Below are 47,967 nucleotides of genomic sequence, written 5' to 3'. Positions count from 1 at the left end.
AGGGAATGTCGTACAAATAACCAAGCAGTAGCATTTTAAAGAATACGATGGGATCTAGGGAGGGACGCCCATTGTTCTCACAGTAATAAGGTTTAACCAGATCAATAATGAAATTAAAATCGATATATTTGTCGATGTTGCGCAAAAGATGATCTTGAGGAACTAATTGCTCCAAGCAGACCAGTTCATACTCTAATTGAGGGTTTGTATCATTTGTAAACAACATAAAATCACCGCTCTCTGGCATATATTATATAGATATTATACCATATTAACGCGGTGATTTGGTGAAATAATGACTTTTTCAACAGTCTGACATTTGCAGTAATTTCGTGTATTTAGGGAAATCACATGATCAAAGCCTGCACTTTTACAGCAATTTCGGCATTCTGCTCTATAGCTCTATTGGAGTCTATTACATCTGAGTTAGGATCAAAAATCGGGCGGATTTCCCGGCGAGAATCTTTGAATTAAGTTAAAAGGATTATTATTTAGTTGAGTGTGTTAATTAGGAGGATTATTAGATTATGAATATTACGAAAATAGATGTAGACGGAGGAAATATTGCGGTAGTGAGCGGCAGCGGGGTTCTAGTTGAGGATATTCCGTCCGCACTCGATCTTATTGCAACTGTACAGTATGAAACGGGCTGCAATCGGATTGTAATCCATAAAGCGAGCCTAAGCGAAAGCTTTTTTGATTTGAAAACCCGGCTTGCAGGTGAGATTCTTCAGAAATTTATTAATTACAGTGTGAAGGCTGCTATCGTTGGCGACTTTTCAGTATATTCAAGTAAAAGCCTCAAGGATTTCATTTATGAATGCAACAACGGAAGGGATATTTTTTTCTTGCCTACGGAAGAGGAAGCGATTGAAAGATTAAGCAAGCTGCAATAATGTCTTTTGGAATGATGCGATTCTGTATTGCAATTTGCTCTCTCGGCAATCCGGTCTAACGGTATGTTATTCGATTAGTGGTGACGGCGAGAGTGTTGTATGGAACTGTGGAACGGATGGGTATCAGTACGGCAAGCTTGACGATATAGCCTGGTATCATGACAATTCTGAAGGCACTTTTTTTGTTTCTTCCTACCGTGTCCACATATGAGTGTTATATATTAGGAAAACCAACAAACTGTTGAATTGATGGGATGTTTCTTTATAGCATAGCTATACCCCCGCCGGACAACGGTTTTTTTCTTTTCCGCTTGCGCGGCGGGTAAGTCGCTCTATTTTTTTGTGAAGCCACTTCGGGCCAACTTGGCCCGAAGTCCTGATAAGGTAAATATAAAAAGCCGATAACTGTGAGCATGTTCACAAGTTATCGGCTCTGCGTCTTAGCGTCTGGCTCTGTGATTATTGAGATATTTAATTTTTTTGCATTGATTAGCGTTTCCTGTTTACACTTCGGACAAAACAACGGAAAGTTTTCAAGTATGGTATCATCGCGTACTTTTATCCGCGTCTTATTTTGGCATACAGGACATAATATCCACCTGTTTTCTTCCATATAGCGCCTCCATTATTAGCTCATACTAACAACTGAATTGATTATAATGCTTATTACCATATCCACTGAAACTGATGTTGTAGAAACTATCGGGGAATGCCGTAAATAGAGTATCGTTTGTTCAAACAACAGGACACCTGATAATTGTCCTCAATTTTTCAGGGGAAGTTTTTCTTTTATCCGATAAATAGATTTCGTTCCACAATCCATTCTCGGTAAGTCCGTGTTCCTTCATATAGTCCTCAATTTTTACATATGTGCTTTTGACGCTGTTAAACGGACCAATGTGCAAGCACTGGATACTCTTCCCTTCATGAAGCGTTGCAAGGTATAAGCTATGAAGGAGCGGCAAATGCTTCCCTTTCTTTTCCACAATGCTTATCGCTGTCCGGATTAAGCCCTCATCAACAAAGTCAGGCTGTAGGATAAACAGCTTCCATGCAAACTTTTTGGCAGTATCAGTAAGCCAGGACTGGCATTGAAGCGGAGGAACAACAAAGTCAAAATAACCTTCGGGGACGGGAGCATCTTTGATTTTCGGCATCATTTTGACTGTGTATGCTACATTGTATAGGGCTTCCACTGCATCCTTGAACATGGTGCCACTTGGATGTCCCTCGCCATTCACGACTAAATAACTGAATTTCGGAACATCAATGACAGAAACAACATTTTCTTTTGCAGAGAAAACGTCTTTGTATACCTTTTTTAGGTCTATTGCGTTCATACTCTAACTCTCCTTAACCCGATACCGCAAAATCGTTTGTCTCTTTTCGGGCGCAGTTTTCCGGGCATCGGTGAGATAAATTTCTCTGTGGTAATGATTGATACACTCCAATTGATTCTTCCTTGAAAATGCGTCCATTTTTGCAAAGGATTCCGGCTCATCATTGAATGCGCCGATATGCAGTATTTGAACGCATAGGAATCTTCCAGCATTTCAAAAGCTACTTCCTGCAATAGCGAATGCGGTTTTTTCCTGCCGACTGCTTCATAAGCCGCTACAAACATATCTTTTGTGATGAAATCGGGATGCTTGATCATGATCGTATAGATAAAGCTGTCTTTATCCAATGGGTTGATCGGATCGGAGGATGTCCATACCCCTTTAAGTGGAAAGACCATATAGTCGCTGTAATCAAATTGCTTGCGCTGTTCCAAATCAGTACAAAAAGCCTTGTGCCTGATTTTAATCGCATAAGCAATCGAATAAAGAACACTTGCTTTTTCGGAAAAATCAGCCTCATTTGGATTGCCTTTTCCGCTGATTATGATGTAGTTCTGGCGCGGGACTACAATGCTTGATGGTTTTTCCTTGGCGCTGTATAGCGCCTTTTCGTGTTTCTTCCATTCATATTTCATAAGAATGCTCCTTTCTTTTATAAAGATTGTAGCATCCATAACTTGCAACACGGTGTCAGGTTATATATTTGCTCTGCAAATTTTTTATTCTGTTCATGATTTCCTCTCGAATAGCCACCGGAGCTACGACGGTGGCCTTATCGCCGAAGGACAGCACAAAGCTATACAACCGCTCATTATGCGGTAATAACACGGTGGTCAATAATTTTCCATCTTCTTGCTCTGTGACTGAATCGAAATTGTCATATACCCTATAGGCCAGTTCCTTTTCTACCAATAAGGTCAAAGGGATGAATTCCTCATGGTATGATTCGGCTTCCGCAAAAATTCGTGGAGGTATTGGGCGGAAAAAGCTGTCGGAAGTGATAACCATATCCTTTATCCGTGTTAATTTGAATAGCCGATAATCTTCGCGCAGGCAGCAATACCCATATAAGAACCAGTCTTTGTTTTTGAAGGCAAGTTTTAGCGGCTCAACCAATCGGTTGATGGACTCGCTTTTGCCGCTGAAATAGTTGAAAGTAATGCGCTTACTTTGGAAGATAGCGGTTTTTAGTGTGTCGAATGTATTTTCGTGCTTTCCGTCTTTTATCCAGTCAGAGAAATCGACTTCAATCCAGTTCACGTTTTGTTTCTGAAAAACGCCGCTTAGTTTTGATAAAAGCACATCTGCGTTTTCAGCTTCAACAATATTGATACTTTGAAGCGCCATCAATATTTGTGTTTGTTCCTGTTCTGAAAGCATAGACCTATTAAGAATAAAGTTGTCTTGGATAGATATGCCACCGCCTTTTCCTTGGGTAGCATATACTGGAATACCCGCCGCACTCAGTATATCTATATCCCTATAAATAGTTCTTATAGACACTTCAAAATGCTCGGCTAATTCTGGGGCAGTCATTCTTCCCCGTTCTAACAATAAATAGACCATTTGAAAATATCTATTTTCAGCCACTTTAATCAGTCGAGTAGACAGTCCCGACACTCCTTCCAAGTTATTAAACGTGAAGGGATTGTCTACTACCCCTCACAGAACCGTGAGTTCGATTTTCCCGCATATGGCTCTTCAAACCAATATTGATTCCGAATTCCAGAGAACAGGATTTTCATCTGCCTATATTACACACCGAACTGGCGTGCCCTCTCTTCATATTACAACACAATAACTTGATATAAAGCGTCATGTTATTGCGCTTGTGGGGTGATATTGCGATAGCCATACACATTTCACACTCATTTTGAGCTTTCCGCTAAACGGCAAGCAGGGCAACTGTGGCCACAGTTGCATATTTTTTGTAGGATGAACCTACAAAATACTGCTTGTTTTTGGAGGGTTTCTTTTTCTCTGTGTCGCTTCGCTCTCATCGGCCAGTGTTGCCGCTTCCTCGGCGGTCATTTCCGGAGCAGGAGTGCCATCGGCAATCTCTGGCGGTGTGGCGGCAGGAGCGGTATGTTCTTCTGCTTGAGCTTCATTTACAGGCGTGGTTTTTACATCTTCCGGCCTGTTGGGGATATTGCAATCCCTCCTTTCCACTTCGGGACATATTGGCCCGAAGTGACCGCTACCATACAAAAATACCGCCCATAGTCTCACTAAGGCGGTGTCTTGTGTAATGTGATAGCTTCAAATTTTATTTTATTTTTGCCCTTATTCCGGGCTACTTTGCAGTTTTCCTAATACATTTGGCTCATAGAACCCTTTGCACCAGAATTTCCTATTCCCATACCGATATTTTAAGTTCGCGTGTCGATCGAATATCATAAAGCTACTTTTTCCTTTTAGATACCCTACAAATGCAGATACACTTATTTTCGACGGAATGATTACTAGCATGTGTATATGATCTTTACATGCCTCTGCCTCTATAATTTCTACACCTTTTCTTTCACATTTATCTTAACACTTTGGAGGATTTTTTTTATTCATCGCTTAAGCTCTCCGGAACCATACGCATAGCGTATGGTTTTCTTTTGACAATGAAGAAGCAGGGACCTATAAAGGCCTCCTGCTTTTTTGAATGTCTATACGTTGAGATTTCAATTTTCTCTGTTAACCATATAATCCAATAAATGCACCAGAAAACCGTTGCTTCGCGGCATTTCGTTCAATGCTTCCATCGCAAGACAATAGTGTCCCCACATCGCTCTTCTGGCGCCTTCGAGCCCAAGGATCGTCACAAAGGTTGAATTGTTGTTTTCAACATCCTTGCGAACGGGTTTTCCTAACAAGCCTGCTTCTCCTTCCCAATCGAGCACATCATCCTTAATCTGAAAAGCAATGCCAGCATGATAGGCATATTTCTTCAGAGACGCAATCTCCGACACCTTGACCTGCGCAAGAATGGCAGGCATCACGAGAGAAGCCTCAAATGCAATCCCAGTTTTGTAAAAGCATATTGTGTTCATTTGCTCCAATGTCAGTGCCTTGCCTCTCGATTGCAAATCCATCGACTGTCCGATGCACATTTCTCCTGCTTTTTGGGATGAATATTGAATCAGATCAAGCACAGCTGTGGGATCAAACCCTCTCAGGGACGATTGTTCTTCAATCGCCTTCTGAATCAGATACAGGCCGGTTAATTCCGCTGTGGCGCTATTATGAACTTGATGCAGGGTTGGACGTCCTCTCCGGGTAGGCGCGTTATCCTGTGATGGCAGATCATCGAAGATTAAGGATGCGGTATGCATATATTCCAGTGATCTCAGCAGCGGCATAATTGCAGAAGCATGAAGCTTATATTCGTTCACGCCCATGACCCAGGTTATTATAGGCCGTAGACGCTTGCCATCTCCTTCAAGACTGTAATTGGCGGCATCAATAAGTGACTCATTTATGGATGAAACCGAGTGATTTTTGGAGATCAGCAATTGTTGATTGATCTGCTGACGAATGTTTTTGACAGTATCCCAGAAATATTCCTTTTCTTCCCGGTTGTTTCTCAAGACAGTTACCATCTGGTCTCGAAGCAGCTTGTCAAAAAAATCCACATCATCCGCATAGCGAACCATACGTTGTATGAGTCGATTAAGTTCCGGATTTCCAGAGGCGAAGATGTCCATGATTTCATTGTACTTTTGTTTTCCCAGGCGCTTTTTACAACGTTTCAGTCCGTTAATGGCGCGATCCAGTATGACCTCACGGGCCTTGGCATCGGAATGGTAAACGTCATGGATCAAGTAGGAAATGACCGTCCAATACAATTCATAAGGGTTGATCAGATCTGAACGTTGGTCACGGTATTTTAAAAAGTAGGTATAGGGTGTTACTGCTCCGGCCTTCATATCGTCAAACATGTCCGCAAAATCATCAGCAAGCTGATTATAGATGCCATAAAAAAAGGTTCGGCGATCAAAGCCCTCATCCTCGGAAGCGCTTATGACGGAACGGACAATTAACCGGGAGGAGGACGATTTCAGGATGACAGGCAGGTATAGCTCTTCGTTGCTGTATTGTGGATTCGAAAGCTCCTTTACGCGGTCCATATCCTGCGCATGGAAAAACACATAGGACTGCTCAAAAAATGTATTTATAGCTTCAGGCTTCTGATAACTTTTAATATATTCAAAAGCTTCCCGTAGCTCTGCATGGACGTAACGGACGAACTCGAGGTTAACTACGTCCCACTCTCCTAAATCCGGAACAGATCCAGTCAGCAGTGCGTTTCGTATCATATCGGAATATTGTTCTTTTTCCTTAGCATTTAAGACCTCGGAATCGAGAAGATCATCAATAAAAGGATAGGTCAGACCATAAAAATACCCTAGTCTGATCCCTTCATCAAGCCGCTGCGAACGTTCTGCGGGCAATGCGGCATCGTCCATCTCTTCCATTACATGAAGAACAACCCCGATAATGATCTTGATCAATTTACGCTGGGCATGCTCGGCATTCATTTGCTGAGGAATATGGGCGGATACGTTTTTAAGCTTGTTGATCAGCCATATCACGGCATTTTCCACGCCTTCTTTCTGAGCCCACCGATACAATCCGGCTAAACTTATGAATTCAGGCTGTACACCCTCTTTAGATGTAGTTGGGCGCAGCAAGTGTTTTTTTATATCGGAAGCCAGATGTTGAACTCGGTTCTGTATTCCAGGCGAATTCAGGTCTTTACCCAGATCACGCATATACATATAGGAAACACTTCGATCCAGGTAATCGTCTAATTTACCAGTTTGATTTAACCATCCAATATATCTGTGATAATCCAGAGCATCGGCTTTTCTCTTCCCACTCGACAGAAAAGATAACAATGAGTCATAGTGGATATGCTTCTTTTTCCACAAATGAAAATCTTTTGTCAGGGTGGAGACATATCTATTTTCCATAAGCTGAACATGGAGTGATGCAAAATACTGAGCCGCCTTCTGCTCAGCTTGCTGATACCAGGCATTGGCATGAGCTGAAATTTTTTCATTCATAGGATGGATTACCTCAATTTCTATTGTTTATCCATAAGGGGGAGCAATTTTGTTAGATAATATTCAAATCTTTATACGTGAAATATTTCTATAGGTTACAAAATCGTGATGAGACATAACTAATTGCCAAATGGTTGCTTTTCCAATAGAATCCCTTTAAACGGGTTGTTTCAGAATTTGCGAGGTGTGAAATGAAAAACTTACCTAACGGAATATCGCTATTAAGAATTTTTTTATCTGTGTTACTGCTATTTGTAGAGCCGTTTAGTAACACTTTTTGGATAATATATTTCGTATGTGGATTTAGCGATATGATTGATGGGTATCTTGCAAGAAAGTACAACTTACAAAGCCAGCTCGGAGAAAAGCTTGATAGCATTGCAGATACGGCTTTAATCGTTGTTGTGGCGGTAGTTCTTGTTCCTGAATTATCAATTCCTATGGGAATTTGCATATGGATCGTTATGATTGCGATGATTCGAGTTGCGTCGTTATTGGTAGGATATTATAAATTTTATGAGTATGTCAGTCTCCATACATATGCAAATAAAGCAACAGGGCTTCTTTTGTTCGGAGCTCCTTTTTTTATCGATAAGACAAATATTTATTTATTGGGAGGGATCATCTGTACGATAGCAAGTCTTTCGGCTATTGAGGAGCTGGTTATACAGATTACATCTAAAGAGATGTCGAGAAACGTTAAAGGGATTATAGGACAGAAAAGAAATTGATATTATGACGCATAAAAAGAGGCAATACCCTATTTCGAGAAGACGGGGTATTGCCGTTTTTATTAAGCCTTAAGCTTCCATCTTTTGCGCTGTGTAGAGCCGATAATATAGGCCTCTGCGTGCGATGAGTTCATCGTGTGAGCCACTTTCTGCAATGCCTTTATCAGATACGTACATGATGCGGTCGCAGTTTTTTACGGTGGATAGCCGATGCGCAATAATGAACGAGGTTCGTCCCTTGAGCAGCTCATTCAAGCCCTGCTGGAGCAGACGCTCTGTTTTGGCGTCGATTGACGAGGTGGCTTCGTCTAGAATGAGTACGCGCGGGTCAGCAAGTAGCGTCCGTGCAAACGAGATGAGCTGCCGCTGCCCTTGAGACAGCTTGGAGCCTCGTTCGTTGACTTCGGTCAGATAGCCCTGCTCAAATTCACGGATGAATTCGTCAGCACATACTGTTTTTGCGGCGGCGATAACTTCTTCCTCGGTGGCATCAAGTCTGCCGTAACGGATATTGTCCAGGATGGTTCCTGAGAAAATAAAGCTGTCCTGCAGCATAATGCCCATTTGGCTGCGCAGGGAGTTGAGGGTCACTTGTGAGATATCGTGACCGTCAATAAGAATTCTGCCGCCAGTCAAATTGTAAAAGCGTGAAATCAGGTTGACGACCGTTGTTTTACCTGCACCTGTCGGGCCTACTAAAGCGATGCTTTCTCCAGCCTTAACCTCGAAGGAGAGGTTCTCCAAAATATTTATGCCCGGATCATATGCAAAGGTCACGTCGTCGAAGGCCACGTTTCCTTTAATCGAAGGCATTGGTTTTGCCTCTGGAGCATCGCTGACTGTAACTGGCTCATCCAGCGTTTCGAAGATTCGCTCAAGATAGGCGACCCCGTTGATAAAGCTATTGTACAGGTTCGAGAGGTTCAAGATCGGCTGCCAGAAAAGCCAGGCGTAGCTGCCCATTGCAAGTATGACACCAAAGGTTACGTCAGCCGGTTCCAGCGTGAGCAATCCTATTAGATAGATCATGGACAATACGATTGTAGCTAAGTTGTCGACAGTAAACGGGATCAGGGCATTATAGCGTAACGCCCGCATCCACTCCGTACGGAAATTGGTAGCCAACCGAGTGAAAATACCCTCATTACGCTGCTCACGAGAGAAGATTTGTGTCACTCCGATGCCGCTAATGCTCTCCTGCAAATAAGCGTTCAGATTGGAGCCTTTGTTCGAAACCGACTGCCATGCCCGCCGCTGCCGGTTCTTGATCAACAGCATGATGGCAAGAAATACGGGTAGTCCGGCAAGAGTGACAAACGAGAGTTTAACGTTGACTGCGAACATAAACGCAGCGATAAAGATGAGATTCACGATTTCCAGAATAAAATTGATAATACCGTTAGACAACACATCTGATACAGAGTTGACATAGTTTACGACCCGAATAAGAATTTTGCCCTGCGGACGGTCGTCATAATATTTGAACGGTAGTTCCTGTAAATGTTTGAACAAATCACTGCGTATGTCAAAGATAATGTCCTGCCCGACCCTCGTCATGATGCGGGAGCGGAAGGTCGCTAAAATGACGCTGACCACAATGGTAATCAACAGGAGTGCTGACCATCCGACAAGGGATAGGACATCCTTCTCTGGAATGGTGACGTCAATGACATGACGCATGATGAGCGGCGCAGTTAACCCAATGGCCGCGGAAAGCGCGCTGAGCAGAAACGCAACAATCATAGGCTTTTTTTGTCTCTTGATATACACAAGAGCCCGTCGGAAATGTCTAATATCGAAAGGGGACTCCAGATTTTCATCGATGTCGAATTTATTCCTTGCCATGAGTCGTCACCTTCCTTCCAATGCCCTCGTTCTGCAGCATAAATACATCGTAGTAATAGCCCCGTTTAGCCAGCAATTCGGCATGTGTGCCTTCCTCAATCAGACGGCCATTGTCCAGGATGAGTATGCGGTCAGCTTCGGCAGTAGTAGACACGCGCTGTGCGATGATAATCTTCGTACAGGGATAATCCAGCTCGCGAAGGCTTTTCTGAATATGCTCCTCGGTCTCAAGATCGACAGCAGAGGTCGTGTCATCCAGGATCAGGATCGGACGGTGGACCGCCAGAGCGCGAGCCAACGCGATACGCTGCTTCTGTCCACCGGATAGTCCGACGCCTCGTTCGCCGACAATGGTGTCATAACCTTCAGGCATTTTGATGATAAAATCGTGTGCAGCGGCAAGCCGTGCATATTCAATCGTATCCTCCTCAGGAAGATCAGGGTCGCCAAAGGCGATATTGCCATCGATCGTATCGGAGAACAACAGAACGTCCTGAGTCGCTATACCGATGTTTCCACGAAGCTCATCAAGCTCCAGCTTACGTACATCTATTCCATCCACCAGCACACGGCCCTCCGACACATCGTAGAAACGCGGAATCAGGTTGATGAGACTTGTTTTGCCTGAGCCCGTGGAGCCCATGATAGCGATGGTTTCACCAGATTCAATCTTAAAGCTGATATCGTCCAGTACCTTCCCGTTATCGTATTTGAAGCTGACATGATCAAATTCGATACGGCCTTCAAAGCGACGTTTCTCCACGGGATTGTGTTCGTTGACGATGTACGGTTTGGCATAATAGATATCAACGATTTTGCTTAAGCTGGCAAAAAAGCGTTGAATGTCGTTGATGATGATGCCGATGTTGCGCATCGGGTTGGAAACGGCCCAGATCAACGAAGAGAAGGCGGCGTATTCACCGAATGTAATTCGTCCATTCATGACAAACAATCCGCCTGCCAGCATCAGGATTACGTTAAAGCCTTGTGCAAAGCTTTCTAGAAACGGAAAGTAATCGAGCCATACGAGTGCTGCCTTTTTATTCGCCTTGGAATAGTTGATGTTCTTGTCTGCAAATTTTTCGATCTCGTATTCCTCACGAGCAAAAGCTTTGATTACCCGGTTGCCTGCGATATTTTCCTGCGTAGTTGTATTAAGCTGCGAGAGCCGTTCGCGCAGATCGATATACATCGGCCTCACACGCTTTGCAAATATGTAGGCAACGATAAAAATTGGAGGCGACAAGATGAGCAGCCACAACGTCAGTTCAGCATCAATAGTGAAAAAATAGATGACGGCAGCAATGAAGATCGTAAGCGATTCAATGATCATTTTAATAATCCATGCCATGGAGTGCCGTACCATGTCCAGATCGCCTGTCATCTTGGTCATGAGGTCGCCGGTACGGTTATGATCATAATACTGCATATCCTGTCCTTGAATCTTGTTGTACAGATAAATGCGGATGCGGTATAGCATATTTTGCGAGGATCGCTCATACTGCATCGTTGTTAAATAGGCAAGACCCGTACGCAGCAGGGAAAAGCCAATCATGCCCAGGCAGAGCATAATCAGCAGTCCACGCTCATCGGTTAAATTCTGCATGGCGTTGTCTCCAGCTATAAACGTGTCGACAATGCGCTGGCCGATGTACGGATTCACGATCGTGAGTGAAGAGCCCACGACGGAAAGGGATAACGCCAAAATATATCTTGCCCGGTCTCCCTTCAGGTTTTGCCACAGCCATTTCAGTTCGAACATTTTAATCACCTGTTTCTGTTTGTTCTTACACTCCTGTTGCAATAAATCTTGTTTCATATTATCAAATCAACGTGATTATACCACAATAATCTACCAGCATAAGCCAATGATTTTCTTCTTTTTTTAGAAGTTAGCGTCCTAAATCTCTCTCTCCAGCATACCCATGTTGATAAAAGGAGAGTGAACAATGTGGACAAGATTTAATTGGAAAATAACAATGTCCTGCGCTATATTTAGAATATCTTGATTATGAAAGGAGCGGTTGTATATGAATAACAACTATAATACAACTTCGATTGTAGCTTCGATTGTCGCAGATCGGGAGGGTTGTGCGAAATAACGAAAGCACTACACCTCCCAAAGATATATTTTCTTTAGGAGGAACTCATTTGACAACAATAAATATGAATAATGTAGGGCTTACTGAGCGCTTTATTCAGGAGTCGTCACATTATAAGAACTTGAGAATCGGGCGAATCTCGTCACAATATAAAGACTTATACAAAGTGATAACTGAGAATGGGGAGTTTACGGCTGAGGTTTCCGGGAAATTCCGCTATGAGGCCAAACAATTATCCGATTACCCTGCGGTGGGGGATTTTGTTATGCTGGATCGGGTGGATGATTCGGAGGGTCATATCATCATTCATCATGTGTTATCCAGAAATACCGCTTTTGAGCGAAAAGCTGCGGGTACTTCAAACGATGTACAAGTCGTAGCAACGAATATGGACATGGTCTTCATTTGTATGGCGCTTAATAATGACTATAACTTACGAAGACTTGAGCGTTATTTGTCCATTGCTTGGGATAGCGGAGCAACACCTGTAGTCGTCTTGACGAAATCCGATTTGTGCGAGGATGTGCAAGCTCGATTTGATGAGGTATCTGCTGTTGCGATCGGTGTTGATGTGCTCGTTACTACGGGGCTGTCTGAAGATGGATTTCTACGGATAAAAGAATATATGGAAAGTGGAAAAACCTTTGCTTTTATCGGATCATCCGGCGTAGGAAAGTCTACCTTGATCAATCGGCTCATGGGAACAAGCGTCATGGTTACGAGTGAGACAAGAAATGATGATAAGGGGAGACATACCACGACCAGACGGGAGCTACTTATGCTACCTGAGGGCGGAATCATTATAGATACGCCGGGTATGCGTGAGCTTGGGATTGAAAGTGCCGATCTGTCGAGATCTTTTTCCGATATCGATAGTCTTGCCCTGCAGTGTAAATTTGCGGATTGCTCTCACCAAAATGAACCCAAATGTGCTGTTCAGCAGGCGATTAAAGATGGTCAACTCTCTGCCGAGAGACTAGAGAGCTATATCAAACTGAAGAAAGAAGCCAAATATGCCGGTTTGAATTCTAGACAAATTGAAGCTGAAAAAATCCTTACGATATTTGGTGGCACAAAGGGCATAAAAGCTGTAAGGAATTACGCGAAGAGCAAGCAGGCTAAAAGGAATAAGTAGAGCACCAAGTTATACTAAGGAAGGGGCCATCCTAAAGTAGATAATCTACTTTTGGGATGGCCCTCAACGTTACCGCTTTCCCCACTACCTCGTACACGTGAAAAGAGCCATCATATTTGCTGCAATAGTGCAGTTTTTTCGTTTTTGGTGATGGTGTTCCGGGAAATTCCTGCCCAAATGCAGCTTTTTTCTGGTCAACGAGCCATTCTGATCTTATTTGAGTTGAAAACCTGCACTTTTGCATTTTTTTGCTCCAAACAGTCATATTTCATAAAAAATTCCTGCACTTTTACACTTTTATCAGAAAAACAGTCGATAGCACCCAAATAGCTAAAAATCGCGGAAATAGCTTCGAAAATTCAGCTTGGATCGAACTCGAATATCATCTCGTAGATGAAAATCTACTTATGCGACAGCTCCTCTTTAGATGGATTTACGCCATAACGCTCAAGTGCCTTCATAGAGGCTTCTAACAATCGTCTTTTTAAATATTTCCCCTCAATTACACGTACACGTTTACCTAGAAAACGAAGCTTGGAGAGCAGGTACTCGGATTCGCCGCCAAGCAAGCAAATTTTGACTCTATAAATATCATTTTCTTCGTCGTATTCAACTTCTTTTTCGAAGCTGGAGAGGGCGTACAGGATACGGGAAAGCTCTCTGTTGTATTCAGGAACGACTTCAAGGATAACGTTGTTTTTACGAGAATCGAGTATTTGACTGATTCTATTAAAGATCCGGTCAACATCTGACAACTGGATGGTCTCTGGCGATATGGATACGATATTTTTCAGTCTGGTGCTCATAAACGCTTTACGTTTGAGGTGGTACCAGAGCAGATACCATTCTCTTTTAACTATGGAGTATTCCAATTTGTACGGTAGGGCTAATTGATCATTAATCGTGCGCCCTCCCTTGATTTCATAAGATAAATGTACACCGCATTTATTCATAATGTGTCGGCGAAAAATACGCAGAAGCGGATGATATACTTGCTTTTCTATACTGCGAGCTTTTTCTATCAGGAAGTGTGAAGTGTCCATCACTTGATCTGTCTTGAGGATCGATTGCAGTTTGTCCAAGGTTTCAGAAGTGAAGGCTTGGGCCGCTGCTGGATGCTCCAGCATTGTTTTTAGCCAAGCCCTTTCCTGGGAGCTTACCATAAACGTACCTGAATCCTCGAGTCGGGAGATGATCTGGTAGTTAAATATTTTTTCAAACAAATTCATAGTAGGACTGAATCTCCTTCCATTCAGCGATCATTTCCCGGCGTAACTGAATCGGCTCCAGAACCTCACAGCTAGAACCAAAGCTACGCAGCCATGGCTTGATTTCTGTAGTTCCGTTAACGGTTATTTCATATGTAAAAGAAACATCGTCTTCAGATACAATCTCACCCCACTGCCCCTGTAGCAGAACACGTTCCTTCACAAAATTGGACTCTGTAGGACCAGGATTGTAAAATCGGGCTCGAACCGTCACTGGTCGACCGGTGTCAATCAGCCAACTGTATCGTATTTTTTCCTCAAGCTCGTTAGTTTTCGTCTCAAACAAGCTTTCGTCAACGGGCATATCCTCTTCAATTTGAGTAATACCTTCCATTCGGAATTTCAGAATTCCTTCTCTCCCATAGGACAGGAGGTACCACCGTCCGTACTGGTGATCATAGACAACCTTTAGCGGAAGCGTTTTTACTACTTTTCCATTACTTTCTCGCTCGAATAATGGGTTGGTATTTTTAGAGGCGTAGCTTTTTTCGGACTTTGGCGAAAAATATAAGAAGCGTACTCTACAGTGATGCCTTATGGCGCTTAATAGTGTAAACAAATGTGCTTCGTCTAAAATCCGAGAGTAGTACTGGTATCTATATAAAAAAGGCTCAATGGCATGTTTATCCGTATGGTTGCGCAACAGATTTTTTTTAAGTCCGTCACGCAGCAGGTAGCCTTGAACCGAAGGAACCTGAGTGTTTGCCATTACATCCACAAAATCATACAAATCAATAAGCTCATCATCAGACAATGCAGAGACCAAATCATTTTGTATGCGATATCGGTAAGGACGGGGACCTTGCTCCTTCTTGATCACCCCAACCTCCTCCAGATACTTGAGATCGGAACGAATGGTTTTTTCATCGGGAAGGGGAAGATCAGAAGACATTCCACTGCAGCAAATATCCAGCAGCTCCATAGCAGTCAAGGCTTGTTCATTCATAGCTCCCAAAAGCAGTGATATTCTTTGGCTCTCTGATCCTTTGACAGACTTTGCACGGAACAAAAATAACAGTACCGGATCGGTGGAATCGTAATAGCTGAACCTAAAGGTCTCAGCAAATTCTTTACTTTGTTCCTCCGGTAAGTGCTGGTACATCGAACCTACGATCTCTTTGAGCCGTCGAGTTGTTTTATCAAACGTATGGATGGAAATGCCCAATCGATCTGCGAATTGCTGTCTGCTGAACGCTCCGCTAGTAAGCACGAGCATGCGCAGGAACTGTATTTCTTTATCGAAGCTTTCCTTAGCCAACAGAAGTCCCCCATTCCAACAAAACGTCTCCTATCATTGTAACAGGGGAAGGAATCGGGCGAAATGGATAACTTTATGTTCGATCGTAATACTTACGCCATGTTCGTTCCTTCCAAAATAGGCGAAGATAGACACAGGCGTTGAAAAAAGATAAGTAAGGAGGAAGACCATCATGTCCGACATACAGCAACAAATCATGGAAGAATTAAGACGAATCGAAAGGGAAGAAGACGTTCGGATACTTTATGCTTGTGAATCAGGCAGTCGTGCATGGGGCTTCCCGTCAAAGGACAGCGATTACGACGTAAGATTTATATATATCAGGCCGCTGGAATGGTATTTATCGATTTTTGAAAAGCGGGATGTCATCGAACGGCCGATCAGCGACATGCTTGATGTGAATGGATGGGATTTGAAGAAGGCCCTGAACCTGTTTCGTAAATCGAATCCCCCGTTGCTCGAATGGCTGCAGTCCCCGATACGCTATATGGAGAATTACTCAGTTGCTGAACAGATCCGCAGCATCTCTCCGTACACCTTTTCCCCTAAATCATGCATGTATCACTATTTGCATATGGCGAGAGGGAATTATCGGGATTATTTGCAGGGCGACCAGGTTAAAATCAAAAAATATTTCTACGTACTCCGTCCAATTCTCGCTTGTGAGTGGATAGAGAAGTTCAATACAATGCCGCCAATTGAGTTTCATGCGCTAATCGATAGCTTAGTTCCGGAGGGGAGCGAACTAAAGCAGGTAATCCAGAATCTACTTTCCCGCAAAATAGCAGGTGAGGAATTGGACTATGAAGCAAAAATCAACCCGATCAACGATTTTTTAGAAGAGAGAATCTCTTACTACGAACGAACGGCTTCAAGCATGCAGACTTCTGAGACGGATCAGAGTAAGCAGCTTGACGATTTGTTCAGATCAGCTTTAAAGGAAGTAAAAGAAATATAGTGATTTATGCCGAAATCTTTGTTACTGGAGTTGAATTATAGCCAAAATGAAAAAAGCAATTTTTCTTCATTACCCAGCAATAAACAGGAAGAGTTGCCGTCTCTCGAGACTTATAATAGGATTTGAAAAATCAGAGTTTCTGATTTTACAACAATATGGAGCGGTGATGGAATGAACATAGAGTTAGTTTTTGAACAGTTTCCTATTATTAAATCCGATCATTTAGTATTGAACAAGATTGAAGCCGGCGATTTGGATGAGGTTTATGAAATTTACAGCAATGACAAAGTATTTGAGCACTGCGGAATCATCCCTAAACACAATAAAGCTACGGTTCAGTCGATGATTGGCCACTTTGAGAGGGACTATAATAAGCGGTCCAGGGTCAAGTGGGGGATATTCGCAAACGATGAACCCCGCAAATTGCTCGGGATTATTGAGGCTATGGATTTTAATCAGAAGGTCGACATGGTGACGATCGGCTATTTTTTGGCGGAATCAAATTGGGGAAAAGGTATCGCTACAGAAGCAGTCGAGATGTTGTTGAAATTCTTGTTTCTGGACGTGAACATCAACAGAATTCAAGCTGAAGTGATGCCTATGAACGAATTATCTAAAAAGGTTCTTCTGAAGAATGGATTCATCAAAGAAGGGACACTGAGACAAGCTTCCTTATGGTCCGGCAAAGGGATCGTCGATTTAGAAATGTACGGTATTTTAAAAGAGGACTACGTAAAATAACTGATTAGAGAAGTTCAGAATAGCGTACATAAAAAAGTGGGGCGAACGGGTATCGCCCCCCTATTATGACTCTAACTCCGCAATACATTCTTCAGCCCATTCGATCTCCGCTTTTGCAACCTTTAATCCTTTGCGTAGAGAGAGGAGCCAGAAAGGCTTTTCCGAATCGAACTCACTTTCCATTATGTCCTGTTCGATTTGGGTGAAGAAGAGTAGCAATTGTTGTTTTTCCTTCACTAAAAATTTTAACTGAAATATCAATTCCTTCTTATCGAGGTGTGAACCAAAAAACATTCGAAGGGACGTTTCGTCACGTGGGACGGACATCGTGTTATGTGGTGTTTTGTGCATCCAGTCTAAAAAAGCTTGTTGGCCCTTCGGGGTAATTCGATAGACTCTGCGATCAGGTTTTGTTTCTTGTGGTTCAATATGCGAATCAACCAACCCATTGCCCTCTAAGGATTTTAAATCACGATATATTTGGCTAAGATGTGCAGGCCAGATATGTTTGATCGAAGCATCGAAATAATATTTCAGATCATATCCTGTCATTTCTTTACAAGAAAGCAGGCCTAGTATGGCGTGTGAGAGTGACATGAATATTCTAACCCCCGGTGAATTGATATAACGATTTTATCATATCTGTTTACTTCATTCTCCCTTTTGAAAACAACAAAACTTCACAATAGAAATATTATCTTGCCCCATAAGCATATTAAGTTCTTCAATAATCGTCTCTATTTTTTTCTGAGAACCATTAATCAGATTTTGTTCTATTAGACAATTTTCAGCCAAAACACCTTCTGAAGGGGGCTCATGCATACTTACATGGGTAGGGCGCTCGGCTGCAATATGCATCACAATCGATTTCACGAAGGAAATAAATTGCGGTTGGTTTAATGTCTCCGTACGATCTGTTTGAACCTCGACCAGAACACCAAGTTTTCCTTCCGTTAAGTAATCTTCATGGATATATGAAGCAACCATCCCATGCCCACGGACCTCATAACGTGTAAATCGTTTAAGAAGTATTCGCTCACCCAAGGTTGTTGTCAGACTTTTTATAACGTTGCCTACGGTCTCACCATTGTGCATTGTCAAATGATCTACAGCATTCAAATCAATAGGATTCTCGATAGCAATCAAACGGGCTAGCTCACGAATAATGGCTTTGAATTCAGACGTTTTTGCAACAAAATCTGTCTCACAATTGACTTCCAAGAGGACACCGATACGCTGATTATCATTTATATATGCATGCACGAGACCTTCGGCAGCTACTCGCCCAGCTTTTTTTACGGCAGTAGAAATCCCTTTTTCCCGTAAATATGTAATGGATTGCTCCAAATCTCCGTTTACAGCCAATAAGGCTTCTTTACAATCCAGCATACCTGCACCCGTTCTTGTACGTAATTCTTTGATTAAACCTGCATTAATATGAGACATAAGCTTTCTCCTTTATGGAATGATTTATATATAACATGTTATATAATTAAACTGATTATACAACTAATACATAAATTGTCAATCGATTCACAAAAATCGCAGAAATGATTTTGTTCTTTCTTGGTGGACAAATATAAAAAATGTCCATCAAAAGATGGACACGAGGGTATAATCAACACTGGACAATAAATTTCTATATATTGTTGATTGCTCGATGAAGGACAGAATATATCTCATGAAACAGTGTCTTTAACCCTATACCAGTACTTATAAGCTTCTAAATATCCGATTTTCGAGTATAGCTGCAAAGCTGGTATGTTGTTCATGACAACAGCCAAGTAACTATATTTAGCTCCGTTTTCGCAGCCCCATTTTAACAAATTCAATAGGAGTTGCTCTCCAAACCCTCGGTTTCTATACTCTATATCTGTAATGATATCGTATAGCCCGATGTATTCTCTCTCGATCACTCCAAGGCCGCAAGCAACAACTTTGCCTTCGTAATAAAGTGAAATGAATCCCTTTTTTGTTTTGATATTCGATAGTACTCTTTCCATGGCAGGCCTGTTAGCATGTTCAACTTGATTTATTCTGCAAAAATCATTCAGCCACTCGTTATTGATATGGGTTTCAATTTTTACGGAATCTAGTGACGGCTTCTGGATGTGATCGAGGCTCAAGGTTTGGATACTGGATAAATCGATCAAGGAGTAGCCCTTGTCCTCAAGTATTTGATCTAATTTAATAGGGTGAACAAATGGAGTAATTTTGTATATGGCTGGTAAATGATTTAAGGCATAGATTTGCTCGCATTCCGCGATTTTTTGCTCCAGATTACATGTTGAATAATGAATAGGACTAATAGAGTTAGAGCGTTTCGTATAACCATCCGCAAAGCGCAAAACCCATCCATCATAAAGCAAAGTGGATAAGGATGGCCAATTGTTTAATGATAATTCTTCAAGCATTTTATGATCCATATGAATCCCCCATTACATTACATTTGTATAATAATACTTTAATGTGAATAAAAATTCAATAATAGTGGATAATAACCGAAATGTGTTAATCCGTGATTTTTTTGACCGATAATAATAAGAGCAGGTGCAAATCATCACGAAGGGAACTATTCAAGTTGAAGACGGTCATTAAAACTACGTTTAAGATTATACTTCCGTTTATTTTAATAGCGCTGGCTTATTTCCTATACATAAAAACCAATGTTATGTCTGAGCCGCAAATCGATGTCATTAGGCTTTCTCCTTATGTCATCTTTGTGATTGGGGCAGTGATCTCGTGGAAATTTAATCGTAGCAGAGAGTTTTTTATCCTGATCATTTTTACCTTATGTTTGGTTTCACTTGCATATTTGCCGGGAACCATTGATAAATCGATACAAATGGCTGATAGCTATTCGATTATTTGCTTAGTAATTCCTATAAACATCGCGTTGTTCTCCCTTTTTAAAGAGCGGGGGATTTTAAGTTTATGGGGAGGAATTCGGATCGGTATGATCCTGTCTCAAATTCTATTATCATTCTGGCTAATCGATTCACGGCAACAAGAGATTTTTACGCTGATCAAAAAGGACATATTCCCTGTAAACCTCCATTCCATAACCTCGATCTCTCAAGTATCGATCATTTTCTTTGTAATTGCGCTAGTCATACTGATCTTAAGGCAAATCAAATATAAATCCTCTCAGGATATATCTTTTATAGCTGTGCTGATTGCACTGTTTTTTGTGTTACATCAAAATAGTAACCCGACCCTCTATTCCATTTTTTTCGCAGCTTCAGGAATTGTACTTATCGCTTCCATTATTCAAGATTCGTATTCCATGGCATTTTCTGATGAACTGACGGGCTTGCCTTCAAGACGGGCTCTTAAGCAAGATATGATGAAACTAGGGATGAACTATGTTATTGCTATGCTAGACATCGACCATTTCAAAAAGTTCAACGATACATATGGTCATGACACAGGGGATGAGGTGCTTAAGCTCGTTGCTTCCACGATCAAGGATGTGACGGGTGGGGGGAAATCGTACCGGTATGGTGGAGAGGAATTTACGATTCTTTTTCCAGGCAAAAGTGTGAATGATGTGCTTCCCCATCTTGAGGAGTTAAGAGAGAAAATATCTAAAAGGGCCTTTACATTGCGGAATAAAAGGGGTAAGGGAAAAAGTAGATCAAAACGTAAGACTCGCAGCGCAAGAGCAGGAAAACAAATATACATAACCGTAAGTATCGGCGTCTCTCAAAAGAATGAAAAGTCCAAAACTCCAGATGCCGTAATGAAATCTGCCGACACCGCTTTATATCGTGCGAAGAAAAAGGGTAGAAACTGTGTAAGTAAGTAGCTCTAGTAAATTTTGAATAAAGCTATTCTCCACCATATTAAGGAGTTCGTTTTATGGTAATCTGGCTGAGAATCAGAATTGGTTTTGTCGATTTAAGGAGGAAGCTAAATGAGTAATCATGAACATATCATCATTCAGAACGCCCAAGAAGAAGATTATGAACAGTTGAGAAGGATCTTTTTTCAGTCACAAAGAGATGATTTTCATTGGGTGGATAGCAGATCCCTGCAAATGAGCGATTTCGATCATAGTGTGGAGGGTGAACTAATTATTACTGCTTCAATAAAAGGGCAGATTGCGGGATTTATGTCAATTTGGGAAGAGGATCATTTTATTCATAATTTATTTGTAGCCTCTGAATTTAGAAGATATGGCGTAGGAAAAGCTTTATTGGACGAAGCAATCAAATTACTGGGAAAACCATTGTCGTTAAAATGTGTGAAGAAGAACACGAATGCTGTACATTTTTATTTATCGCAGGGATGGAGTATACAAAAAGAGGAAACTGACACGCAAGAGCCTTACTATTTTATGGTTTGCTCATGACAGAAGGATCGATGGTTCGATTGCGATTTTTATCCAAAATGAGAGGCCTTCAAATAAGGTGGCTAACTGGCTCCCATCCCCTAAGGACACATATCAGCAACAAACAGAGTGGGTTTGCACAGGAAATGTATTGCCAGCGGTAGTTCAACAAAACTATACAGTTCGAATCTCTTAACGTAATATATTAGTTAATATTGCTTAATGGAGGTTGTCGAACAAGTGAGTAATGAATTTGGCTACACACAATATTTAGTTAGAAGAAAGGTACTGTCCGTACTTGGTGCCAAGTTTCATATTTATAATGCGAATCAGGAATTAGTTATGTTCTCTCAGATGAAAGCCTTCAAGCTCAAAGAAGACATTCGTCTATACAGTGACGAGAGTATGACTCAGGAATTACTTACGATCCAGGCCCGTAATGTGATCGATTTCTCGGCTACTTACGATGTTAAGGATGCACGTACTGGGGAACATGTTGGCAGCTTGCGCAGAAAAGGCCTTAAGTCGATCCTGAAGGATGAATGGCTTATTTTGAATTCTGGTGAGACAGAGATTGGGCGAATTAAGGAAGAAAGCCGATTGCTTGCGTTCCTGCGTCGTTTTCTTACAGGACTTATTCCTCAGAAGTACCTTGTTCAAATAAATGGAAACACGATTAGCACCTTCAAACAAAACTTTAATCCTTTTGTCACCAAGATCAATGTTGATTTCTCAGCAGATTCGGCTGGGTCGCTGGATCGCCGTTTAGGGCTAGCAGCAAGTGTGCTGCTGTGTGCGATTGATGGGAAGCAGCAGGGTTAGGGAATTGTGTCAAATGTCACCATATGATAAAATCGAGGGACTAATTTTACTGGGTGCATAGTTGAGGAAATGGACTTCATTTGACAATTGAAGCTCAATTCAATATACTTTCTGTAATCTTATATGATTTACGATGAAAGAGCGAAGTAGCGGGCAGTCACTGTTCTCAGAAAGCCAGGGGTTGATGGAACCTGGCAGCATTACTGACCCTTGCGAATTACACTCCGGAGTATCTTGGGTAATGCCAAGCGGGTTAGCTCACGATAATGAGCTGAGAGAGGTATGATGAGTTAGCTATTAAGGCTGTTAATGTCATCATACAATTTGGGTGGTAACACGGTTAATTCAATCGTCCCTATAGTCTGATTATAGACTTAGGGACGATTTTTTATTTTCTGTACAAAGGAAAAAAGGGCAACTAAAAATATAGGGAGCTGAACATGATGAATATTATCGACGAATTGGCATGGCGCGAGGCGATTAATCAACAGACGGATGAAGAGGGACTTCGCAAGCTGGTCGATGAGAAGTCGATCTCGTTATACTGCGGGGTCGACCCGACAGGAGACAGTATGCATATTGGGCATTTGATTCCGTTTATGATGCTCAAAAGATTTCAATTAGCAGGACACAAGCCTGTTATTCTGATCGGCGGAGCGACAGGAACGATCGGCGACCCAAGCGGACGTCAATCCGAGCGCAGCTTGCAGACGATGGAGCAGGTGCAAGCCAATGTTGATGCGCTAACAGCGCAAATGAAGAAGTTGTTCCTGACGGATGCGGACAATCAACTGCGGTTGGTGAACAACTACGATTGGACGCATCAGTTGAACGTAATTGATTTCCTGCGCGATTTCGGGAAAAATTTCAGTATCAATGCGATGCTGGCTAAAGATGTTGTAGCGAGCCGGCTTGATAGCGGTATTTCATTCACAGAGTTTTCTTATCAAATTCTGCAGTCGATTGACTTCCTTCACCTTTATCAAAACGAGGACGTGCAATTGCAAATCGGCGGTTCCGATCAATGGGGCAACATTACAAGCGGCCTGGATCTGATTCGAAAAAAAGAAGGCTCTGAAGCCCAAGCGTTCGGCTTAACGATTCCGTTGATGCTAAAGGCTGATGGAACGAAGTTCGGCAAAACAGCAGGTGGTGCGATCTGGCTTGATCCGAAGAAAACGACGCCTTATGAATTCTACCAATTCTGGGCTAACACCGATGATCGGGATGTTATTAAATACTTGAAGTACTTCACTTTCCTGGATAAAGCGACGATTGAAGCACTGGAAGAGAAGGTACAAACCGAGCCGCATAAGCGCGAAGCTCAAATTACGCTGGCCGAAGAAATGACCCGATTCGTGCACAGTGAAGAAATGCTGGAGCAGGCGAAAAGAATTACGGCCGCTTTGTTCAGTGGAGATATTAAGTCTTTGAGTGCCGACGAAATCGAGCAAGGCTTCAAGGAAATGCCAACCTTCGAAGCGAGCAAGGATTCCAAGAATATCGTGGATTGGCTTGTGGATGTAGGCATTGAACCATCCAAGCGTCAAGCGCGTGAGGATATTACGAGCGGTGCGATTTCCTTAAACGGCGATCGTGTAAATGAGCTTGAGTCTGAGGTTAGTGTTGATTTAGCAATCGAAGGCCGTTTCATCATCGTTCGCAAAGGGAAGAAAAAATATCATTTGGTGAAATTGGTTTAGGATACAAAAAACGGATGGGCACGAAATCAGGAAAGGCTTGCAAAAATGCAGTTTTTTAAAGTAGAAATGAAGGAAATGAACAAAAGCCTGCAAATGTACAGGAATATTTTTCGGAATGGCTAGTTTGAAGAGGATTCTTAGAAAAAGCCTGTAGATTTGCAGCAATTTGGCATGTTTAGAAAATTCATATGATCAAAGCCTGCACATTTGCTGGAATTCTGCTTCATGACACTATTCCACTTGAGCAAAAGTCATAGAATCTGGAACGGTTTTGCGCAGTGAGTAGAGTCAACAGCTTCTGGAAACTAAGAAATGTTGATTATACAGAGAAGGGATTGTCTTAATTAAAAAAGCTAGACAGGATCATTGATCAAATCCTGTCTAGCTTTTTTTTCCTCCTGATTCAAAGAGTTCATCTACAAATTTCCAATTAAAAAAATTAACAGGAATGATGCATTTTTAGCGTAATCCTATTAAAATACAATATATTAATTTAATACATTAATTAGTTTAAGACATATGAAGTTTAGGAAGTGATTTATGGTGCTAGATAGCAAATCGATAGAATCAGCGATCCAAAGAGCTCGGGACGGAAACAGGTCGGAGAGAGATCGGGTCATAGAGCAGTATCGTCCATACATTCTTCGTACCGTATCTCAAATATGCAAACGCCCAATAGGGTGGGAGCATGACGAAGCGAGTATCGGGATCATTGCATTTAACGAGGCTATTGATCGATATGATAGAGGGATGGGAAAAACCTTCGACAATTTTGCTTATATGATCATTCATAGTCGTCTCATTGACGAATTTCGCCGACAGGGGAAATTTATAAAATCTGAGAGTGTTACTCTGAACGATAGCAGAGGTATATTTGAACAGAGTGCTAATGAAATATCAAGTTCCCTTGAGGTATATAGCAGAGAGCAGTCGGCTACGGAGCTGGCGATGGAGCTGCTTGCTTACGATGAGACCCTTCAGAAATACGGTATATCGTTAGAGGAACTGGAGGATTGCTCTCCCAAGCACAGGGATTCGAGGAAGCAGATGATCCAAATTGCCAAGCACTTCAGTGAACAGCCGGAATGGGTCGAGATATTGAAAAAAACGAAAAGGCTGCCGATCAGGAAAATGCTGAAATTTTCTAAAGTAGTACCCAAAACGCTGGAACGAAATCGTAAATATATAATAGCGTTAGTTTTAATTTATGCGTGCCCGGAATTTGAAGGGATACGCAGCATAGTTTCTTTTGCAAATATAGAGGAGTGATGATGATGCATGGCATCGTAATGAAAATAACTGAACAGTGTATCGTCGTTCTCTGCGAGGATGGGAAGTTCCGGAACATTCCGCATTTAGCGGATATGCCGAAGTTGGGAGATCGGATCCCGATTGTAGCTACAGCTGATGTGGATTCAATACCCGTACGCAAAAAATACGCAAGCCGTTGGTTCAGGCAAGCCTGGTGGCTTGCGGCTTCTATTTTGCTGTTGATCGGAGCTGTATTTTGGTGGAATCCATTTACCGGAAATGCATCTACGCTGGTAGCGCTCGATATCAATCCAAGCATGGAGCTGTATGTCAAACAGGACGGAAGGATTGAGAAAATAAAACCACTGAACGATGATGCGAAAAAACTATTATCTGAACGGGAGTTTATAGGGCAGGATATTTACGAGGCCGTTCATATCATTTTGGGTGAGGCCAAAAAGCAGGGTTATTTGAATGCTGACGAAGGAAAAAATTTGATTATGCTCTCGACGATGGATTTGAGTTCTACTCCGTTTCAGTTGAACAAAGAAAAAATCGATACCGCAGAAGAAGGTTATGAGCTGGAATGGTTTGAGGCAGATCAAAGCTTGAAGGACAAGGCGGAGAAGGCAGAATTGTCCTTAAATAAATACATCGTGTATGAAAAGGCGAAGGAGCAAGGAATTGAGCTGAACATTGAAGAATTACGCGCGCATTCCATTCTTTCTACACTCAATGGTGTAGGAGTAGAGCCACAGCGTTTGTTTACCGGTGCAGAAGACGATATTATAGAGCCAAAACCGCAGATTGATTCTTCGAAAGAGAAGCAGATTAAGGTTAAAGATGGTGAACAGGCAGGTTCTGGTTCTGGCAAGGAAAAGGATACGCAAAAGCAAACGACGCAAAAGGAAAAAGAAAAGGAAAATCAGCAGCAGGGGCAGACTACTTCGCAGGACAAGAAGCAACCCTCAAATATCACCAAGAACAGAGGAGATTCCTCACAGAAACAGGAACCCAAGGAGCCTGCCAAGGAGCCTGCCAAGAACGGCGCGACCGATGGGACCAAGAAGGGTAGCAGCTTAAATAATAAAGATAACTCCGAGCCGGGTAAAGGTGAAAATAGGCCGGATGAAGGCAAAAAAGCGAAAAATAATGTTTCTGGGGAGAATAAACCGGGGAATACAAATCCGGACAAAAACCGCGAAGAAAGCGGGCATAAGGGACAGTAAGCAGTTGATTCAATTTTCTTTTTTTTTTCGACACCCCCTCAAAACAAGTGAATTGAGCGTAATAACCTATGTGCCTATCAAAAACGCTTGCTAAATTCTACAGAATGAGAGGATGTAATGAATGAAAAGATTTAGAAAAGCACTATTGTCATCATTTTCAATTTTGTTGGCCTTTAGTCTCACCGTTCAAGCTGTGTCGGCTAAAGAGGTTGAAACGTCTACAAAATCGGAGGTCCGTACCCAATCTGTCCAGAAATTTAAGGATATAAATGATGCACCATGGGCGGAGGCAAATATTCTTAGAATGCAATCCAAGGAAGTGCTACAAGGCTTCCAGGATGGTACGTTCCGTCCGAACAAACCGATAACCCGTGTTGAAGCGATCGTCATGGCTGTTCGCCTGATGGGGCTTGAGGCTGAAGCAAAATCAAAGTCGGCTGATGCGAATTTGAATTTCAAGGATGCTGATCAGCTGAGTAAAAAATATCCTTGGGCTAAAGGATATGTGGTTACCGCTTTTGAGCATGGGCTGTTTGATGCGAACGAGAACCAGATCCAACCGGAGAAGCCTGCAAGCCGTGTATGGGTAGCTAGCCTGCTCGTTAAATCGCTAGGTTTAGGGAATGAGGCGCTGTCTCAGATGACCGCTGAGTTGAGCTATAAAGATGCAAATGCCATTCCTGCCGGTTCCGTCGGTTATGTCAAGATAGCCATCGAGAAAGGGCTTGTCAGCGGATATCCTAATGGAACATTCAAGCCGAATAAGGGTGTAACCCGAGCTGAAATGGCAGCATTGCTGGATAGAATGAATGGAGAACTGCTGGAAAAAGCGGATGCGGTTAAGGTAAGTGGAACAGTGAAGGGAATTTCCTTTCCAGCTACATCGGTAACTGATCAAACCTATGGGCAAATCAAAATCGAGACTGTAAATAAAGAGATCAAAACGTATAGCATCAAAGCTGACTTGCTCGTTGAGTATCACAACAAAGTGATTAAGGCAGATCAATTGGCTGTTGATGACGAGGTTCTTCTTACTGTTTTGGATCAAAAGGTAGTTGATGCAAAACTGCTCTCCTCAAAAACAAACGAAAAACCTGTTACAAACAGCAATCAACAAAAATCAAAAAACGAAAATAATGGTAACAACAATGGTAATGATAATGGCAATAACAAAGGTAACGGTAATAGTAACAAAAACGGTAAATAACGTTTTATTCCTTTGAGGATACTCATATAAAAATAAGGCCAGAATCGATGTTACGATCCTGGCCTTATTTTCATTTTCATAGACTTGATTCATCGCGGAACTATCCTTATTGACGCAAAGTTTTCAATGCACCGCTCCATGCGATTACTTGATCGAGCATACCGTTTACATTGGTAAGATGCAGATCGGCTGGCTTGAACACTGATCCGTTCTCAAAATCAGTGAACAGGGACAATGCTGGATGTACTCGAACGTCGGCTACGGATAATTCTCCCAAGATGCCGCGCAGATGTTCAGCTGCACGAGCGCCGCCAACCGAACCGTAGCTTACGATACCAGCTGCTTTATTGTTCCATGCTTCACGTGCATAATCCAGTGCATTTTTTAATGCCCCCGTAATGCTGTGGTTGTATTCTTGAACGATAAATACGAAGCCGTCCAAGCTAGCAAGCTTAGTATTCCAAGCTGTTGCTTGTTCTGTAGCATCAGCTTCCCCAAGCAATGGCAGCTTATAGTCCGCAATATCTACGATCTCGTAATTTGCATCTCCGCGTTGATCAGCGATACTTTTAACCCATTCACCAACCTGTGGACTCACACGACCTTCACGAGTGCTACCCAAAATAATACCGATGTTTAATTTAGACATGTTTTTTTCCTCCTTAGTGGTAGATCTACCTAATAATTTATTTAAAAAGCCCATTACATATACCCACCATTTCAATTTCTTTTCTTAGTGTATTTTGAATACGAGATAATAATAATTCATTTAATTTATTAAGTCAAGTACCTAACAAAAAGTTAGTATTTGTCGAAATTTGTTTGATTGTATAAGGCGTAAAGTATTTTTAAAATAAGAGAAAGGGAATATTCAAAAATATCGACAAAATGAAAAGAGGCCTAAGTGTAAATGACGTTACAGCAACTGAAATATGTCATCGAAGTAGCGAGCCGGGGGTCAATGAATGAAGCGGCCAAACGTCTATTCATCTCACAGCCCAGCCTGTCTAACGCCATAATGGATCTGGAGGAAGAGCTTCGAATTACTATTTTTTCGCGTACTAATAAGGGAATATCCTTGACGAACGAGGGATCGGAGTTTTTGAGCTATGCACGTCAAGTGATTGAGCAGGCTGAGCTGCTGGAGAACCGTTATTTGAATGGCAAGCTCTCACCCCAGCATTTTTCGGTTTCTACTCAGCATTATGCTTTTGCAGTGAACGCTTTTGTTAATCTTGTAAAAGAATATGGTCATGATGAATACGAGCTTGCCCTGCGAGAGACGAAGACGTACGAGATCATTGAGGATGTTAAGTCCCGCTACAGTGAAATTGGAATTCTCTATCTAAATGACTTCAACATCAAAGTAATTAATAAGTTGTTAAAAGAAGCTGGCCTCCAGTTCAATAGTCTTTTTATCGCGAAGCCGCATGTTTTCATTAGCACTCATAATCCACTCGCCAAGCAGGACCTCGTAACGATCGATCAGTTGCAGGAGTATCCGTATTTGTCTTTTGAGCAGGGAGAGTACAATTCGTTTCATTTTTCTGAGGAGATATTAAGTACGTTGTCGCATCCTAAAAGCATTCGGGTCAATGATCGGGCGACACTCTTTAATCTGCTGATTGGCCTTAACGGGTATACGATCTCCACAGGTGTTCTCAGCTCAGATTTAAACGGTAATGAGATTATTCCGGTTCCTCTGGATTGCAGCGAAAACATCAATGTCGGATGGATTTGTCATAAAAATGCTTCACTTTCTCCGCTGGCCAGGGCTTACATTAAGGCTTTGGAGCAGGCGATTCAGGAGTAAAAGGTACGGGGTATAGCTTTTAGCTATAGCTGGTTATAGTTTATTGGAGTTACATTATAGCTGAGCAGGTATGATATTTTTCTATTATCGAATTTGAATTGAAGCTTGAGTTCACTAATTGAAAATAGAGGAGAATATCTACCATGTGTAATGTGACGGTTCAGGGAAAAGCAAGAAAGGCAGCACCATACAGATTTGATGTAGTTGGCAGCTATTTGCGTCCGGTAAGGATCAAAGTCGCGAGAGCGCAATATAGCAATGGAGAAATTACTGCGGATGAGCTGGCACGGATCGAAGATGCTGAAATTATCAAGCTGGTAGAGAAGCAAAAAGAGGTCGGTCTTCAGGCGGTCACGGACGGGGAATTCAGACGCTCCTGGTGGCATCTTGATTTTATGTGGGGACTTGATGGTGTGGAAAAAGCCGATGTGGATCAAGGGTATCTGTTTCAGGGAATCGAGACGAGAGCAGAAACTGCGCGTTTGAACGGGAAAATAGGATTTTCCTCTCATCCTTTTGTGGATCATTTCCGTTTCTTGAAGCAAGTGGCAGGTGATGAGGTTGTTGCTCGTCAGACAATTCCGGCGCCAGCTCAATTTTTGGCGGAGCTGTTGCGCCCTGAAAATAAAGCGTCCACGGATACGTATTATAACAGTTTGGATGAGATGGTAAAGGATATAGCAAAGGCATATCATGATGCAATACTTGCCTTCTATGATGCGGGCTGCCGTAATTTGCAATTGGACGATTGCACATGGGGAATGCTCTGTGATAGCGATTTTTGCAAGATTTTGGAGCAAGGCGGTCTTAGTGTAGAGGACATTTCGAAGCTATATGCCCGCGTGAACCAAGAAGCGATCAATGACCTGCCTTCTGATCTTATAGTTACAACTCACGTATGTCGGGGCAACTATCACTCCACTTGGGCATCGTCAGGCGGTTATGAGCCTGTTGCAAAAACGTTGTTCGAAATCCAAAATATCGATGGATACTATCTGGAATTTGATACGGAACGCTCGGGAGATTTTACACCGCTCAAAGAACTGAAGGATCAGCAGGTTGTGTTAGGGTTGTTCTCTTCTAAAATTGGTGAACTAGAGGATAAAGCAGAGATTGTGGCACGTATTAAGGAAGCAACGGAAATCGTTGATCTTGACCAAATTTGTCTCAGTCCTCAGTGCGGATTTGCTTCTACAGAGGAAGGCAATATTTTGACTGAAGAGCAGCAATGGCAAAAGCTGGCGTTTATTAAAGAAATTGCGGATGAAATTTGGAAGTAATAAAAATAGAGTAAAGGTATGATTAATATTAGATTTGAGTCAAGCTGAGTTCAGTAATTTTCTCCTGATCTTACTTGGCTTTTTTTGCTTGAAATAGAGAGTAAGTTGATATACTTCATGTAATATAAGAGTCATGTAGTGTTATTATCAGTATTGAGTAAACGTTTAAGAACAAGGAGTGAGCCTGGTGGCAAAAAAAACACAAAAAGTGTTGCGCAACAAGGTAATGTATTCGATTTACGTTCGTAATCATAGTGAGGAAGGAACCTTCAAGGCGGTCGAAAAAGACCTGGATCGCATCAAACAGCTGGGTGTGGACATCATCTGGTTTATGCCTATCCATCCTATCGGTGTGAAGGCACGAAAGGGCAAGCTTGGCAGTCCGTATGCCAACGAGGACTTTCGCAAGATAAACCCGGAATATGGAACAATGGAGGATTTTAAAGATCTGGTCAACGCCATTCACGATAAAGGGATGCAGTGTATTATCGATGTTGTCTATAACCATACTTCTCCTGACTCCTGGCTAGTGGACAATCATCCCGAGTATTTCTTCAAAAAAACGGATGGCAGCATGGGCAATCGTGTTGGTGATTGGAGCGATATTGTTGATCTGGATTATAATCAGCCTGGACTTTGGGATTATCAAATTGAATCGCTAAAAATGTGGGCAGAAATCGTGGATGGCTTCCGTTGTGATGTAGCGCCTCTGGTTCCGCTGGATTTTTGGCTTCGTGCCCGTGAAGAGGTGGATAAGGTCAGACCTGACTGCTTATGGCTTAGCGAGTCCGTTGAACCGGAATTTATTTTATTTCTTCGATCACAAGGTATGATTAGCCTGTCTGACTCCGAAATTTTTCAGGCCTTTGACGTGAGCTACGATTACGACATTCATAATTATTTCAAGGGTTATTTAACCGGGGACAACAAGCTTAGCTATTATGCCGACAAGGTTAATATGCAGGAGTACATATACCCTGAAAACTATGTCAAACTGCGTTATTTGGAAAACCATGATCAGCCTCGCGCCAAGGAATTGATTCCAAATGATAACGATTTATTGAATTGGACCGCATTCCTCTATTTCCAAAAGGGGATGACCTTGATCTATGCTGGTCAAGAAACAGAAAACGATGTTCGCCCGGATTTATTCAATAAGGATACCGTGAACTGGAATACGGGCAAAGACATCTCTTCATTTCTAAGCGCGCTTTATCCTATTAAGAAAAAAGAAATCGTAGCTAATGGCAGTTATTTATTGAGGGCCATTGATGAGGAAGATATTCTTGTCGGAGAATATACATGGGGAGGTCACAAACTGGTCGGTGTGTTCAACATGAAGGGGAAATCAGTTGAGATCGAGGTAAACCTGCCTGACAACGCTTATACGAACCTGATTGACGGGAGCAAGGTTATCGTTAAGGATGGGAAATTGCTCTCCGTCTCCAAACCAATCATTATTGAAGTGTAATCTAGGCCGCTCGATGGCTACAAAAAGGTTGCGGGATGTTTTATAACGCAATCTTTTTTTGTGTGAATTATATGGATAAAATATCCACTTTTATTAAAAATTTACCTATACGATCAAACTCAAACCTACTAAGATGAGGAAAAAAATAATTAAAGGAGCTAAGCCATGGAGCATGAACTAAATAGTCATTGGAAGATCGCCGGACAAGGGCTAAGGACGAGATGGGCCAAAGAGGTTCATCCGCAAAATGTGCTTCAGGAGTATCCGCGGCCCCAAATGATTCGTGATGAATGGATGAATTTGAACGGCTTGTGGGAATATGCGATTACACCAAAAGAGACGCAGCTAGATGAGATCAAAGAGTACGACGGCTGTATTCTGGTGCCTTTTCCCGTTGAATCTGCGCTGTCCGGCGTACAAAAACCACTAAAGCCTGATGAGCATCTGTGGTATCGCAGAACTTTTTCTGTCCCGAAGAATTGGGAAGGGTACAAGCTTTTACTGCATTTTGGTGCGGTGGATTGGAAAACGGAAGTATGGGTCAACGGCGATAAAGCAGGTGAGCATAGCGGCGGATATACCCCATTTTCCTTTGACATTACCTCATGTTTAACAGAAGGAGAGAATGAGCTTGTCGTTCAGGTGTGGGACCCCACGGAAACCTTTCTTCAAGAACGCGGCAAACAAACTTTACATCCTAAGGGATTGTTCTATACAGCGGTTTCGGGCATATGGCAGACCGTATGGCTTGAGCCTGCTCCTAATCAGCACATCTCCTCTTTTAGAATGGTGCCTAACATCGTTAGCAAAGAACTAACTATACATATTGATTTGGCGAGCATTCGTAAAGACATCCATTATGAAGTCGAAGCAGAGGCGTACGAGAATGGCAAATTAATAAGTTCTGCAAGAGGCGCGGTTGGTGAGGGTTTAAAGCTGCATTTTTCCGAGATCAGCCTGTGGAGTACAGAAACGCCCTTTCTTTATGATCTTAACCTTCGGTTAATTGAGGACGGTCATCCTATTGATACTATTCGGAGCTATTTTGCCATGAGGTCATTTACTGTAGAGCAGGACAAGCAGGGTGTCAAAAGATTGTTCCTAAACGGAGAGCCGTTATTTCAGCATGGTATTCTTGATCAAGGATATTGGCCTGACGGTTTGTACACCGCACCTACTGATGAGGCTCTCGCCCACGATATCGAAATCGCCAAGCAGCTTGGCTTCAACATGATAAGGAAGCATATCAAGATTGAACCGGCAAGATGGTATTATCATTGCGATCGGCTCGGCATGATTGTCTGGCAGGATATGATCAATGGCGGAGGTGGCTGGAACAATCTTTACCACTTAATTATCCCTAATTTTGCAAGCTCGCTCAAAGTGAAGGATAACAAGTACAAAGCCCTGGGACGGCAGGATAAACAAAATCGCGACAACTATCGTAAGGAACTCAAAGAAATGATCGACGCCTTATATAACGTGCCAAGCATCGGTATGTGGGTGCCGTTTAATGAAGCGTGGGGGCAGTTTGATGCTGCGGAGATTGCAGAATGGGTAAGAGGTTATGACCCGTCGCGTCCGGTAGTTCATGCCAGCGGATGGTATGACCAGGGAGTTGGCGATATCAAGAGTGTACATATTTATTTCCGAAAGCTTAAAATGCCTCAAAACATTGAAGGACGCGCCGTAGTTATTTCCGAGTATGGCGGCTACAGCCTGATGGAGAAGGGTCATATGTGGAAGGAAGGTAAAGGCTTCGGCTATAAAAAATGCAGGAGCCGCGAGGCGCTGAATGCGTTCTACGCTTCCCTGATTCGCCAGCAATTGAAGCCGTTAATTTCAAGCGGAGTGGCTGCGGCTGTATATACGCAACTAACGGATGTAGAGACCGAATTGAACGGTATTCTGACTTATGATCGTGAGTTCGTCAAGCTGGACATGGAGCTGTCCCAAGAGCTGTCCATGATATTAATAGAGGGGAGATGAGATCATTGCCAGGCTGCTGCCCATGATATCGTAGTGTTCAGCTATAGCAGTGAGCCATATCAGCATCAGTCTGGGTACCTTGACACGTACAAAAACGGGTCGCAACGAATCTTAAGGCTGCAAGGTCAAGGTTTATCCCTGAGCATTAACGATTCGGTTGCGGCCCTCATTTTTGGCCTGATATAATGCTTTATCTACGGCATCAAACAGTGTATTTAATACTGCCTGAGGATTTTGAGAATCTTCACTAGTGATGTGATTTATGAAAAGTAATCCCATACTTATAGTTATAGATATTGGAGACTCCACTTGTTGAACGATAATCTTATTGGATTCAACAGAGGCTTTGATTCTTTCAGCCAAGCTGTTTGCTCCATCCTGATCTGTATTTGGTAAATAAATGACAAATTCCTCTCCACCATAACGCGCTAAAATATCATTCTTCCGAAGCGTTCGCTGGATCGCCTCTACTGTACTACGTAGCACGGCATCGCCAGCTAAATGTCCATAGGTGTCATTGATTGACTTGAAGAAGTCGATGTCCAGAAGCAGGATCGTAAACGGTTCAGGAGCTCTATTGTGCTTCATCACTTTTAGCTCCAATTGATGAGTCAGGTAACTACGGTTATAGCAGCCAGTTAAGCTATCGGTAATGGTCATTCGTTGAAGTTTTTGATTCGTCTCAAAAAGCTCCTGTTGAATAGTTATTAGCGATTGATTTCTTCTCTGTAGAACTTCATTCTGGGAATGGGTCTCATCTATGAGATGGCGAATCTCTGTTATATCCTGAAATGTAATGATTCGTCCAACCATCGTATGACTAACAACAATTGGAGCAACTTGAATTTTGACATGGAATGGATCGATTGCATTATATACACGATAAGTCAGTTCAATTTCTGCAGGATTTAAAGGTGATTCTTGATAAGAATCCAGAAATGGACGGGTTTTAGAAATAGATTCGCCTTGTGGAACTACAACCTCAATGTTAAAGCGCTCGCCAATATGCAAGTTAATATAAGGAGGCAGGGATTGATTAATTTCCACTACAATTTCATTTTCGTCCAGCACCAAAATACCGAGTGTTATGGTATCAATAATATCCTGATGAGCGATAGTCACAATATCCAATACCTTATCGCGGTGAATGGCAATAACAAAGAAGATAACAGACACCAGAATACCAAGTGATGTTAATCCAGGAACAACGGGAAAAGATTTGGGTGAAGTGACATTGCAAATAATATCGGCCGCAATAAACAAAATCATTACAATCATACCCCGGAGCACTTGTCTGACCTGTCTTTTGATTCGGGGAGTTTTTATTTTGGAAGCTAGTGTCATAATCATGACAAAAAGTGAAATAACAACATAGGCGGCTAATATGCTAACAATAAGCCAAAAAAGAGGCCCGTAATCTCTCACTATGTAACCGCCATTTATTGGCTCGACAAACATGGACTTTGGATTATAAACAACAATTAGAGCTGCTATCAAAGCAGGAATAAAAAGTGCCGCATATTTGGTTGTACGCAAAAATTGCGATTGTCCTGTGAGAAATAATGTAAAGAGCAACCACCCAATCGATAACAGAGCGAGATCCACAAAGGCAAGCTTTACATAAAACAATTGATATTCAAGGTTATCCGTTGTTTTGATGGCAAATTGGCTGAAGGGCCATAACATCATAGAAAAGTGGAAGCCTAAGTAAACCTTATGCAGTTTTGTAATTGTAACAGAAGCAAATATATAAACAAAAAGTGCAAACAACAGACAGAACAATATGAGGTCTATCCACACAATAAGACCCAATATGTAACACCTCTTATGTGTATAATATTAAAAAAAAATTTTAGGCCAAAAGTCTTGCATTATATACTAATATATTAGTAGCGCGACAATAATACAACAAAATTAAGCTATAGTATCATCATATTTTACAATTTATTTACATGCAATATGAAGGAGAGGCTACTAGTGGAGGCAATTACTTATTCATTGTACGGAAATACTGCAGGAACTCAAGAGTATTATCGAGACGCATCTGCAATGGCGGATGAACTGATCAATAAAATGAATGGGGAAAGGACACTCAAGGAATTCAGTCGTTTTGCTGAAGATAATGGCTTGGAATCACTGGATGATCTGGTCTATGCTCTGGAATTTGTTATGATCGGCGTTTTATTTAATAAATATGGGAACAGGGGATCTTTATTACATAAACTTGGTGGCAAAAAACTTGCAAGAGTATATGCTCTAAAAAGTACAGGAAAAGTGGCAAGATCGGTCGTTGAGGGACTTAAAGGGATTGTGAATACAACACTGTTACCGCAAAAAGGAAGGTCAAGTTCGGTTACTTCTTTTATTGACGTTAAGCAATTTTCCAAGTTAATCGGATGGTTGCATGCTACTGGAGAATTCGAACAGGAAACCAAAAGATTGGAAGTCTGGGCATGTTTTTTTAGAGGAAATCCATCAAGGGACAGCTCCCGCATGCTTTTAAGTGCTGTTCAACTCGCTGACTGGTTTGAAAGCAGGAGTCTTGAGTTGTTAGGGGCCTACACCTGCAACGTAAACTCATACATAGATAATCATCAAACCCGTCTCAAGTGGAAGGAAAATCAAATATTTTGTGCACGGGCACGTGTGGAATATCATTTGAACATGGTAGGCGCCGAGCTGATGAATCGAGCATTTCATAACGATTTCGTGAACACAAAAGAGAAGAGGGTATTGCTCCCGATTTGTATGAGAGAAAAAGGAGAGGAGCAGTGCAGATCCGTACAAACGGAGCATGGATATGTGTGTAAAGGCTGTGCGAAGGATTGTCAGGTTAATGCTATAACGGCCTTGGGCAACAATCATAATTTCAAGGTTTATATGATCCCGCATGCTTCTACAGCATTTGGACATCAACATGAGGATAGGGGGAATATTGGTATCGTCGGGGTAGCATGCCCTTTGAACCTCATCTCTGGAGGATACAAAGCGAAGGAGCTTGGTTATGAACCACAGTGTGTACTGTTGAATTACTGTGGATGCGCCAGACACTGGCATGAGACCGGGATCGTCACAAATATTGAACTTGAGAGACTCAAAACGATGCTGCATGTTAGTGATTTGTCATAATCTCCTAGTCGCCATCACTGTAAACTATTTTCAGGAGTGGTATAATAGAAGATCGATGATGTGTCTAACATAATTCAGCTAAAGAAGTGATAAAAGGTGAATAGAATCAGGCCGAGCTTACAACAAAATTCAGCAACGCTATTGAACAAATATTTTACAGGCAATTCAATGGATTACAAGCAAATTATCTCTATTATTATCCCTATTTTAGTAGATCAGGCTTTCATTATTTTGATGAGCTTGCTGAATACTGCAATGGTTAGCTCCTCCGGTGTTGCAGCGGTGAGTGCGGTCAGCATGGTCGATTCACTAAATATTTTTCTGATTAACGTGTTTGTTGCAGTAGCAACAGGCGGAACCGTGATCGTTGCGCAATATAAAGGCAGCGGCAATCTGGAAATGGTATCCAGAGCTGCATCTCAAGCTGTTTCGGCAGTTGCTATCCTGTCTATTCTACTCAGCAGCTTTGTTATTGTTTTTCATACTCCTACCTTAAATTTACTCTTTGGTAACGCAGATGCTGATGTGCTTCAGAACGCCAAAATTTATCTCATCGGCAGCTGTATCTCTTATCCATTTATCGCTATATTTCAGGCAGTAAGCGGTGTGCTCCGCGGTGTTGCTGAAACAAGAGCATGCTTGCGGTTGTCGTTAATTATGAACTTAACATTTCTTGGTTTAAATGTATTGTTGATTACAATTTTTAATATGGGTGTCAGGGGCCTCATCATATCTATGATTCTGGCAAGAGTATTAGGTATGGTGACTTCCTTAATCTATTTGTTGAAATATAATCAGACACTACGCTTCAAAATAAAAAATGCGCTGAGCATCGATTTCTCTATGCTTAAGAAAATTATGTTTATCGGACTTCCGTTTGCTGCGGAACAGATGTTTTTTAATGGTGGCAAGCTGTTAACACAGACATTTATCGTTCAATTGGGAACCTTTGCGATTACGGCAAATGCAATTAGTGGCTCCATAGCTCTTGTATATCAAATAGGTTCATCGGCATTAAGTATCGCTGTTGTAACGGTGGTAGGACAGTGTATTGGGCGCAGAGATATTCAAGATGCCAGAAAGTTTATTAAGTCATTTCTCGGACTTTCCACAGTGTTCTTTATAATAGGAATTGTGGTGTTGTTGCCCCTATTCCCTTTATTAATGAAATTGTTCTCACCTCCTGAAGAGATCATTTCTACTATCTTTGCATTGACTCTATTAAATGCGATTGCACAGCCTTTTTTATGGTCGTGTAGCTTTATTTTGCCGTCTGCACTGCGCGCAGCTGGTGATTCAAGCTTTACGTCGATCTCTTCCTTGCTCACGATGTGGTTGTTCCGTGTAATACTGGGGTATTTTTTGGGAATCACTCTGAATTTCGGTATAATGGGCGTGTGGGTTGCTATGGTTGCCGAATGGGGCATTCGCGGAATGATCTTTGCCTGGAGATTTAGAGGGGACAAGTGGTATGCTCATAAGCTGATATAGATAAAGAGGCAATCTCAAGTAGAACCATCTACTTATGGGAAAGCCTCTTCTTGTATTATATTAAAAGAAATTGTTATTTATCTGGGGGAGGAACAACCATCACCGGACAATTTGCAATATTAAGTACACCCTGACTCACACTGCCTAGAACACTGCCTACAAAAGGGCTATACCCGCGTGAACCGATAACGATATAACGAACGCGACGGTTGTGCGCTTCCTTGCAGATTTCTTCTTTCGGAATACCGATCAGAAGCTTTGTCTCGTACTTGATTCCAGTCTCCTTAAGAATTTGAACTCCTGAAGCGATCGCTTCCTCATACAGTGATTGTTGATAGCTGCGTATATCCTCCTCACTGAAAAAAATCTTGCTATGAGGTGTTCTGAAGCTAGGCTGAACATGAATTAAAAGGACTGCTTCGTCAAACTTTACCGCTATATCGATGGCTATACGCAAGGCTGCCTGTGCACTATCGGAGCCATCAAACGGCACTAGGATGTTACTGTTAGTTGTCATAGTCGTTCCCTCCTAGTTTATTATTAAGTTTATTATACCAATATTTATCATAATAATAAAACGCTTTCATTTGGTAGGGGGGGATTACTGAGATCATTTTATCAAAATATAGTGTAATAAATAGTAATTTAATAAATTAAAATGGGTAAATATGTTACATTATAAATATTATGGCAAAAGGTGTGAGTCCTGTGAAGGTTACAATTAATGATATCGCGAAGGCTGCTAATGTGGCTAAGTCTACCGTTTCGAAAGTATTAAATAATTCACCACATATCTCGGATGCAACAAAAGATAGAATCAGAACCATTATGAAAGAGATGAACTACATTCCGAGCAGCATAGCTACAGGATTAGCCAAACGCAGATGCAACAATATTGCACTTATGATTGACCTTTCACGTAGAAACGATTTTTTGAACAATTTATTCTATAATATTATTGGTGGAGTAGAGAGCATTGTGGGGCCGCAAAATTATGATTTGACGATCTGTAACGTAACTCAAGGAGAAGGCCGCAAATTTCTGAATAGGTATGCATTAAGTCAGAAGGCGGATGCAATTATAATAGATAATTCTATTCTGGATAAGGAAACAGCAGCAGATTTGGAGAAAATGAAATTTCCGTTTGTAGCGCTCGGAGATTTGGAAACTGAACAGAGATTCCATAGTGTAGACATTGATAATCGACTTGGAGCCAAGAAAATAACAGAGCATTTATTATCTCAAGGGTATCGCAGAATCGGATTTATTGGTGGACAAAAAAATGAATCATTATTTTTGCGGAGATTTTCCGGGTATACAGATATACTGCGCAGCAAGGGATTAAACGTAAATCCGGTGTGGTGTTTTCCTGAAGGAAATAACGAAGAGAATGGATATGAAATTATAAAAAAGATGCTCACCCTTCCTATTCTTCCAGATGCAATCATATGCATGAACAATTATGTGGCATATGGTGCGCTTAGACGATTGCAGGAAAAGGGCATCTCTGTTCCGGAGGAGATCGGAATTGTTACATTTGATAACGAACCTCTGGCTCCGTATACGACACCACCTTTAACTAGTCTGCATATGGACACGTTTGAACTTGGCGTAAAATCAGCGGAGGTGCTGATGGACATCATTCACGATAACACTTTAGCTAATGATGTGACAGACATTGAGGAAACGGCTTTCCAAACCTGGATAGAACCTCAGTTGGTAGTAAGAGGATCAAGTGTAAGATATAAATGATTATTTGGATGCATAAGTCCTTTGAATGATCTGATTCGAAGGATTTATTTCTGTGACAAAAAATAATATATTCAAAAATATGGTATTGACCAATAAGATGACAAATGTTATGTTAAATTCAGGAAACCGGTTCCTTATTATGAAAATAGTGGATAGTGAAGTTCGTTCAACATCATCCAATATGATTATTATCAATCTGTTGATTTCGCTGCTTTCGAACATTTTCGAAGGAGGGGAGTTAATAAAATGTAAGCGATTACATTTGTGCAAACTTGCACCTAATGAGCATATCGTTTTAAAGATGTGATATTGATCAAATGGGAGGGCTATAGGAGATGAAGTTTAAGAGAGTAAAAAAAGGGATAAGCGTTATCGCAGCATTGGCAGTAGTAGTTTCATTGTTTACTGGTGTTTTAGGTCCTGTTAAGAAAGCGGAAGCAGCAAGTCTGGGCTTTGACGAAAATGATACAATCTATCAAATCATGGTCGATAGATTTCATGATGGTGATTCTTCAAACAATGCGACTGGATCAGCGATACGTTATGGGGAATCATCTGAAGAGGATTTCAGATATATGAAGGGCGGCGACTGGCAGGGGGTTATTGATAAGCTTCCATACATTAAAGGAATGGGATATACTGCTATTTGGATTTCACCTGTTGCAGAACCTCAGGTAACTAGCCGCGATAATAACGGTACAGGCAGAAATACAGCTTATCACGGTTTCAACGTGAAAGATCCTAATAAAGCCAATCCGTATTTTGGTACCAAAGAAAAGCTGAAGGAATTGGTTGATAGTGCTCACAATTTGGGAATAAGAGTAATCATCGACGTAGTTCCAAATCATATTGGAGACTATATGCTTGGTACGAACAATTATTATGATATTCCTAGTCTTCAGCCGGCAGCTCCATTCAATAATCCGGCGTGGTACCACCATAATGGTGATATCAACTGGTCCTTGGTAGACGGCAATTATACACAGTGGGCTCAGGATTATATTGAAAATCATGATTTGGCAGGTCTTGATGATATCGATCACGATAATGCAGCTGCCAAGAATGCGATCTTCAGCTCAATCAAAGGCTGGTTTGATTATACAGGAGCCGATGCGATGCGTGTTGATGCAGCGAAGCTCATTAAACCTTCGGTGATCCACGAGCTTGAGCAATATGTTGGAGTTAAATCCTTCGGGGAGAACTTTGACGGAAATGCCGAGTTTGTATCGCGCTGGGTAGGCAGCAATGCTGAATGGGGCATGCTCGATTTCCCACTGTTTTTCTCAATTCTGAACAGCTTCGCTTATGGACAATCCTTTGACACTAACATTAAGGCAACGTTAGCACAGGATTCACTCTATAATGGCAGCGAGAACCACATGGTTACATTCATTGATAATCATGACCGCAACCGCTTCTTGACCGAGACTGGTGGGAATGTGCAAAAGCTGCAAAATGCGTTGACCTTTATTTTTACAGTACGCGGTGTACCTGTTGTATTCCAGGGTACTGAGCAGAATAAAGGAAATGGAAATGGCTCTATTATCACTGGTGGGATTGCTGATACATGGAATCGCTGGTCCATGGTGAAGCGTGATAGCAATGGTAACGTAATTACGGATTACTTCAATACAAACACGGACACGTATCAATACGTAGCTAAGCTTAACAAGCTTCGCCAGGATTACCCTGCACTCCGTACAGGTAAGCAAAGAGAAATGTGGTCGGCTGCGAATCTGTATGCATTCTCACGGAAAATCGATGCAGGTTCGAATGCTGGCGATGAAGTGATTTCAGTGTTCAACAACTCGGGAAGCTCGATTACTCAGACAATTCCACTTCGAGCTGAAAGCTCGTTGACAGTGGGAGCTGTTCTTACCAATCTGTTAAACACTTCAGAAACAGTTACTGTACAGTCCGGCGGGGCAACAGGCAAACAAATTACGATAACGGTAGGAGAAAACTCAAATAAAGTCTTGGCGGTGAAGAAGACTGTTGCAGATACACAGGCACCAACGGTTCCTGATAATGTAACAGCAGTATTAAACGGGGATACAGCAGCTAACATTAGCTGGAGCGCATCAACAGACAATGTTGGAGTTACTGAATACGAGGTTTATCGGAATGGGGTAAAGATTGCTACGGTACCAGGAACTTCCTATAGTGACACTGGACTGCAATCGGCAACAACTTATTCTTACACGGTAAAAGCCAAGGATGCAGCAGGCAATCTCTCTGCATTCAGCAGTGCGGCAGAGGTGACGACGCCAGTTATCACTCCGGATACACAGGCTCCTACCGTACCGGATAATGTAACGGCTACGTTGGCTGGCTCTAATACAGCTCAGCTCAGTTGGAGCGCTTCAACTGACAATATCGGGGTTACCGGATATGAAGTTTATCGGGACAATGTATTGCTGACGACAGTGACCACAACCTCTTATCAGGACACTAATTTACAGGCAAATACAACATATAGTTACACAGTGCAAGCCAAGGATGCAGCGGGGAATGTATCCGGACATAGCAGTAGTGTTACTGTTACGACACCTCAAGGAAATAATGTAACGATTTATTACAAGACATCTTTCACTACTCCTTATATTCACTATAAAGTAGACGGTGAAAGCAACTGGACGACTGCACCTGGTGTGCCAATGACTGCAGCAACTCATCCGGGATACTTCACAATTACTTTGCCGGTTGGAACGGCTACGGGAATTACAGCTGCCTTCAATAATGGCGGCGGAACATGGGATAACAATAGTGGAAACAACTACCACTTCTCAACCGGAACTTCAACTTTGGTTAATGGCAGCATCAGCCAAGGTGAACCGCAACCGGACAGCTTGACCTTTACAGTCAATGTTCCAACCAATACGACGACAAGCGATGCGGTATATATTACGGGAGATTTCAATAGCTGGAATCCTGCAGACCCGGCATATCAGCTTACTCGTCAGTCTAATGGAACATACAGCATTAAGCTTGACTTAGCAGCTGGTACAACGATTTCGTACAAGTTCACTCGTGGAAGTTGGGCAGCGGTTGAGACTAACAGCAATGGCAGCGATATTAATAACCGTACCAAAACGACTGCAGGCGGCGGGGAAACATTTACGGCAACGGTTCAGCGTTGGAAGGATCGTTAAAAAGACTAGGTTTTGTCGATATTGATTACGATTGTGTAAAAGTCCTATACCGGGTTACTGGTATAGGACTTTTACTTATTTGTGGATTACGAAAAGAAATTGCTGCAAATCAAATAGAGCAAATAATGGGGACGGAAGATTACTATCGGGATGTGCACAGCATTGGCATCATAGCGATCTAGTCACAAGAATAGATCTGAATAGGCTCGAGAATGTATTGAATATATGAAAATAGTATTCTTAATTTATGGGAAATTCATGAAGGTTATAGTAAAATAGGATTAGTACAAAAGTCATGTTCTTATATGATAAGCGAATGAGGGGATAGGAGAGTGTACAGGGGCCATAAAGTAACGGAGGAGTCTGGATTTAGCCTTGTTGAGGTAGTGGCGGCACTAGTTATTTTTTCAATTGTAACGTTGTCATTAACGGCTTTCTTTATAAATTCTATGGATTATGCGAAAGGCAATCAGAATAAGACAGTAATGGTCAATCTGGCACGGAATGCGCTTGTGTATCTGGAGAAACAGCCGTTTGATGAAATTAAGAAATATTTTATTACAGACGGAAAATATGACATAAAATGTGACTTAACAACTGGATGCCCCCCTGAGGTCAGTAAGCTAGTTAGTAATGCATCGGTTTTCAATGAAATTCTAAATCCTCTTGTCAATGATGTGCGGTTTAAGCTAACGATAGAGTATCAACGAGATTTACATAACTCTGATACAATGCTGAGTAGCGTGAAGCAGGAGGAACGTAATATGGCCCAATTGCTGTTTCCTGTCAATGTCGTAGTGGAACGAGAAGATGGAAGAAGCGGTGCGCGTAATACAACTGAAGTGGAGGGGTACATAACCAGTGAGAGAATCCGTTAAAACAAAACGCTCTGAGCAAGGCTACACGCTGGTTGAGCTGATTGCTGCTATAACGTTAGTCTCACTAATTGCGGGTGTTATTTTTACTGCCATTACTTTCGGTATTAATTCTTATCAAAAGATTCAAATTGAAAACGAGCTGCGTGATGAAGCTGATCTGGTTATGTCAACGGTAATTAATGAATTGTATACGTTTGCACCGGAGAGGATCAAGAGAATTGATGATGGAGGGAACCAAGGGATTGAACTAATCTCGGGTATAGGAGGTACAAAAAAGATATATATTCAGAATGATGGAAGTTCTTCTAAAGGCAAGCTCATTATTGATACCGTTGAATTTGAGATTCGCTCCAATATCATAGTTGATGTTTCTGATATACCACAAGCGTCAAACATAACATTAGAATGCAGCAGTACAAGCATGGACCCAAATGAGTGCAGTACTGGAATGATTAACATTAAGCTGTCTCTAAGTCAGGATCAAGGCGGGCACACAAGCCAGCTTACTCTGGATAGCAAATTCGGATTTTAGGAGGAACATACATGATTCGAAATGAACGTGGTTACGCTCTCGTTTTGGTGATGTTCATGGTTGTTATTTTCCTAATTTTAGCAACGGCTGTTATGGGTGCTGCTCTTGGCGGAGCAAACCGAACAGAGAAAGCTGAAGATAATGTTCAAAGCCTTCATCTTGCTGAGAAAACATTGGACGAAGCGGTGGCTTACCTTGTGGCGCAATATGATGGAAAAGCGATGCGACCTGTGGATTTAGCCATTGATATGCGGCAAACTAAGTTGGATGAGTTAAAAAATAAAATCACCAATACAAAACTTAACAGTGCTGGAGGTAAGCTTATTAGCATTGAACCACTGCCACTTGCTGCAGATCATACTAGTTATAGTGTGAAGCTTACTGCTGAAGCAATAGTTAACGAAACGAGGCGTACATTACAGCAGGAGGTTATCATTAGTTCCTATCCAGAATTTCTGAACTATGCCTTCGGCTCGGAGAAGGATGTAATTATAAATGGTGCGGTCTATAGTCCAAAGGGTAGTGTATATGCAGGTAATGAATTGAAGATTGATAATTGGGCTGATTACAAATATTTCACAATAGATAAGTGGATTAAAGCAGCGTATCCTCGATTGGATTTGAAAGATGACAATAAAGTGTTTGTACAATCTCTGGATGCGATCAAGGTTCATAATTTGACGGGGGTGACGCCACGGGGGCGTGAAGAGGGTGACTATACTTCTTATCTTCGTTCAAGTAATCCGCTAATTGAAGATTTACTGGGTATTTCCAAAAATCAAATTCAAATTCGCAGTAATAAGAAATTTGTATCAATAAATGTTGAGGAGACGTTTATTGATAAGGCTACGGAAGCGACAGGCATAGATACCGCGAGATCGGAAATAAAAAATGCCATAGATTCTGGTAATTACACTGCATTTTCCGACAAATTAGTATCATATGGTGTAACAAAAATGAACGCACCCCCAGTCAAGCCAACACCTCCTCTTGATCTTAATGATACGAATGCGATGAATGAGTACTTGAGTAAGAAAGCGGATTACGATAATTATATTGCTCAATTTAAAAATATTACCGGGTCAAAGTTGTTTGATGGTGACCTGGAGCTGGATGGTATCGAATATAAAGCTCTGGAGTTTACTAATAATGCACAGCAAGGGGTAAATGGCAGCAGTGTTAAATGGTTTATCGTAAATGGAGATCTGAAAATCATGAACTACAATCCAAATCTTAATGAGAAATTAACGATTAAGGGCAACATTTTGGTAACTGGCGATGTAACCATTTCAGGGAATGTATTGGTGGATGCAACAATTTATACTTTAGGAGAAACTACGTTACAGGATGCGATCATACGAGGTATGGGAGATGATCGTAAACAGCTAATGATGATTTCAAAGGGTAAAATCTTTATTAACCGTGTCGATGCACCGAGTAATCACGGAAGCTACTCTTCAAGCAATCCCAATACACTGGATGCGTTTTTTTACACTGATGATACAGCAGAGCTATACGGTGTTGGATCCATTTTTTGGCTGAATGGTGGCTTTTTCTCAAAAGGTACTTTAACCATTAATGCAGTTCGCGGTGATGTTGAGGATACGGGCAGTGACTTTAACTTCCACATCACAGAAGCCGAGCGGGATAAAGATAAGTCGCGTTTCGTAATTGAGTATAACGATCAGTTTTTTGAAAATCAATCGGCTGCCTTGCCCCGGGTTGAAAAGTTGAGTGTGCAGGTTAAAAGCAGAAGGCTGATTTCTAACTAACCATAGGAATCAGTGACAAAAAGGCATTACGCTTAGCAGTTGTCCGCTAGCGTAATGCCTTTTTGTTTAATATTTTCCTTTATCGTCGAATTTTCTCTTAACTATAATTTTTGTTGTAGCAGATACAGTTGAATCATATCTGGATTGAACGGTAATATTTGCAGAGCCCTCTTTAATAGCAGTGATTTTCCCGTCACTATTTATGCTTACGGTGCTTGGGTTATCGCTATTCCATATAAGGAAATCTTTAATATTAACTTTACCGTATACTGGACCAGAGCTTAGTGAGGCAAATAGCTCCTTTGTATCATTAACTGAAACAATAATGCTATCTGGCAGCCCCAGAGCAACAGGATTAATTGTGATACTTTTTGGAGCAGATTCGTAGGTTCTGCCAAGTTGAGTGGTGACTACTACCTTAACAACTATCTCACCTTGTTTGGTTGCTCGGTAATCAATAGAGCTTCCTGACTGGCTTTGGATTATAACGCCACCAGTAGAGGACGGATTTACGCTCCAGCTATACGCTACAATCGGATCTGTCACAGAAGACTGCATTTCAGCATCTAGAGGAAGGGGGAGACCTAAATCAACAGTATCTGGTCCTGTAAAGGTTGGATTCGGTTGAATAACCCGAACAATCGCTGAAGCAGTTAAGTTACTCCCGTCTTGTGATCTGATGGTGATGGTAACTTCGCCACTATCTACGCCAGTGACAACTCCGGCTGGAGTCACTGACACAATGCTGGCATTGCTCGTTTGCCAAGTTACCGTCCTGTCTGAAGCATCCGTAGGTGTAAATTGAGGAGTTAATGTTGCGCTTTCCCCAACA

General features: G+C 41.8%; 41 protein-coding genes, 2 pseudogenes and 1 other annotated feature (1 of these 44 cut by a window edge). Of the genes and pseudogenes, 24 read left to right on the top strand and 19 right to left on the bottom strand.

Translation table 11 applies throughout. The features are described from left to right. The coding region (locus BLS49_RS08695) for a transposase (RefSeq protein ID WP_139173114.1) at positions 1 to 226 on the bottom strand (226 nt) is incomplete at its 3' end. Positions 227 to 527: 301 nt separating this feature from the next. On the opposite strand from BLS49_RS08695, the gene BLS49_RS08690 reads away from it, so the two are divergent. After that, positions 528 to 896 carry a DUF4180 domain-containing protein gene (locus tag BLS49_RS08690; RefSeq protein WP_091228478.1) on the top strand — a complete coding sequence of 123 codons (369 nt, stop codon included), beginning with the start codon at positions 528 to 530 and terminating at the stop codon, positions 894 to 896. Next, positions 895 to 991, top strand: a pseudogene (locus BLS49_RS25750) (formylglycine-generating enzyme family protein); the annotation flags it as partial. The gene BLS49_RS08690 and the pseudogene BLS49_RS25750, both read left to right, overlap by 2 nt. A gap of 329 nt (positions 992 to 1,320) precedes the next feature. On the opposite strand, the gene BLS49_RS08680 reads toward BLS49_RS25750, so the two are convergent. From BLS49_RS08680 to BLS49_RS08650, 7 genes and pseudogenes are all read right to left on the bottom strand, one after another. Further along, positions 1,321 to 1,509, bottom strand: a complete 189-nt coding sequence (locus BLS49_RS08680) for a cysteine-rich KTR domain-containing protein (RefSeq protein ID WP_091228475.1) — start codon at positions 1,507 to 1,509, stop codon at positions 1,321 to 1,323. A gap of 121 nt (positions 1,510 to 1,630) precedes the next feature. Continuing rightward, positions 1,631 to 2,236: a GyrI-like domain-containing protein gene (locus BLS49_RS08675; RefSeq protein ID WP_091228473.1), complete on the bottom strand. Its 606-nt coding sequence runs from the start codon at positions 2,234 to 2,236 to the stop codon at positions 1,631 to 1,633. Further along, the gene (locus BLS49_RS25230) at positions 2,233 to 2,871 is read right to left on the bottom strand and encodes a hypothetical protein (RefSeq protein ID WP_245742310.1); all 639 of its coding nucleotides are present in this window, start codon (positions 2,869 to 2,871) and stop codon (positions 2,233 to 2,235) included. Before BLS49_RS25230 ends, BLS49_RS08675 begins: the two co-directional genes overlap by 4 nt. Before the next feature lie 55 nt (positions 2,872 to 2,926). Continuing rightward, complete coding sequence (locus BLS49_RS08665; protein ID WP_245742309.1) at positions 2,927 to 3,856, bottom strand: helix-turn-helix transcriptional regulator; 930 nt, start codon at positions 3,854 to 3,856, stop codon at positions 2,927 to 2,929. Between the two features lie 321 nt (positions 3,857 to 4,177). Continuing rightward, on the bottom strand, positions 4,178 to 4,444 hold the full coding sequence (locus tag BLS49_RS08660) for a hypothetical protein (RefSeq protein WP_091228469.1): 267 nt from the start codon (positions 4,442 to 4,444) through the stop codon (positions 4,178 to 4,180). 105 nt (positions 4,445 to 4,549) lie between these two features. Next, positions 4,550 to 4,762, bottom strand: a pseudogene (gene tnpA / locus BLS49_RS08655) (IS200/IS605 family transposase); the annotation flags it as partial. 146 nt (positions 4,763 to 4,908) lie between these two features. Further along, positions 4,909 to 7,293 (bottom strand): polyprenyl synthetase family protein, encoded by a 2,385-nt coding sequence (locus BLS49_RS08650; RefSeq protein WP_175471352.1) that lies wholly within the window; start codon positions 7,291 to 7,293, stop codon positions 4,909 to 4,911. Between the two features lie 191 nt (positions 7,294 to 7,484). Between BLS49_RS08650 and BLS49_RS08645 the strand changes: the two genes are divergently transcribed. Then, positions 7,485 to 8,024 carry a CDP-alcohol phosphatidyltransferase family protein gene (locus tag BLS49_RS08645; RefSeq protein ID WP_091228463.1) on the top strand — a complete coding sequence of 180 codons (540 nt, stop codon included), beginning with the start codon at positions 7,485 to 7,487 and terminating at the stop codon, positions 8,022 to 8,024. A 69-nt stretch (positions 8,025 to 8,093) separates the two neighbouring features. Here BLS49_RS08645 and BLS49_RS08640 read toward each other — a convergent pair whose 3' ends face one another. Together BLS49_RS08640 and BLS49_RS08635 are read right to left on the bottom strand one after the other, a co-directional pair. After that, complete coding sequence (locus BLS49_RS08640) at positions 8,094 to 9,869, bottom strand: ABC transporter ATP-binding protein (protein WP_091228461.1); 1,776 nt, start codon at positions 9,867 to 9,869, stop codon at positions 8,094 to 8,096. After that, a complete protein-coding gene (locus tag BLS49_RS08635; RefSeq protein ID WP_091228458.1) occupies positions 9,856 to 11,631 on the bottom strand; it encodes an ABC transporter ATP-binding protein in 1,776 nt (591 codons plus the stop codon). Before BLS49_RS08635 ends, BLS49_RS08640 begins: the two co-directional genes overlap by 14 nt. A gap of 389 nt (positions 11,632 to 12,020) precedes the next feature. Between BLS49_RS08635 and rsgA the strand changes: the two genes are divergently transcribed. After that, positions 12,021 to 13,106 (top strand): ribosome small subunit-dependent GTPase A, encoded by a 1,086-nt coding sequence (gene rsgA / locus BLS49_RS08630; RefSeq protein ID WP_091228457.1) that lies wholly within the window; start codon positions 12,021 to 12,023, stop codon positions 13,104 to 13,106. Between the two features lie 401 nt (positions 13,107 to 13,507). Here the strand turns inward: rsgA and BLS49_RS08620 are convergent, their stop codons facing one another. Together BLS49_RS08620 and BLS49_RS08615 are read right to left on the bottom strand one after the other, a co-directional pair. Further along, positions 13,508 to 14,335: a WYL domain-containing protein gene (locus BLS49_RS08620; RefSeq protein WP_091228450.1), complete on the bottom strand. Its 828-nt coding sequence runs from the start codon at positions 14,333 to 14,335 to the stop codon at positions 13,508 to 13,510. Further along, positions 14,322 to 15,632, bottom strand: coding sequence for a helix-turn-helix transcriptional regulator (locus BLS49_RS08615; protein WP_091228447.1), 1,311 nt, complete (start codon positions 15,630 to 15,632; stop codon positions 14,322 to 14,324). Before BLS49_RS08615 ends, BLS49_RS08620 begins: the two co-directional genes overlap by 14 nt. Before the next feature lie 172 nt (positions 15,633 to 15,804). Between BLS49_RS08615 and BLS49_RS08610 the strand changes: the two genes are divergently transcribed. Both BLS49_RS08610 and BLS49_RS08605 read left to right on the top strand, forming a co-directional pair. Then, positions 15,805 to 16,590, top strand: coding sequence for a nucleotidyltransferase domain-containing protein (locus BLS49_RS08610; protein ID WP_091228444.1), 786 nt, complete (start codon positions 15,805 to 15,807; stop codon positions 16,588 to 16,590). A 171-nt stretch (positions 16,591 to 16,761) separates the two neighbouring features. Next, positions 16,762 to 17,331 (top strand): GNAT family N-acetyltransferase, encoded by a 570-nt coding sequence (locus BLS49_RS08605; RefSeq protein WP_091228441.1) that lies wholly within the window; start codon positions 16,762 to 16,764, stop codon positions 17,329 to 17,331. A gap of 63 nt (positions 17,332 to 17,394) precedes the next feature. Here BLS49_RS08605 and BLS49_RS08600 read toward each other — a convergent pair whose 3' ends face one another. The 3 genes from BLS49_RS08600 to BLS49_RS08590 form a co-directional block, all read right to left on the bottom strand. Further along, positions 17,395 to 17,928: a PadR family transcriptional regulator gene (locus tag BLS49_RS08600; protein ID WP_091228438.1), complete on the bottom strand. Its 534-nt coding sequence runs from the start codon at positions 17,926 to 17,928 to the stop codon at positions 17,395 to 17,397. 54 nt (positions 17,929 to 17,982) lie between these two features. Next, a complete protein-coding gene (tsf, locus tag BLS49_RS08595) occupies positions 17,983 to 18,777 on the bottom strand; it encodes a translation elongation factor Ts (RefSeq protein ID WP_091228435.1) in 795 nt (264 codons plus the stop codon). Between the two features lie 233 nt (positions 18,778 to 19,010). Further along, positions 19,011 to 19,757, bottom strand: a complete 747-nt coding sequence (locus tag BLS49_RS08590) for a GNAT family N-acetyltransferase (RefSeq protein ID WP_091228432.1) — start codon at positions 19,755 to 19,757, stop codon at positions 19,011 to 19,013. Between the two features lie 155 nt (positions 19,758 to 19,912). Here BLS49_RS08590 and BLS49_RS08585 point away from each other — a divergent pair, with 155 nt between their 5' ends. The 7 genes from BLS49_RS08585 (at position 19,913) to BLS49_RS08555 (ending at position 27,876) form a co-directional block, all read left to right on the top strand. After that, a complete protein-coding gene (locus tag BLS49_RS08585; protein WP_091228428.1) occupies positions 19,913 to 21,139 on the top strand; it encodes a GGDEF domain-containing protein in 1,227 nt (408 codons plus the stop codon). A 108-nt stretch (positions 21,140 to 21,247) separates the two neighbouring features. Then, positions 21,248 to 21,685, top strand: a complete 438-nt coding sequence (locus BLS49_RS08580; protein ID WP_091228425.1) for a GNAT family N-acetyltransferase — start codon at positions 21,248 to 21,250, stop codon at positions 21,683 to 21,685. Between the two features lie 219 nt (positions 21,686 to 21,904). Then, entirely contained in the window at positions 21,905 to 22,486 is a 582-nt protein-coding gene (locus BLS49_RS08575; RefSeq protein ID WP_217640045.1) for an LURP-one-related family protein, read from the top strand. 124 nt (positions 22,487 to 22,610) lie between these two features. Continuing rightward, positions 22,611 to 22,846, top strand: a binding site (T-box leader). Between the two features lie 83 nt (positions 22,847 to 22,929). Continuing rightward, positions 22,930 to 24,189, top strand: coding sequence for a tyrosine--tRNA ligase (gene tyrS, locus BLS49_RS08570; protein WP_091228490.1), 1,260 nt, complete (start codon positions 22,930 to 22,932; stop codon positions 24,187 to 24,189). A gap of 540 nt (positions 24,190 to 24,729) precedes the next feature. After that, a complete protein-coding gene (gene sigI, locus BLS49_RS08565; RefSeq protein WP_091228419.1) occupies positions 24,730 to 25,458 on the top strand; it encodes an RNA polymerase sigma-I factor in 729 nt (242 codons plus the stop codon). Continuing rightward, complete coding sequence (locus BLS49_RS08560; protein ID WP_139173113.1) at positions 25,458 to 26,669, top strand: anti-sigma-I factor RsgI family protein; 1,212 nt, start codon at positions 25,458 to 25,460, stop codon at positions 26,667 to 26,669. Before sigI ends, BLS49_RS08560 begins: the two co-directional genes overlap by 1 nt. Before the next feature lie 121 nt (positions 26,670 to 26,790). Next, positions 26,791 to 27,876 carry an S-layer homology domain-containing protein gene (locus BLS49_RS08555; RefSeq protein WP_091228413.1) on the top strand — a complete coding sequence of 362 codons (1,086 nt, stop codon included), beginning with the start codon at positions 26,791 to 26,793 and terminating at the stop codon, positions 27,874 to 27,876. 106 nt (positions 27,877 to 27,982) lie between these two features. Here BLS49_RS08555 and BLS49_RS08550 read toward each other — a convergent pair whose 3' ends face one another. Next, entirely contained in the window at positions 27,983 to 28,525 is a 543-nt protein-coding gene (locus BLS49_RS08550; protein ID WP_091228411.1) for an NADPH-dependent FMN reductase, read from the bottom strand. A gap of 261 nt (positions 28,526 to 28,786) precedes the next feature. Here BLS49_RS08550 and BLS49_RS08545 point away from each other — a divergent pair, with 261 nt between their 5' ends. The 4 genes from BLS49_RS08545 (at position 28,787) to BLS49_RS08530 (ending at position 34,429) form a co-directional block, all read left to right on the top strand. Further along, positions 28,787 to 29,689, top strand: coding sequence for a LysR family transcriptional regulator (locus tag BLS49_RS08545; RefSeq protein ID WP_091228408.1), 903 nt, complete (start codon positions 28,787 to 28,789; stop codon positions 29,687 to 29,689). A gap of 143 nt (positions 29,690 to 29,832) precedes the next feature. Further along, positions 29,833 to 30,969, top strand: a complete 1,137-nt coding sequence (locus BLS49_RS08540; RefSeq protein ID WP_091228404.1) for a 5-methyltetrahydropteroyltriglutamate--homocysteine S-methyltransferase — start codon at positions 29,833 to 29,835, stop codon at positions 30,967 to 30,969. A gap of 187 nt (positions 30,970 to 31,156) precedes the next feature. Beyond that, entirely contained in the window at positions 31,157 to 32,440 is a 1,284-nt protein-coding gene (locus tag BLS49_RS08535; RefSeq protein WP_091228401.1) for an alpha-amylase family glycosyl hydrolase, read from the top strand. Positions 32,441 to 32,605: 165 nt separating this feature from the next. Further along, complete coding sequence (locus BLS49_RS08530; protein WP_091228397.1) at positions 32,606 to 34,429, top strand: glycoside hydrolase family 2 protein; 1,824 nt, start codon at positions 32,606 to 32,608, stop codon at positions 34,427 to 34,429. 132 nt (positions 34,430 to 34,561) lie between these two features. On the opposite strand, the gene BLS49_RS08525 is transcribed toward BLS49_RS08530, so the two are convergent. Next, on the bottom strand, positions 34,562 to 36,241 hold the full coding sequence (locus tag BLS49_RS08525; RefSeq protein ID WP_245742308.1) for a histidine kinase N-terminal 7TM domain-containing diguanylate cyclase: 1,680 nt from the start codon (positions 36,239 to 36,241) through the stop codon (positions 34,562 to 34,564). A 165-nt stretch (positions 36,242 to 36,406) separates the two neighbouring features. Between BLS49_RS08525 and BLS49_RS08520 the strand changes: the two genes are divergently transcribed. Beyond that, positions 36,407 to 37,558: a DUF116 domain-containing protein gene (locus tag BLS49_RS08520; protein ID WP_175471351.1), complete on the top strand. Its 1,152-nt coding sequence runs from the start codon at positions 36,407 to 36,409 to the stop codon at positions 37,556 to 37,558. A 168-nt stretch (positions 37,559 to 37,726) separates the two neighbouring features. Further along, entirely contained in the window at positions 37,727 to 39,049 is a 1,323-nt protein-coding gene (locus BLS49_RS08515) for an MATE family efflux transporter (protein ID WP_091228487.1), read from the top strand. Between the two features lie 73 nt (positions 39,050 to 39,122). Here BLS49_RS08515 and BLS49_RS08510 read toward each other — a convergent pair whose 3' ends face one another. Beyond that, on the bottom strand, positions 39,123 to 39,566 hold the full coding sequence (locus tag BLS49_RS08510) for a universal stress protein (protein ID WP_091228390.1): 444 nt from the start codon (positions 39,564 to 39,566) through the stop codon (positions 39,123 to 39,125). 191 nt (positions 39,567 to 39,757) lie between these two features. Between BLS49_RS08510 and BLS49_RS08505 the strand changes: the two genes are divergently transcribed. The 5 genes from BLS49_RS08505 to BLS49_RS08480 all read left to right on the top strand — a co-directional run bounded on the left by BLS49_RS08505 (position 39,758) and on the right by BLS49_RS08480 (position 47,135). Then, positions 39,758 to 40,801: a LacI family DNA-binding transcriptional regulator gene (locus BLS49_RS08505; protein ID WP_091228387.1), complete on the top strand. Its 1,044-nt coding sequence runs from the start codon at positions 39,758 to 39,760 to the stop codon at positions 40,799 to 40,801. Between the two features lie 335 nt (positions 40,802 to 41,136). Further along, positions 41,137 to 43,953, top strand: a complete 2,817-nt coding sequence (locus tag BLS49_RS08495; protein ID WP_091228381.1) for an alpha-amylase family glycosyl hydrolase — start codon at positions 41,137 to 41,139, stop codon at positions 43,951 to 43,953. 332 nt (positions 43,954 to 44,285) lie between these two features. Continuing rightward, entirely contained in the window at positions 44,286 to 44,831 is a 546-nt protein-coding gene (locus BLS49_RS08490; protein WP_091228378.1) for a type IV pilus modification PilV family protein, read from the top strand. Further along, positions 44,815 to 45,363, top strand: coding sequence for a PulJ/GspJ family protein (locus BLS49_RS08485; protein WP_091228376.1), 549 nt, complete (start codon positions 44,815 to 44,817; stop codon positions 45,361 to 45,363). The genes BLS49_RS08490 and BLS49_RS08485 overlap by 17 nt, the downstream gene beginning before the upstream one ends. Before the next feature lie 11 nt (positions 45,364 to 45,374). After that, the gene (locus tag BLS49_RS08480; protein WP_091228373.1) at positions 45,375 to 47,135 is read left to right on the top strand and encodes a type II secretion system protein; all 1,761 of its coding nucleotides are present in this window, start codon (positions 45,375 to 45,377) and stop codon (positions 47,133 to 47,135) included. Between the two features lie 66 nt (positions 47,136 to 47,201). Here BLS49_RS08480 and BLS49_RS08475 read toward each other — a convergent pair whose 3' ends face one another. Beyond that, positions 47,202 to 47,967: the final stretch of an Ig-like domain-containing protein gene (locus BLS49_RS08475; RefSeq protein ID WP_091228370.1), read on the bottom strand. It continues 2,966 nt past the right edge of the window; 766 of the gene's 3,732 nt are visible here — the last part of the coding sequence; the start codon falls outside the window, past its right edge — the gene reads right to left on this strand; its stop codon occupies positions 47,202 to 47,204.

The sequence above is a fragment of the Fontibacillus panacisegetis genome, assembly GCF_900102215.1.
Taxonomy (GTDB): Bacteria; Bacillota; Bacilli; order Paenibacillales; family Paenibacillaceae; genus Fontibacillus; species Fontibacillus panacisegetis.
Note: the sequence above shows the minus strand (reverse complement) of the source record. Positions and strands in the feature narration are given on the sequence as shown.

What these genes read in the sequence shown, in the direction of transcription:
- BLS49_RS08620 (WP_091228450.1), bottom strand. Translation starts at nt 14,335, where the DNA reads ATGAATTTGTTTGAAAAAATATTTAACTACCAGATCATCTCCCGACTC.
- BLS49_RS08560 (WP_139173113.1), top strand. Translation starts at nt 25,458, where the DNA reads ATGATGATGCATGGCATCGTAATGAAAATAACTGAACAGTGTATCGTC.
- tyrS (WP_091228490.1), top strand. Translation starts at nt 22,930, where the DNA reads ATGAATATTATCGACGAATTGGCATGGCGCGAGGCGATTAATCAACAG.
- BLS49_RS08650 (WP_175471352.1), bottom strand. Translation starts at nt 7,293, where the DNA reads ATGAATGAAAAAATTTCAGCTCATGCCAATGCCTGGTATCAGCAAGCT.
- BLS49_RS08480 (WP_091228373.1), top strand. Translation starts at nt 45,375, where the DNA reads ATGATTCGAAATGAACGTGGTTACGCTCTCGTTTTGGTGATGTTCATG.
- BLS49_RS08675 (WP_091228473.1), bottom strand. Translation starts at nt 2,236, where the DNA reads ATGAACGCAATAGACCTAAAAAAGGTATACAAAGACGTTTTCTCTGCA.
- BLS49_RS08545 (WP_091228408.1), top strand. Translation starts at nt 28,787, where the DNA reads ATGACGTTACAGCAACTGAAATATGTCATCGAAGTAGCGAGCCGGGGG.
- BLS49_RS08580 (WP_091228425.1), top strand. Translation starts at nt 21,248, where the DNA reads ATGAGTAATCATGAACATATCATCATTCAGAACGCCCAAGAAGAAGAT.
- BLS49_RS08555 (WP_091228413.1), top strand. Translation starts at nt 26,791, where the DNA reads ATGAAAAGATTTAGAAAAGCACTATTGTCATCATTTTCAATTTTGTTG.
- BLS49_RS08645 (WP_091228463.1), top strand. Translation starts at nt 7,485, where the DNA reads ATGAAAAACTTACCTAACGGAATATCGCTATTAAGAATTTTTTTATCT.
- BLS49_RS08640 (WP_091228461.1), bottom strand. Translation starts at nt 9,869, where the DNA reads ATGGCAAGGAATAAATTCGACATCGATGAAAATCTGGAGTCCCCTTTC.
- BLS49_RS25230 (WP_245742310.1), bottom strand. Translation starts at nt 2,871, where the DNA reads ATGAAATATGAATGGAAGAAACACGAAAAGGCGCTATACAGCGCCAAG.
- BLS49_RS08680 (WP_091228475.1), bottom strand. Translation starts at nt 1,509, where the DNA reads ATGGAAGAAAACAGGTGGATATTATGTCCTGTATGCCAAAATAAGACG.
- BLS49_RS08600 (WP_091228438.1), bottom strand. Translation starts at nt 17,928, where the DNA reads ATGTCACTCTCACACGCCATACTAGGCCTGCTTTCTTGTAAAGAAATG.
- BLS49_RS08550 (WP_091228411.1), bottom strand. Translation starts at nt 28,525, where the DNA reads ATGTCTAAATTAAACATCGGTATTATTTTGGGTAGCACTCGTGAAGGT.
- BLS49_RS08495 (WP_091228381.1), top strand. Translation starts at nt 41,137, where the DNA reads ATGAAGTTTAAGAGAGTAAAAAAAGGGATAAGCGTTATCGCAGCATTG.
- BLS49_RS08690 (WP_091228478.1), top strand. Translation starts at nt 528, where the DNA reads ATGAATATTACGAAAATAGATGTAGACGGAGGAAATATTGCGGTAGTG.
- BLS49_RS08635 (WP_091228458.1), bottom strand. Translation starts at nt 11,631, where the DNA reads ATGTTCGAACTGAAATGGCTGTGGCAAAACCTGAAGGGAGACCGGGCA.
- BLS49_RS08610 (WP_091228444.1), top strand. Translation starts at nt 15,805, where the DNA reads ATGTCCGACATACAGCAACAAATCATGGAAGAATTAAGACGAATCGAA.
- BLS49_RS08510 (WP_091228390.1), bottom strand. Translation starts at nt 39,566, where the DNA reads ATGACAACTAACAGTAACATCCTAGTGCCGTTTGATGGCTCCGATAGT.
- BLS49_RS08530 (WP_091228397.1), top strand. Translation starts at nt 32,606, where the DNA reads ATGGAGCATGAACTAAATAGTCATTGGAAGATCGCCGGACAAGGGCTA.
- tsf (WP_091228435.1), bottom strand. Translation starts at nt 18,777, where the DNA reads ATGTCTCATATTAATGCAGGTTTAATCAAAGAATTACGTACAAGAACG.
- BLS49_RS08540 (WP_091228404.1), top strand. Translation starts at nt 29,833, where the DNA reads ATGTGTAATGTGACGGTTCAGGGAAAAGCAAGAAAGGCAGCACCATAC.
- BLS49_RS08515 (WP_091228487.1), top strand. Translation starts at nt 37,727, where the DNA reads ATGGATTACAAGCAAATTATCTCTATTATTATCCCTATTTTAGTAGAT.
- sigI (WP_091228419.1), top strand. Translation starts at nt 24,730, where the DNA reads ATGGTGCTAGATAGCAAATCGATAGAATCAGCGATCCAAAGAGCTCGG.
- BLS49_RS08605 (WP_091228441.1), top strand. Translation starts at nt 16,762, where the DNA reads ATGAACATAGAGTTAGTTTTTGAACAGTTTCCTATTATTAAATCCGAT.
- BLS49_RS08590 (WP_091228432.1), bottom strand. Translation starts at nt 19,757, where the DNA reads ATGGATCATAAAATGCTTGAAGAATTATCATTAAACAATTGGCCATCC.